A 43,958-nucleotide genomic window follows, 5' to 3' on the forward strand; every position below is an offset into this window, starting at 1 on the left:
ATCTAGGACAGCCCCTAAATAATTATTTCTAAGATAAAACAAAGCTATCAGGAAGAAGTTTTTCTATATCTGTTTCTCTAATATCTGATTGATCTAAATTTGATAAAATAATGGGGCAATCTTTAGACATTAGTTCAGCTATCACTTGACGACAAACTCCACAAGGAGTTGATGCTCTTGGAGTATCTGTCACAACAGCTATCATAGTGATATCATCTTTAGTGAAACCTTGACTATATGCACTAAATAATGCTGAACGTTCAGCGCAGTTTGATGGTCCATACGCACAATTTTCAATATTTGCACCTAAAATTATTTCACCATTTTTCATAAGTAAAGCAGATCCTACTTTGAAATTTGAATATGGAGCATACGCATTATGAAATGCTTCTATGGCTTTTGAAACGAGTTTAAGTTTATCTTCTTGTTTAATCATTTGTCTATCTTTTGCCAAAAAGGACGTTTAGTTTACACTATTTTTATTTAATATTACAAGATTGTAAAGTTTATTTAGATGTTTGTTCATACGGCAATAAAGTTATTCTTTGAGTTTTAATCGATAATTTCAATTTGATAAATACATATAGTAACTATGTTTTTACTACAATATATCCTTGTTAAATATTAGAGATACTTTAATATAAAATCGCTATTTTTATGTATATAATATTTGGTATTTTCTTATACTAATATATAAATTTATAAATGACAAAAATTCAATATGCTAATTTTACGACAATAGAAAACTTCTTATTATGTGAAACTCCTGATCAGTGGGTTAAGAGTGCCTTAGATAATATTGAACTAATGCTTATAGATCATGCCCACTGTGAGATGAAGGCGGCTTCATCAGCGATGACATATATTTATAGACATCCTGATAAACATGATTTAGTAACAAGAATGTCAAAGATAGCAAGGGAAGAGCTTGTGCACTTTGAACAAGTAATGCGCATTTTAAAAAGACGTAATATCCAATATAAAGCTATTTCAGCATCAAGGTATGCTAGTCAACTTATAAAAACAGCTCGTACGGATAAAGAAGGGCGATTTATAGATGCATTAATAATAGGGGCATATATTGAGGCTAGATCGTGTGAAAGATTTGCAAAAATCGCACCATTTCTAGATCAAGATTTACAAAAGTTTTATAATGGTTTATTAGAGTCTGAAAAAAGGCATTTTACTATTTATCTGACTTTTGCTGAGAAATACTCATCAAAAGATATTGGTAAAGATATAAAAAGAATAGGTGAGATAGAAAAAGAACTTATATTATCTTCAGATAATGAATTTCGTTTTCACAGCGGTATCTGAAATATATCTTTAAAGGAAACCTCTCGCCAGCCTTTATTATCTTTTAAATTCAGATATAAATTTTTTGCTTTAGTATATCATAGATTATCTGATAAATAGTATATGGATTTTTAGCACCACCACTTTCTATGTCTGTATCCATTATTTTTTTGGCTGTAGGAATATCAATACTTTGATAGTTATCTATAAGTCTTGTAAGGTTTTCTTTTCTTATAATACTTGATCCCATAGTTTTCATATTTGGACTTGGTACTAAGTCACCCCATTTAGTACTAAGAAAGTTATTTGTAACTACAAAATTCGAGTTTGGTTGTATATTATCTTTTCTATGTCCATTAGTTGAAGAGTATTCATAGGAGACTGCCTTGTTATTATCTCCAGCACTAATTATTAATGAGAAGTCTGATTGAGTAGCTTTTAGCTTATTATCTAGCTGCTGTATATTTTTAGAAGTTCTTAACATATTAAGCATCTGTATTAGCATAGTTTCTCTGTTTGTATTTACTGAAGAACCACCAGATAAGAAACCATTATTTAATTCTATAAAAACTCCTTTGTTATTTAAACAAGAAGGGCAATATAGTTGGCCTGGCATAGCTATAATAGCTACAGGATAGCCTTTACTAAAGTTAAAAGTTGAAATACTTAAAAATTTACTTATTTTATTAAATGGCTTTGAGTAGTCATAATTTCTAAGAATTATTCTACTATCTGAATAACTATTTTTTTGTGAAATAGATGCAAATGCACAGCCACTTTTTAATTTTGGCTTAGCTGCTTTGATAGCGATAAGTGTTTCCATACCATTAAGTACTATCTCGTCATTTAAACTTATTTTAGCTCCTCTAGCAGTTCCTTTAAGTATGGATTTATAACTATTAGGAAATCTTTTATAAAGCTCATTTGCTTGTTTAAGCAAATCGTTATAAGTTAGTCCTTTTTGTTTTATATAATAGTCTTCAATAATTTTTAAAGACTTTAACATCTGTGGACGCATTTGTTGGCCATATTCTCTTCCCATTTCATAACTAGAACCTTTTAAAATATTAATAGGTATACCATTAACTATTTTCTGCTCAGCAATTAGTGAACTAGGAATGATTAGAATAAGTAATAAGAGGTTTTTAATAATTTTCATAATTTATTTATATTTACTTTAAATAATAGGTAGTTTCCATTTATAAACTATAGACATAATCCTTGTAGTTAAACCTATACCTATTATGATTGCGGCACTTAGATATAAGTTTATATTTAGATATATAAAAATAATATTCATTCCACCAACTATTCCTGCTACTGAGGCATATAATTCAGATGTAAATGCAACTGGAATATCATTACAAATCATATCTCGCATAATACCTCCAGCTACACCGTTAAGAATCGCAATGACGATACCAACGATAAATACGCTAACAAAATGCATTTCAAAAACAGTAGTACATATATGATAGGCTATACTACTACCAATATATGCAAAGGCGATAAGACCTATTGAGTCAAGTATCAAAAATATCTTATAAAATTTATTTACATATTTCTGAGTAAAAATAGCAATGACTGAAAAAAATAGGCAAATGACTATGTAATGAGGGTGTAAGATAATTGTTACTGGTAAATTACCTAATAGCACATCTCTTACGACACCGCCACCAAGAGCCGTTGTTAGGGCAATAGCAACAACACCAAAAGCATCCATATTTCTTCTTGAAGAGGATATAACTCCAGTCATACTTTCTGCAATTATTCCTAAGAGAAACATTATAGTAAAAATAAAAGGCCCCGTAATGCCAATATGGTACATTACTATCTCCTATAGCTTATTGATGGCTATATTTTAGATATTATTTTTTAAAATTAAATCTTTTTTATGACTAGTTTTGCACAAATATTAGAAGTACTCTTTTCTTTTGAAATTTCAAAGCCATCTAAAGAGTATTTTGCATTCTTTTCGGTTTCTATATATATGATGGAATCTTTAGGTATATGTTTGTTTTCCAGTATGGAGCTTAGTGCTTTAGGAACTATATTTTTATTAAAAGGAGGATCAAGAAATATAATTGTCTGAAAGCCTTGTGTGTCTAATTTTATTAATGCTTTTATACTATCTGTTTTAGATATTTCAAAGTTCGATATATCAAGAGTTTTTAGATTATCTTTAATTTGCTGTAAAGCTTTGAAGTTAAGTTCATAAAATATAGCTTTCGTAGCACCTCGAGATAAGCTCTCGATACCTAAACTACCACTACCTGCAAAAGCGTCAATACAGATGCTATCGTGTATATAAGGAGCTAGCCAGTTGAATATAGTTTCTTTGAGTTGATCAGAAGTAGGGCGTAAACCATTTATGTTAGGGAATTTAAGTCTGCGGTTTTTATATTTTCCAGAAATTACACGAATAGTGTTTGTCTTCACTGTTAAACATCTCCAACCATTACAGTTATAAATTTATTTTGTTGAATTTTTAGGAATGAGTTATGTATTTGATTAGCAGTTACGTTATTGATGTTTTCAACATAAGTGTCAAAGAAGTCGATGGAGAGATCTTTATTTGCTATAGAGGATAGCATATTCAGCTTTGAGCTATTTTTTACAGAGCTAAGTAGATGAGTGCCTTCAATATGTTTTTTAGAGTTTTCTAAAGTTTTATCGTCTAACATACTTCTAATGAAGCTATTATAAACATCATTTATGGTCTCTAGTGCGAGTTTAGGATTACTAGTTTGAGCTGATATTACAAAGCTACCATAATCAGGGTTAAGATTTGCATTACTACCAATATTATAAACTAGTCCAAGCTCTTCACGCACTTTGTTAAATAGTAGTGAGTTTAAGCCACCACCACCAAGTATTTCATTACCAAGCTTTAGTGGAAAATATAAAGGATCACTTATATTTAGTAATAGTTGATGTCCCATTAATATAGATGTTTGTTTACTATCAAAAGTTTTTTTAATAATTTTTGTATCATTTGTTTTTTGCTCAAATGTTAGAGTATTTTTAACACCTTTAGGTAAAGAGTTTAGAATTTGTTGAGAAATTTCTTTTGCTTGATCTGACTCAATAGCTCCAACAATACAGATATTAGAATTATTTGCACAAATGTATTTGTTAAAGAACTCTTTTATATCTTCGATACTTATATTCTTAACACTATCTTCATAGCCAATAACAGGGTGACTATAAGGATTATTAGCAAAAATATTTCTTGAGAACTCCAAAGATGATAGATAATTAGGTTGTTGGTTTAGGTAGTTAATATGAGTCAAGGTCTGGATCTTTTCTCTATTGAGTATGCTTTGATCAAAATCAGGAATTGTAAATATTTCATTAAGAGTCTTGATAGTTTTTTTAATAATCTCACTATCATTTAGTAAGCGAATTTTAATATTAAAAAATTCTTTAGTAGTCTCGGCATGTATTGATACGCCAATGTCAGTGATCTTATTTATTAGTTTTTGTTCACTAGAGCTCTGTGTCTTAGTTGCAAACATGCTTACAGCAAGATCAGCTAGACCATTTAAATTACCATCAAATGCAGAACCAGCTCTAAAGTTTAGCTGTATATCTAGCATTGGTAGACTTTGTGATTCTTGAAAATATATTGGTGTGTTATCTATATTAAATTTTTGGATCATTGTTTAATCTCTTAGTAAGTGTAAGGATGTAAGGTTTTCTTTGTTAAAATATTTATCAAGAACGCGATTTACATCTTGAACAGTCACATCATAAAGCTTTTCTAAATATTTATAGTAATCAACATCAAGGTTAATGCTAGCCAGTGAACCAATAAGATTTGCTTGGGTTTCTAATGAGTCCATAGCAAAAACTTTATCTGCTTTAATAGTTACTTTAGCTCGATTTAGTTGATCTTGAGAAATACCTGTTGTTTTTAAATGGTCTATCGCTTTTTCTATCTCTTCTTGGATATTTTCTAAATCTTGATCATGATTAGCTATCGCTGTGATAATAAATATATCTTCACCTTTAATAAACGGTGAATATTCACTATCGATATGACAACATAGGTTTTCTTCACGTACTAGTTTTTGTTGTAATATTGAAGCATCAGCACTACCAATAATATTATTTAAAACCATAAGTGCAAAAGGATCATTTTTCTCATAATCAGTAGTTAGAGAAGGGGTTATATAACCTAATATTGCAGCATCAGTATCATTCGGGGATTTTTTAATCTGAGAATGTCTATAGCCAAAGTTTATTAAGCTAGACTCTTTACAATAGCTCTTAAGGTTTGATTTAGCAATACTACCAAAATAGTCTTTTGCCATTGCAATGGCAGATTTTTCATCGATATCACCAACTAATACAATACTTGAATTGTTTGGAGCATAATGTTGTTGATACCAATCTTTGAGATTACTAAGTGTATACTTTTCTATGTCTTCTCGCCAACCAATAATAGGTGTATGACGTGAGTTACTTTGATAAGCAAGTTTCATGAATTGTTCAAAAGCATAACTAAAAGCTTTATCATCAACACGTAAGTTACGCTCTTCTAAAACTACTTTTCTTTCTGGGGTAAACTCATTCTCATCAAATAATAAGTTTGCCATGCGTGAAGATTCTATAGATAAACTAAGCTCAAGATTTTTTTTATGCCAAAACTGATAGTAAGCTGTATAGTCAAAGCTTGTAAAAGCATTTTGAAGACCACCGTTATTTTCTACAATGCTGTTTAAATCATCCTTTGAGTATTTATCAGTGCCTTTAAACATCATATGTTCTAGCATATGTGAAATACCTGTAAGCTTTTGAGGCTCATATGTAGAGCCGACTTTGTACCATATTTGTGATAGAACTACTGGAGCTCGGGAATCTTTTTTTATATATATATTTAGATTATTATCTAGTGAGTATTTTGATATGTTCATATGTTAATTAAGTTTCTTTTGACTTTATAAATAGGTAAATTAGTAATATTAAAGCTACCGCTGTTGGACCTGCCGCTCCAAATATTGGAGGGATATGCATTATTAAAGCAATAGGACCAAAAATCTGGTTAATAATAAAAAATGCAAAACCAAAGAATGCTCCGAGGATTAGTTTAATTATTAAAGTTGATGACCTTGTTGATCCGATACTTAAAGGTACTGATAAGAGTATTAAAACCATTAAAGATATTGGTTGGAATATTTCTTGCCAAAATTTTAAAGCTATTGCTGTATCATTAGTTTGACCTCTAGCAAACATATACTTACTTAATTGGTTAAAGTTTAAATAGTTATCATCATTAATAGTAATAACCTGGGCAACAGATATTGGGATAGGATTAGACCAGTTTGTTTGGTTAATACCACTTTCAACTTTAATATGCTTTTGTTCATCTTTAGTAGGGAAAGTAACTGTGCTTATGTTATATACATTTGCTACGTTATCATTTGTATATTTCGCTGATTGTGCGAAACGTATTTGCTTAACTTTATTATCTTCTACAATAAATTTCCTAATACCAAAGGCTGTTTTTGCTTTTGGATCAATATTTGTAATATTCATTAAACCATCTTTATTTTTAAACCACAGATCATATGTATTGTATGCAACAGTATTTGTATCTGATATTTTTTGAAGTACAGGTGCTATGTAGCCACCAAAAACCATAGTAACTAAAGAACCAATTATACCAACTAACACTACTCCTTTAGCTATTTGAAATGTTGAACGTCCTGATGCTCTAAGAATAATTATCTCAGAGTGGTTAGCAAGTAAACTAAGTCCCATAAGAGCACCAACCATAGCACATGCAGGAAGTAGAGTATAAAGTATTCCAGGTAGCTGATAAAATGTGTTGATAATTAGTTCAATATTACTTGCATTACTGTTGTTATTACTTACTTGAGCAAGATAGGTAAAGATGAAAAAAAGAATACAAAATATTATCGTAACTATTAGAAAGCTACTAAATACAGTTTTAAAAATATAACGGTCTATACGATTTAATAACATCATTTACCCTTTCCTAGACGATCCGTTTTGTTTTCTAATAGCCCTAACAGCAAATATTATAAATACTATATGAGGTAGCCATACTCCTATCCATACAGGTATTGATCCATTGGTCATACAGGTATTAATAAACATATTTGTACATAGGTATATAGCTAGTACAATAACAGCTGGTAATAACTTCGCATATTTATTTTGTCTTGGTCTTAAACGACAAAGAGCAAGAGCAATTAAGGATGCTACAAGTACAGATAAAGAATTATTTATGCGAGAGAAAAACTCTCCTTTACATGCTGTTGCAAGCTTTGAATCTTTATTATCAAAATTCTCTATTAAAGAGTGCATATAATACCTATCAACTCTTTGGTGGTTGAAGTCTCTAATAGTATTGTCATAAATCGTATATATAGCTTTATCAGCTTTGCCATAACTAGATTCAAAATTCTGAGGATCTCGTGTGTAGATATTTACATTTTTAAAATCTACATAAGCAGCTTTGCTATTTGAATCAATTTCAGCGTTTGGTGCGGTAATGACCTTGTATTCACTTTCTTTTGGATCTTTCTGATATAAGAATACGTTATGAAGGTTATTACCTGATTTATCCTTTATGTATAGTACTCGACCACCTGGAATTTTTATGATTTTATCATCAGTAACAGAAGACAATAATGCTTGTGCTGATAAGGATGTTTGATATATATCTGATGTTTGCTTTGAAAGAGGAGTAAGATACATGGTTGTAATAAGTGTTATTATAGTTAAAACAACAGCAGGTTTAAGAGTATTTTTAACTATTTCCATCCATGTTACACCTCCAGCAAGAGTTACAAACATTTCATTATTTGAAAAGTATTTACCAAAACAAATAATAATTGCTAGAAACATTGCGATTGGAGCTATTAGACTTACGTTTTCTGGGAGGGTTAAAATAACAAACTTTATTATTGAATCAATCCCTAGTCCTCTTGCGTAAGCTTCATGAAAAAGCCTAATAAGAAGATTGGCAGATACTATAGATATTATGAATAAAGTTATAGATGTAAACGTATTAACTATATCTTTATTGTAGTACTTTTCTAGAATCAAGGTTGGCTCTATATTATAATAAAAAATTAAACTAACACTAATTTTATATTTTTTATAATCAAAAGTCAGTAGTTAACAATTGGCTGCGCTAAATTTTAATGTTTTAGTTATGCTTTTTTGTTATTATATTTTTAAAATTTGTTCTAAAAAAAATCAATAAACGGAGCGTAAATGAAACTAGTAATAAATAGTCAGGCTACAATGCCTGCTCAGGTAATAATCGTAGCGCAAGAGAATTTACAAAAGCTTATTAATGAAACAGAGTGCCCAAATTCTAAATCTCTATTAGATAGGAAAGTTTTTAAAGCAAAATCTGCAGAGGTTTTACCATTATTGCATGCAGATAGAACGGTCATTCTTTTAGGTCTCGGTTTAAGACAAGACTTTATAGCTTCAGAATACGATAAAATAATATCAAAAGCGGCTGAGGAGTTAAAAAAACTAGATATAAAAGAAGTCTCTGTAAATATAGACTATGCATTTGAAAGTGGTGATGCTAAACAATTCACATTAGATACAATTAGAGCTCTTATATCGGAGACTTATGTTTTTGATCAATTAAAGTCAAAGAAACAGAACTATTCTTTGGAGCAGGTGGAACTAGTTTACACTGGCGATCAAGATATTGATGAAGCAGCTAAGATTGGTTCGGCTATTGCCTGTGGTCAGAACTATGCAAAAGATTTACAAAATTTACCAGCAAATATCTGTAATACAGACTATATGTTAAACGAAGCTAGAGAGCTTACATCAAAATATGAAGCATTTAATTTAGATTATTTAGACCAGGATGAGATGGCTGAGTTAGGCATGGGTTGTGCTTTAGCTGTTGGTAGAGGTTCTGATATGTCTAACTATACTGTTTGTATGGAGTACAATGGTGGAGATGAAGGTCAAGCTCCTATAGTTTTAGTTGGTAAAGGTTTAGTATTTGATAATGGTGGTATCTGTGTTAAGGCTGCTGCAGGTATGGATACCATGAAAATGGATATGGGTGGAGCTGCTGCTGTTATGGGTATTATGAAGACTGTAGCTATGCTTAATTTACCTATTAATGTAGTTGGTGTTATGGGACTTGCTGAGAATGCTATTGATGCAAGATCATATAGACCAGGTGATGTACTTAAAAGTATGAAAGGAATAACTGTTGAAGTAAGTAATACTGATGCGGAAGGTCGACTAGTATTATGTGATACCCTAACTTATATTGGAAAATATAAGCCAAAAACTGTTATCAATATGGCTACATTAACTGGAGCAATGATAATCGCTTTAGGAGATGCATTCTCTGGGTTGATGGCAAATAGTGATAAGTTAGCAAATAGCTTACAACAAGCAGCTAAAGCCTCAAGTGACCTTGTTTGGAGATTACCATTGCATAAGCCATATCTTAAAAAGCTAGATAGTAAAGTAGCTGATATGGATAATTCTAATCGTGATAGATCAGCAGGCTCAATATGTGCTGGATTATTTTTATCAAAATTTACAGAAGACTATGAATGGGCACATCTTGATATAGCAGGATCTGCTATGGGTGATTTTGCAAACTGTAAAGCAAGTGGTAGACCAGTGCCATTATTAGTTCACTATTTACTATCTCAATCAAAATAAAATCAATTTTCTTATATATAAATTATTTCCTTAAGTTTTTGTGGGAAATATTATTATCATTGATATTTTTAAAATAAAAAATAACTAAATCTCTAACTATTAATCTGATTCATAAAGCTTTAGATGTATTTACCTAGAGACATTAAGAATCATAATTAATATAAGTGTTTATTTGTGTTATAATAGTACCTAATTGAGTTTATAAAAAATGTAACTTGGAGCTTGTTAATGTCTGAGAATAAAGCTTATGATTCATCGAGTATTAAAGTACTCAAGGGTCTAGATGCGGTTAGAAAAAGACCAGGAATGTATATTGGTGATACTGATGATGGTAGTGGTCTACATCATATGGTCTTTGAAGTTCTTGATAATGCTATTGATGAGGCATTAGCGGGGCATTGTGATGATATCAAGGTTATCATTAATAAAGATGGCTCCGTATCAGTTTCTGATAATGGGAGAGGTATTCCAACAGATATACATAAAGAAGAAGGTCGATCAGCCGCTGAGGTTATAATGACTATACTTCATGCCGGCGGTAAGTTTGATGATAACTCTTATAAAGTATCAGGTGGTTTACATGGTGTAGGTGTATCTGTAGTAAATGCATTATCTGAATCATTATCTTTAGATATTTGTCGTAATGGTTATAGATATTTTCAAGAATATACTCATGGTGTGCCACAGTATCCATTAAAGCAGCTTGAACAGACTGATAAAAGTGGTTCAATAATTACATTTAAGCCTAGTAAAGATACTTTCTCTTTTGTTGAGTTTGATTATGATATTTTAATGAAGAGAATTAGAGAGCTTTCTTTCTTAAACTCTGGTGTGAAGATAGAGCTTATTGATAAAATTAATAATAGATCTGAAGTCTTTAAATATGATGGTGGTATCATAGCTTTTGTTGAGTATTTAAATAAAAGTAAAAAACCAATTCATGAAAATGTTATAGCTGTAAATGGAGTCAAAGATGATATTCAAGTAGAGCTAGCTTTACAGTGGAATGACTCATACAAAGAGTCAATATTTTGTTTTACAAATAATATTCCTCAGCGTGATGGAGGTACTCATTTATCAGGTTTAAAAGCAGCAGTTACTAGAACGATGAACTCTTATATAGAATCTGAAGGGCTAAATAAAAAGCTTAAAGTTTCTCTAACTGGTGAAGATACTCGTGAAGGTCTAGCTGCGGTATTGTCTGTAAAAGTTCCAGATCCAAAGTTCTCATCTCAAACAAAAGATAAATTAGTATCTTCAGATGTTAAATCAGCTGTAGAATCATTAGTAAATGAGAAATTGCAAGAGTTTCTATTAGAGAATCCTAAAGAATCTAAAATTGTTTGTGAGAAAATTTTAGATTCAGCAAAAGCTCGTGAAGCTGCGCGTAAAGCTCGTGATATGACCCGTCGTAAGGGAGCTCTAGATATTGCAGGTCTTCCAGGTAAGCTAGCAGACTGTCAAGAAAAAGATCCATCTTTATCAGAAATATATCTGGTGGAGGGTGACTCAGCAGGTGGTTCAGCAAAGCAAGCTCGTGATCGTAAAACTCAAGCAATTTTGCCTTTAAAAGGTAAGATTCTAAATGTTGAAAAAGCACGTTTTGATAAGATGTTAGGATCTCAAGAAGTTGCGACACTTATTAAGGCTTTAGGCTGTGGTATTGGGGCAGAGGACTATAACCCAGATAAGACTAGATATCATAAAATTATCCTGATGACGGATGCCGATGTTGATGGATCCCATATTAGAACACTTCTTTTGACATTCTTCTATAGGCAAATGCCAGAGCTTGTAGAAAGAGGTTATTTGTATATTGCACAACCTCCTTTATATAAGGTTAAAAAAGGTAAGCAAGAAACATATTTGAAAGATGAAGACTCTTTAGCGGAGTATCTTGGTAATATTGGTCTTGAAGGTGCTAATATTTACCTTAGTAATAGTAATGTTATATCTGGTCAGATCTTAGCAAATTATTATGAACTTTATCAAAAGTCAGAAAAAGTGATTAAGAAATATGCAAAAACATACCCTGAGAAGTTACTTAGAGTTATGGCGTATAGCGCAAAATATGTTGATGATAATGCTGATATTAAGCAGTGGTGGCAAGCTATTGTTGAGAAATGTAATGAAAAGGCACTATCTTATGAAAGGTTTGAACTTATAGAGTCAAAAGAAATAGATAGTGATGATCAAGAGAGTATTTCTTATGGTGTTAATCATTATATAAATGGTTATGATACTGACTATATAGTTAAAAATAGCTTTTTTACAACTAAAGACTATGAAGATCTTGTTACATATGGTGATGTGCTATCTGATATATCTTTTGATGGAGCTTATGTGGAAAGAGGCTCTAAAAAAGAGTATGTAGATGATTTTGAGTCTGCTGTTGACTGGCTACTACAAGAAGCTAGAAGAGGTAATGATGTTCAACGTTATAAAGGTCTCGGTGAGATGAATCCGGACCAGCTTTGGGAAACGACTATGGATCCAGATAATAGGGTATTGTTACAAGTTTCTGTCAAAGATGCTGTTGAAGCTGATGCTTTGTTTACAACTCTTATGGGTGATGAAGTTGAGCCACGTAGAAACTTTATTGAGTCAAATGCACTAAATGTTATAAATCTTGATGTATAATATTTAAACTAGAGCTGTCTTCCTATTCTTTATCAAGAATATCTAAAAAATATTGTAAATTAAGTCTGAGTATATAGAATCTAACTTAAGAATATTTGTATAGGTTATATTCAAATGATGTTCGGTAGATATTTAAAATTAACTCTTGTAATATTTCTATTTCCTTTTTTTGCTGTTGCAAACAATGTTATTAAGCCTCCAGCTTTGCATAAAGGTGATACCGTGGCACTTTTAGCCTCAGCATCAGCTGTAACATCTGAGCAAATTCAAGACTCTTTAGGTAAGCTGCAATCTTTGGGTTTAAAGGTTAAATTAGGACACTATGTTAATCCTGTTTATCAGGATGGTTACTTTTCTGCTAATGCAAAGTATAGAGCGCAAGATTTAAATAATGCATTTGCTGATCCTAATATTAAGGCTATTTTCGAAGTTAGAGGTGGTTGGGGTAGTGCTCAGCTGTTACCATTAATTAACTATGAGCAGATAAAAAGAAACCCTAAAATAATAGTAGGGTTTAGTGATATTACTTCATTGCTTTTAGCTATAAATAAAGAAACGGGATTAATTACATTTCATGGACCGTTAGGTGTGGAAACTTGGCCAAACTTTTCTAGGAAATATATGAACGAAGTCCTTTTTGATTCTAAAAAAGTAACGTTTAAAAGTGTAACGCATGTGCAAACAATTTATCCTGGAAAAGCTGAGGGTGTTCTTTTAGGAGGTAATCTAAGCAATTTAGCAGCTTTAATTGGTACGAAATATGAACCTAACTGGAAGGGTAAGATTTTATTTGTAGAAGAAATTGATGAAAAGAACTATCAAATAGATAGGGTGATGAATCAGTTACAGCTAGCAGGTGTTTTAAGTAAGATTAAGGGCCTTGTTTTTGGTGGGTGTGCGAAATGTGAAAATCCAATCAAAAGACAACAAACACTAAAGGATATACTTAAATATTATTTAGTTAAAAATAAGATCCCTTCTTTTATGGGAGCAAGTTTTGGTCATGGTGAAAACAACTTTACACTACCTATCGGTGATAAAGTTGAGGTTGATGCTGATACAAGAACTATAAAGATGCTAGCTCCAGCTACTCAAGTACAAAATTAAATAATGTTAATGAGAATTATTTTCATTATTAATGAAAATTAATTATTCATTGCATCTAAAAATACTATAATGTTTTGTGTTTCGTTTTACTAAATCAAAAAAGGAGTATTCATAAAATGTCTGAAATCAACTTAAAAACAGGTTTGGCAGAGATGTTAAAAGGCGGGGTTATCATGGATGTTGTAAATGCACAACAAGCTGAGATAGCTCAGGAAGCTGGAGCTGTAGCTGTGATGGCTTTAGAAAGAGTTCCTGCTGACATTAGAAAAGATGGTGGTATAGCTAGGATGTCTGATCCTAAACTTATTAAAGAGATAATGTCTGTAGTTTCTATACCTGTAATGGCAAAAGCAAGAATTGGACATTTTGTTGAAGCTCAAATTTTAGAATCTTTAGGCGTTGATTTTATTGATGAAAGTGAAGTTTTAAGCCCAGCAGACGAGGTAAATCATGTTGATAAACAAAGTTTTAAAGTACCATTTGTTTGTGGTTGTACGAATCTTGGAGAAGCTTTAAGAAGAATAGGTGAAGGAGCAGCTCTTATTAGAACAAAAGGTGAAGCTGGTACTGGTAATATTGTTGAAGCTGTAAGACAGCTAAGACAAGTAACAAGAGATATAAACTATATCAAAAGTGCTGATCCAACAGAGTTAATGTCTATTGCAAAAAACATGCAAGCACCATATGAGCTTGTGAGATATGTTCATAGAGAAGGCAAGCTACCTGTACCAAACTTCTCAGCTGGTGGTGTTGCAACTCCTGCTGATGCGGCATTAATGATGCAGTTAGGAGCTGAGTCAGTTTTTGTAGGATCTGGTATATTTAAATCAGCTGATCCATTAAAAAGAGCAAAAGCTATAGTAAGTGCTGTTACTTACTACAATGATCCTAAGTTACTTGCTGAGGTTTCAACAGATCTTGGTGAACCTATGACTGGTATTAACTGTGATTTTGAAAAGTTCTCAGAAAGAGGCTGGTAAATGTCGAAAAAAGTAGGTGTCTTAGCAATTCAGGGAGCTTATGTAAAGCATAGTGATATGCTTAAATCTCTAGGAGCAGATGTAAGATTAGTAAAATCTAATAATGATTTTGACGATATTGATAGGCTTGTTATTCCTGGTGGTGAGAGCACTACACTTCTAAATGTGATAGAGAAACACTCGTTATTTGATAGGTTATATGATTTCTGTAGTAAAAATCCTGTTTTTGGTACTTGTGCAGGAAGTATTGTTCTATCGAAAGGCCAAGGCTACCTTGGTTTGATAGATCTAACTGTTGAGCGTAATGCTTATGGTAGACAGCTGGATAGTTTTGTTACAAATCTAGATTTTGATAATAAAAGTGTATCAGGGGTGTTTATTAGAGCTCCTAAGTTTGTGGCGGTTGGAGATAATGTGGATGTTTTATCTAACTATAATCAATCACCCGTCTTAGTCAGGCAGGGAAATATTCTAGTTAGTAGTTTTCATCCGGAGCTAACAAATGATGCCTCAATACATCAGTATTTCTTAAATATGTAACTTATTTCTGACATTTTTTACAGTAAAAAGTATTCCTTTGACCAATAACTAAACTTTCAATTTTTGTATTACAGGTATAACATTCTTGGTTTACTCTACCATAGACATTAAGTTGTTGAGTAAAGTAGCCGGGTTTTCCTTCAGTGTTTTTATAGTCTTTAAGAGTAGTGCCACCTTCTGCTATAGCTTTTTCTAATATTTTTTTTATAGATATTACGAGTTTTTCGGCTTCTTTTTTAGTAATAGTATTAGAGGCTCTGGTTGGTAATATATTACTATCAAAAAGTGCTTCACTTGCATAAATGTTACCGACACCAACAACTATAGAATTGTCCATAATTGTTTGTTTAATCTTTCTTGATGTTTTTGAAAGTTTTGTGAGTAAATATTTAGAGTTAAAATTATCTGTCAGAGGTTCGATACCGTGAGAAGCTAAAACTTTGTGTTGGAGTGGAGAATTATTGGTATTTATTAGCCAGTAACCAAACTTGCGGGGATCATTGTAAATTAGGCTAATATTGTCTGAAAGTCGTAATATTATATGATCATGTTTGATTCTATCATACTGATTTGTTTCTTTGATTTTTATAACGCCAGACATTCCTAGATGAATTATAAGTTGTAAATCATCTTTTAGTGTTATTATCAGATGTTTGCCTCTTCTTTGAACATTTCTTATTTCATTATTTTTAATATTTGATAACTGAGCATTCTTAACTGGGTAGCGTAGTTTTTCTGTATGTGTCTCTACATCAAGTATTTTTTTACCAATAATATTTTTAGTTAAGCCTCTTTTGACAGTTTCTACTTCAGGAAGTTCTGGCATAAATGTTATATTGTTATAAAAATTAATGTGAGTATATGATAACATAATATGCTATGCAGTAAGTTTACATTGTCAATTAACGTAGGATAAAAATGCGCCTAAATCAGCTTAAATCTTCTATACATAAAAGACTTAATCAATCTTATATCTATGATTGTAATAAAGAAATTGATTTTAGACAGTTTAAGAGCGGCTCGATAATTGTTGCTAATGATACCAGTATTATTAGTGTTTTAGCATTAAAAACATTTTTAGATAGTCAAAATATTACAGTGCTTGATACTTTTGACGAGCGAGCTAGAGGTCTAGAAAAAACCATGGAAAAGGCTGGTATTAGTTTTGTTGATCATATTAGTTTTTGGGATCATCAAGGTGTGCTGCTAGTTAATAAAAATCTTATTTCTCAATTAGAGCTAAATGATAATAGGTTTTTAATGTTTATTTGCGGTCCTGAAATGCCAAGTTTTCCTAAGCGTAAAAATTTAGATAGACAAGTATTTTTTGATATTTCTACTCTGCAAAGCTTAAGAACTCTAAATGAAGAGATGGAAGATTTATCTGTAAGAGCATGGGAAGAGTATTTACAGTTACTCAAAGCCCCAGCAGAAATATGGTTTAGGCAAATGTTAAATGCGAAAAACAATCTTGTCTTAACAGATACTACAGGAGTTAGTTTAGACGGTTATAAGTTTACAACTGGCGCTACATTGATGTCTAAAAAGCTTCAAGAAATTACCCAAGGTGAAGATAATGTTGGGATATGTTTACCTACAAGTGGTGGCGGCTACTTAGCAATTCTAGCGCTTATGATGAGTGCTAAATCAATAGTTAATCTTAATTACACTGCTTCAGAGGAGGCTTTAAGGCATGCGATTAAAAATGCTGATATTAAAACTATTATAACTTCTAGAGCATTTGTTGAGAAGCTTACGCATAAAGGTTTTTTTGTTGAAGAAGTGTTCTCAACTTGTAAAATTGTTTATCTTGAGGATATCAAAGCTAAAATTACAAAACTAGAGGCAATTAAAACTCTACTAAGCATGAAGCTTTTACCAGCAGACTGGATTGTTAAGAAATATATTAAGCCAACGAAACTGGAAGATTTATCTTTTATAATCTTTAGTAGTGGAAGTGAAGGCGTGCCAAAAGGTATTGCTATTAAACAGAAAAACCTTCTAGCAAACGTTTACCAAAGTACAAATGTTATTGAATGTAAAGATAACGACTCTGTAGCTGGTATATTGCCAATTTTCCATGCATTTGGTTTGACTATATCTTTAGTTTCGCTTTTTCAAGGAGGCTATATTGCATGCCATCCAGATCCAACAGATGCAAAAGGTGTAGCAAACTTAATTAGAAAAAATAAAACGACTGTACTTTGTGCAACACCAACATTTTTAAGAATATATACAAAAAATAAATCAGTCAAAAAAGAAGATTTTGCAACTATTAGGCTTATTATTACAGGGGCCGAAAAATTATCAAAAGAAGTTCGTTCAATGTTTGAAGAGAAATTTGATAAGGTAATTAATGAAGGTTATGGTACTACAGAGCTATCACCAGTTGCTGCAGTTAATAGACCAACCAAATCACCTAATAAGATAGGAACTGTCGGACTTACTGTGCCGGGTGGCCAGTTTAAAATTATACATCCAGAGTCTCATGAGGAGCTTCCAACTGGTACTGAGGGCATGATTATCTATAGGGGGGTTAATAAAATGGATTATTATCTTAATGACCCTAAAAAGACTGGTGAAGTTATGATAGAGAAATGTGGTCATATATGGTATATAACTGGAGATAAAGGCAAGATCGATGGAGAAGGCTATTTAACGGTTGTTGATAGATACTCTAGGTTTGCTAAAGTAGCAGGAGAAATGGTTAGTTTAGGTCTTCTTGAGCAAAAAGTTTATGATGCTTTGAGAGAAAAAGGCTATGATTCTCATCAAATTGACTTTGAAGTTCTAGCGGTAGCCACTTCAGATGCTAAACGAGGAGAGATAATTAGTTTGCTTTATACTTTGGAAAGTTTAGAACCAAGTGACCTAAAAGATATTGTTAGACATTCTGGTATAGAAAACTTATATAAACCAACAAATTATTTCAAAGTTATTGATATCCCTAAATTAGGGTCTGGTAAGACAGATTTCTCAAAGGCTAAGAAACTAACTAATGAATTAGTCAAGGCATAAAAAATGCATTTTTCAGTACTACTACAAGAATCAATTAATGATCTAGACATAAACCCAGAAGGTATTTATATTGATGCAACCTTTGGAAGAGGTGGCCATTCTAGAGCAATACTAAGTAAATTAAATGGTGGACGTTTAATAGCTTTTGATAAAGATCTTGATGCTATCAAATATGCTAATGATAATTTTGCGTTTGATAATTTTGAGATAGTTCATACAAGCTTCGCTAATATTCATAACTACTGTCAACAAAATGATCTTTTAGGTAAAGTTGATGGAATTATTATGGATCTTGGTGTCTCTTCACCACAGTTAGATAATGCAGATAGAGGCTTTAGTTTTATGCATGATGGTCCTTTAGATATGCGTATGGATACTACTAGTGGAGTTACAGCGAGTCAAGCTTTAGATGATTTATCTGTTGAAGATCTTGCTTATATATTTAAAGTTTATGGTGAGGAGCGTTTTGCAAAAAAAATTGCACAGAGAATAAAATCATATATACAAGAAAATGGTAGTATAAAAACTACTTTAGAATTATCTAACCTTATAAGAGAGACTATAGGTAAAAGGGAAAAGAAAAATCCAGCAACTAGATGTTTTCAAGCTTTACGAATTTACGTTAATAATGAACTAGGAGATTTGGAGGATTTGTTAGAGAATATTTTAGATGTTGTTAAAACTGGTGGTAGGATCGCAGCAATATCTTTTCATTCTTTAGAAGATAGAATTGTTAAACAAAGATTTACATCCTTGATTACTCCTAAGCAAGAAGTCAATCGTATTACTAGAATGTTGCCGCAAGATGACAGTCTTATAAAACTAAAGTGGATCACAAAGAAATCTAAGGCAAATCAAGATGAGCTAGATCAAAATGTACGCTCAAGGAGTGCTATTTTAAGGGTGGTAGAAAAACTATGATGTTAACAAACCGTCAAATTAGGATAAGACTTTTTGAGTCACTTAGAAATAGTTTTTTTAGAAAAACTGTCGGAATATCTTTTACATTGCTATTTATTTTATTAATAACAGCATTTAGTTTGATTGTTGTGCGTTTTGAGTACAAACTCCAATTAAACCAACAGAAAGATCTAATTGTTAAAGACTCTAAGCTAGATGAGGAGTGGAGTCAGATCGTTTTAGAATATAGTTCTTTAGCTGCGCCAACTGCTGTTGAGAAATTTGCAGAGAAAGAAAAAATGTCATTGCCAAATAAAAGTGATTTACGTTTTTTGAATGAGCAAGGGGAGGACTCGAATAATGGGTAACTATCGACCTAAGCTTAGATATTTTGTTGTTTTTGTTCTTTTAATTATAAGTTTTTTTGTATTGTTCTTTAAGCTTACCTATATGGAAACTATACAGCATCCAAGGTTAAAGCAAGAAGGGGATAATCGTAGTGATAGAAGTATAAATATAAAGGCCTATAGGGGAATTATAGTTGATAGGAATGGTAATCCACTAGCTATAAGTACTCCTGTTGATACTATATGGGTTGATCCATTTTATGTGAAAGCGAATAGTCTAGAACTAAAAAAGGTTATGGATATTTTAGATTTATCTAAAAAAGAAAGAGAAAAAATCGAAAGACAGGTTAAGCCTAGAGAAGGTCGTAGTGGCTTTGTATATATAAAACGTAAAGTTCAGCCATATTTATCGCAAAAAATTAAAGATCTTGATATCACAGGTATTCATGTAATACGTGAGTTTAAACGTTACTACCCTTTAGCAGAGGTAGCGTCGCAGATTGTTGGGTTTACAAATATTGATGGAAAAGGTCAAGAAGGTCTTGAGCTTGAATTTAATAAATTCTTGACAGGTCAAGATGGTTATTTTGAGTATAAGAAAGATCTTCACGGCGGTGTTGCATCTAAAAATGAAGACAAATATGTTGAGCCGAAAAATGGTCATAATTTACAGATAAGTATAGATTCTAGAATTCAATATATCGCATATAAATATTTAAAAGAGGGAGTTATTAAAACTAACTCTGAAGCCGGATCAGTAATTGTTGAGAATGTTCATACTGGTGAAATATTAGCAATGGCAAATTATCCATCGTATAACCCTAATAGTATGGCTGATGCATACCCTGATAGAAGAAGAAATAGAGCAGTTACTGATGTATATGAGTTAGGTTCAGTGATGAAGACTTTTGCTGCGGCTACTGCCCTTACTTATGGCGATAATGTTAGTTCTAGTGAACCTGTTATTGATACTCATCCAGGATATTATCGTATTGGTAGAAATACAGTGCGTGATGAAAGAGATTATGGTGATGCAGATCTTAGATATATTTTGATGAAATCAAGTAACGTTGGTATATCTAAGATGATCTTAAGCTTGACAGATCCAACTATACTAGAGTCATCCTTAAGAAATTTTGGTTTTGGTGATAAAACAGGTATAAAACTTCCTGGGGAAAGAGATGGCTATGTTCCTCCGACAGATCAATGGGGAGATTTCCAGCTTGCAACCTTATCATTTGGTTATGGGATGAATGCTACGGATTTACAGTTGGTAGCTGGAGTATCTGCAATTGCAAATGATGGTCAGTATATTAAACCAACAATTTTAAAAAGACAACCAGGAGAGCAAATCAATTCAAGGCCTGTGCTTTCTAAGAAAAACTCTAAAGAAATGATAAGTATGATGGAGTCTGTTGTCGAAGGTCTGGGTGGTACAGGTCCAAAAGCTAGAATTCCAATGTATCATGTTGCTGGTAAGACAGGTACTGCTAGGATGCTAGAAGGTGGAACTTATGGTGCTAAATATCTGGCAAGTTTTGTTGGGATTGTTCCTGCAAGTCACCCAGATTTGGCAATTGTTGTGACAATTAAAGATCCTAAAGGGGATCATTATGGAGGTGGTTCTGTATCAGCACCTGTCTTTGCAAATGTCGCTTTAAATAGTTTACAGATTCTAGGTATTGAACCAGATAATGTTAATAACTAAAACCTTTGTTTTTTAGATCTTTATGGTATATAATTGCGTGTTGGTAAACTGTTCCTTTGTGCGGTTTATCCGAAGTTAATTATAATCAAGAAACAAACGGAGAAAAGTTATGTTAACAGCTCAAGATAAGCAAAATATTATTAAAGAAAATCAACAGTCAGAAGGCGATACTGGATCACCTGAGGTTCAGGTTGCTCTTTTAACTGCAAGAATTAATGACCTTCAAGGTCACTTCGCAACTCATAAAAAAGACAATCACTCAAGAAGAGGTCTTTTAAGACTTGTAAGTCAACGTCGTAAATTATTAGACTATTTACATGGTAAAGATGTAGAAAGATACCGTAGCCTAATAAAAAAATTAAATCTACGTAGATAATAAAATCTCATCTTAGTTGTTCTTACATCGTATAAAATCAAAAAATAAGGTTAAACTGTGAAAATATTTAGAGAAGTCTTTGAATTAGGAAACAAAGAAATTGTTCTTGAAACAGGTGGTATGGCTCGTCAAGCAGACGGGTCTGTAACGGTAAGTTGTGGGAATAATGTTGTATTAGTTACTACAGTAGTTAAAAAATCTGTAGCTGAGGGTCAAGATTTTTTTCCATTATCAGTACACTATTTAGAGAAAACTTATGCTGCTGGCAAAATACCTGGCGGTTTTTTAAGAAGAGAAGGTAGACCTTCTGAAGAGCAAATACTTATTTCTAGGTTGATAGACAGATCTATTAGACCATCTTTTCCTGATGGCTTTTTCAATGAGATTCAAATAGTAGCTACTGTTGTATCTTATGATGGTTCATTTTCACCAGATATATTAGCACTAATTGGAGCCTCGGCTTCTTTAGCTATTACTGGTGCTCCTTATAACGATGTTATAGCAGGTGTGAGAGTTGGCTATATCAATGGTAAATATATTCTAAACCCTAATAAAGAAGACTTAAAAGAGTCTACTTTAGATTTAGTTGTTTCTGGTACTGATGATGCTATTCTAATGGTTGAGTCAGAAGCTAATAGTTTACCAGAATCGGTTATGCTAGGTGGTATTTTATATGCTCATAAGCATTTAAAGACTATTATTGAATCTATTAATAAACTTGCGAAAGTGGCAGCTAAGCCACCTATGGAATATTCTGTTTATCAAATAAACAAGGTTTTAAAATCACAAATTAAGTCGCAGTTTTTTGGTGAAATTAAGAATGCTTACACTATAGCGTCTAAGCAAGAAAGAAATATCAAGCTTAATGAAATTAGAAAAAGTGTTTTAGAGTTTATATTCTCTAGTGATGTTGATAGTGGTGAGTATAGTGAAAAAGAAATACTTGAAGCTTTCCATGATATAGAAAAAGATCTTGTGAGAGCAAATATCCTAGAAGGTAAGCCTAGAATAGATGGCAGATGTACAGAAACTATCAGACCAATTAATGTTAAGGTTGGGGTTTTACCTGGAGTACATGGATCAGCCTTATTTACTAGAGGTGAGACTCAGGCTTTAGTTGTTACTACATTAGGTAGTGATAGAGATGCTCAATTAGTAGAATCTTTGGATGGCATGGAAAAATCTAGATATATGCTACATTATAATTTCCCTCCATATTCTGTAGGTGAGTGTGGTATGGTAGGTATGGCACCAAAGCGTCGTGAAATTGGTCATGCTAATTTGGCTAAACGTGCGACACAAGCTGTCTTCCCTAACCAAGATGCATACCCATATGTTGTAAGAATTGTTTCTGAGATATTAGAATCAAATGGTTCCAGTTCTATGGCAACTGTTTGTGGTTCATCTTTATCTATGATGGATGCTGGTGTCCCAATAGCTGAGCCAGTAGCTGGTATTGCTATGGGTCTTATCAAAGATGGCTCAAAATATGCAGTATTATCAGATATCTTAGGAGATGAAGATCATCTTGGTGATATGGACTTTAAAGTTGCTGGTACTAGATATGGTGTTACAGCTTTACAGATGGATATTAAGATAAAAGGTATTTCTAGAGAAATTCTTGAGCAAGCTTTAGAGCAGGCAAGAGTTGGGAGATTACATATCTTAGGTATCATGAATGAAGTCATAAAAGAGCATAAAGAAGCAGTTTCTGATGTTGCTCCACAAATTCATGTAATGAATGTAAATCCAGCAAAAATTAAAGATGTTGTTGGTCGTGGAGGTTCTGTTGTAAAAGGCATTGTAGAAAAAACTGGTGCACAGATAGACACTAATGATTCAGGGGAAGTTAAAGTCTTTGCTAAAGATAAGGCTTCTTTAGATATGGCTGTTGCAATGGTTGAAGAGATAGTTGCTGAAGCTGAGGAAGGTCAAGTATATAAAGGTAAAATTGTTAAGCTTTTAGATTCTGGGGCTTTTGTTAACTTATTTGGAAAGCAAGATGGTTATTTACCTTTTGCAGATGTTGAACAAGCAGGTATTAAAACTAACTCTTTAGTCGAAGGTCAGGGTCTTGAAGTTGTAGTTCAAGCTATTGATAAGATGGGAAGAGTTAAGGTTGGTATAGTAGCGAGGTAATTTTTATGAGCGAAGAAGTTCAAAGTGTAGACCCAATAAACTTTACAGATGCAGCTTCTCTAAAAGTAAAAGAACTTATTGAAGAAGAAGGAGATAAGTCTCTTAGCCTTAGGGTATATATCACAGGTGGAGGTTGTTCTGGTTTTCAATATGCTTTTGCTTTTGATAATGAAGTAAAAGATGATGATATGGTTATTACAAAAAATGATGTACGTCTTCTTGTTGATTCAATGAGTTTCCAATATTTAGTAGGGGCGGATGTTGATTATAAAGATGATGTTGAAGGAGCATATTTTGTAATTAGAAATCCTAATGCGAAAACTACTTGTGGTTGTGGCTCATCTTTTTCTGTATAATTAAGTAATAAGTATTTCTAAATAAAAAGAGATTTATATGAAAATCGCTAATTTTGAAGTAGGGAATGGTAAGCCATTTTTCCTAATGTCTGGACCATGTGTGATCGAATCTGAGCAGATGGCAATGGATACAGCAGGTTATCTTAAAGAAGTAACTAATGATCTTGGAATTAATTTTGTTTATAAGTCATCTTTTGATAAAGCAAATCGCTCTTCTATTAATAGTTTTAGAGGCCTGGGTGTTGATAAAGGTTTAGAAATCTTATCAAAGGTCAAAAAAGCTTATAATGTTCCTGTTGTAACGGATGTTCATGAAGATACACCATTTGCTGAAGTAGCTGAGGTTGTAGATGTTTTACAAACTCCAGCTTTTTTATGTCGTCAAACAAACTTTATCTTAGATGTTTGTAAACAAGGTAGACCTGTAAATATTAAAAAGGGTCAATTCTTAGCCCCTTGGGATATGCAACATGTAGTAGCTAAAGCTAAAACTACAGGTAATGAGCAAATCATGGTTTGTGAAAGAGGAGCAAGTTTTGGATATAATAACTTAATTTCAGATATGCGTTCTCTTGAGATCATGAAAGATACTGGTTGTCCTGTAGTTTTTGATGCTACTCACTCGGTGCAGTTACCAGGTGGTCAAGGAAGCTCTTCTGGAGGGCAAAGAGAGTTTGTACCAGTGTTATCAAAGGCAGCTATGGCTGTTGGAATTGATGGTTTATTTATGGAAACTCATCCAAAACCAGATGAAGCTAAAAGTGATGGACCTAACTCATTTCCGATGTATAAAATAAAAGAGTTCTTAAGTCTTCTCCAAGAGCTAGATAATTTGATAAAAAATCAACCTAAGATAGAATTATAGGATTTATTAGTATGGCTGGTAAAGATGATGTTTTTATAATAGGAATTGTTGGTGGCTCTGGTTCTGGGAAAACTTTATTTTCAAATGAGATAATAAAAAAATTAAAATCAAAACATTTAAATAGAATAGCTGTTATTTCAGAAGACCGTTATTATAAAAATTGGGGGGAAATTGTAGGTTTTGAAGAGGCTTGCAAAATAAACTATGATCATCCCGATGCTTTTGATCATAAGTTACTAAGAAAAGATCTTGCTGATTTAATACAAGGTAATGACATACATATTCCTTATTATGACTATACAACGCACTCTAGAATAGAATCTAAAGCTGAAAAAATTGCTGCGGGAGTGAGTGTTATTATTCTTGAAGGGATTATGCTTTTTAATGATCGTAAACTTCTAAAAATGATGGATTTTAAGGTTTATATGGATACTCCTTCAGATCTGTGTTTTATCAGAAGATTAATGCGTGATCAAAATGAGAGAGGTAGAAGTGTTGACAGTGTTATAAACCAATATTTAGATACTGTTAGACCTATGCATATTAAATTTATTGAGCCTTCGAAGAGAAAAGCTGATATTATAATTCCAGATGGAGCTCAAAATAAAACTGTTATTGATGTGATATATAATAAAGTAAAACAATTATTAAAAAGAAATGGAGTAAAAAATGGCTAGAGTAACGATTGAAGATTGTTTAGATAAAGTAGAAACAAGGTTTGACTTAGTGGTTTTAGCTTCTATGAGAGCGAATAATATTTTAAAGAAAGGTTATTCAGAGTCTGTAGAAAATGAGAAAAAAGAAAAAGCGACTGTTGTAGCATTAAGAGAAATTGCTGAATCAGAGATAACAGCTGAGCAGATTCTTAGAAGTGAAGTAGAAGGCTAGTTTTTTTCGGAGATATTGTGGAAAATATATTGACTTACTTATAAAGCTCTATATAATATCAGTCTATCGGGTGCATAGCTCAGCTGGGAGAGCATCGCCCTTACAAGGCGAGGGTCGGGGGTTCGAACCCCTCTGCACCCACCACGATACGAAAGGCGGTTTCATACCGCCTTTTTTGTTTTTGTACTTTCAATTTACTAATATCAATTTGTTAACTAACTCTCTTTAAACATGCTAGAATTTTATCTAGATAATCAATTTTAAAGAGAGTTTTATGAAGAAGATAGTATTAACGTCATTATTTTTATCTATATCTATTTCAACACTTGCTTATGCAGATAGTTCAAAAAGTAATATTTGTCCTAGCAATTTAAAATATAAAAACATAAATATGAAAGATATGAGCTTTGAGTATGCTAAATATCAAGATCATATTTGTGCTACGTTAAAAGTTAATCTTGATAAAAATAAAACTTGGCAAGAGCAAGGAAGTGGTTGGTTTGCAGCAGGTTTTGGAGCTTCAACGATGAAAGGTGCTAATATGTTTATATTTGTTCCACAAAAATCTAACAATAAAGATGTTAAGTATAATGTCTTTGCTAACATTGGCGGTGGATATGGTCCAACAAAACCACTTAATACAAAACCAAAACAGGGTCAAATTGATGTTCTAGCATCCTCATTAGGAGAGGTTAAATTTGCTTTATATCCTAAGAAAGTAGCCAACCTTGCAGATAATGGTATTATTGATATGATCTTTTCACACTCTAAAGCTGGAGTTTATAAGTTTATACCACCTCATGTATCTGCTTATGGTGGTAAGAAAATGATTATAAAATAAATATTTCCTTTAAGTTGTATTTAACTACTTAATTAAATACAATTACCCTAATATATTTTAGTTAAATTATTTATGGGAAGAGCCAGAAGAAGAAAGCTCAAAGAAGGTATCTTTGAAGCTGAAATTGTATCATTAAGTCACGATGGTAGAGGTATAGCAAAAGTAGATGGTAAAACAACTTTTATACCTTTTACATTACCAGGTGAAGTAGTTAAGTTTGAATATACTTTTTCAAAAGCTAAGTTTGATGAAGCTAAAGCTGTAGAATACATTAAAAAATCTCCAGATAGAATAACTCCGAAATGTGATTTCTTTGAATTATGTGGAGGTTGTAATTTACAACATATGTCTAATAATGCTCAAATTGAGCACAAGCAAGAAACGTTATTAAATCAGCTTAAATATATTGGTGAAGGTGTACAGCCTGAAAATATCTTAGAACCTTTATTAACAGATAGTACAGAAGGATATCGTAATAAAGCACGTTTAGGAGTCAGATATGTTAGTAAGAAAGGTAAGATTCTAGTAGGCTTTAGAGAGCGTAATGGTAGATTCTTAGCAGAGATTGATAACTGTATAGTTCTTAATCCATTAGTTGGTGAAAAGATTAATGATATTGCTAAATTTATAGAAACTTTGTCGATATATAATCAAATTGCACAATTAGAAATAGCAATAGATGATCACTGTCCGGCGATTATTGTTAGGCATTTAGAACCATTTACAAATGAAGATTTGGCTAAATTAAGAGATTTTGGGCAGGAAAATAACTATTGGATATATTTGCAATCAAAAGGTCCTGATACTATTTATAGGCTTTATCCAGATAGAGATGTTTCGCCAACTAAGCTAAGTTACGAACCAATAGATGGGATCGAAATCGGTTTTGAACCAAATGATTTTACTCAAGTAAATAATGATATTAATCGAAAAATGATTAAGAAAGCTATAGATCTTTTAGATATATCAAAAGAAGATTCTATAATTGATTTATTTTGTGGCTTAGGTAATTTTACACTACCAATATCAAGATATGCAAAGTCTGTAATTGGTGTTGAAGGTGAATCAACAATGGTTCAAAGAGCTGTCGAAACAGCACAAAATAATAATATTTCAAATGTTAAGTTTTATGCTGCAAACCTTTTTGAAAGCTTTGAAGATAAAGAATGGTTCAATAATTTCCAATACAATAAGATGCTTCTAGACCCTCCAAGAGCAGGTGCCCAAGAGGTTTGTCAAGCTATTGAGAAATTTAATGTTGAGAGAATCGTTTATGTATCTTGTAATACCGCTACTTTAGCAAGAGATGCTGGTATTTTAGTAAATCAAAAAGGTTATAAGTTAGTAAGTGCTGGTGTTATGGATATGTTTCCTCATACTATGCATGTTGAATCTATTGCAGTTTTTGAAAAGGTTTAATGGAGAAGCTTATGTACATAGGTTTAGATATTGGTGGTACTAACATATCTGCAGGTCTTTTTGATCAAGATAAAAAATTACTAACAACAGCTAAAGTTAAATCAAAGGGTAAAAGTGATACAGATATTGTTTTAGGTCAGATTTTTAAAGTAATTAACAAGCTTATAGATGATTTAAATAAAGATAAAATAAAAGCTATTGGTATTGGTATAGCTGGATTTGTTGATTCTAAGCAAGGAGTACTTAAATTTAGTGCTAATATAAATTTAAATGGTGTAAATATTGTTAAAGAAGTAAGTCAAAAGTTTAATAATGTACCTGTTTTTCTAGAAAATGATGTCAACGTTGGTGTTATTGGTGAGTGGAAATATGGTGTAGGTAAAGGTCATAGAAATATTGTAGGTATTTTTGTAGGTACTGGTATCGGTGGTGGTCTTGTTATTAATGATCAATTCTTATATGGTGAAACTGGAGGCGCTGGAGCTGTTGGCCATGTGACTATCAATCCTCAAGGAGCGTATTGTCAAAGTTGTGGTTCACAAGGATGTGTTGAGACATATGCGGGAAAAGTGGGTATCGAAAATAGAATAATGAATCTGCATAAGAAAGGTATCAAAAGTATGCTAATTGATTCTGTCTTGGCAAATGATAATAAGCTAAAAGGATCTCATCTTAAAAAAGCCTTAGATGCGAAAGATTCCGTTGCTATAGATATTGCAAATACAGCAATGACTCACTTAGGTATAGCTGTAGCGAACTATATAAATTTAATGAACCCATCTTTAGTCCTTTTTGGTGGAGGGATTATGGAAGCTATAGGTCAGGATTATATAGATACTATTTACCAATCTTGTTCAAAATATGCTTTTAAAACAATGTTAGATGCATGTCAGTTAAAGATTGCTACTTTAGGTGACAACTCAGGTGTGTATGGAGCTATGGATATAGCGATTAATAGACTAGAAGGAAATTTATAATGCTTATAGGTGTAGATATTGGCGGCTCAAATATGGCCGCTGGATTATTTGATGAAAATAGAAACTTAGTAACAACAGCAAAAGTAAAATCAAAAGCAAAAGAGGCAACAGATGTTGTTATTGGTCAGCTATTTAAAGTCATTAATAAACTAATAGCAGAGATTCCCGAAGATAAAAAGCTTGAGGGTGTTGGTATTGGGATCGCTGGGCTAGTAGATAAAAGAACATCAGTAATCCGTAGAAGTGTTAACATTAATGTTAATGGAGTTAATCTCAAAAAGATTTTAGAAGAAGAGTATGGAGTGCTTGCTGAAATAGATAATGATGTTAATGTTGGTATCTTAGGTGAGGCTAAATATGGAGCAGGTGTTGGTTACGATGATATCGTTGGAGCATTTGTAGGTACTGGTATTGGTGGAGGCTTTGTACTAAATGGAAAGCTATATACTGGTAATAGTGGTTTAGCTGCTGAACTTGGTCACACTATTATTAAACAGGGTGGTTCATATTGTCCTGGTTGTGGTTCTCAAGGTTGTCTAGAGGCATATGCAGGTAAGGTAGGTATTGAGAAGAAGATAGAAAATTTAGCTAAAAAGAAGATTAAAAGCACATTAATTGAGTTAGTTACTGAAAATAATGGTAAGCTTAAAAGTAGTCATATGAAAAAAGCACTTGATGAAAATGATGAAATTGCTTTAGATATTTTATCAGAGGCTATGGAATATTTAGGTGCAGGTCTAGGAAGCGCTTTAAATATGATTAACCCTTCTATGGTGATTTTAGGTGGGGGAGTTATGGAAGCTATTGGAGAAAAATATCTTCATCAAATAAAAAGATCGGCAATGAAAAATTCATTTGCAGATATTTTTGCCGAATGTGACTTTAAATTAGCAAAACTTGGTGACCAAGCTGGTATTTATGGCGCTATGGAATTGGTTGCCCACTAATTTAACTTCACTTTCTTGGATATAAAATGCTTAATCAAATTCTTTATAATTTCTTCTCACAAACATCAGGCTACCTTAAAGGCTTTAAAAATATCAAGTTTAAAAATATTTTTGATGATTATAATTATTTTGAGATTTTATGGCTTTTATGCTCTGTTGGAGTGCTTGGTCTGATAAGTATATTAACAACAGATCAGTATTTAGTTTTAACAACTATTGCTACTGTTACTGGAATGTTGAATCTCTTTTTAATTGCCAAAGGTAAAACACTAAACTATTTTTTTGCTTTTATTAATAATCTAACATATGCATATGTATGTTATCAGCAAGGTATTTTTGGTCAGTTTTTGTTGTTTACATTTTTCTTTTTTCCAATGCAGTTCTATGGTTTATATAATTGGACGAAGCCTCAAAGTACTGATGAAAATAATGATATTGTTACAAAGAGGCTTTCAACTAAGCATAGAATCTATTTAATTTTAGGCATTATTATTTCGGCTATTTTATATGGAGCGTTTATCTTAAAAGGGATATTCAATCAGCAAGTTGGACTCTTTGCAGATTCATTGACAGGTGTTGTTTCTATTGTTGCTATTATACTTATGGTAAAAGCATATTTAGAGCAGTGGACTTTATGGATAATTATTAATACTCTATCTACTATAATATGGCTACAACAGTATTTGTCAGGTTCTAGCGATAGTATTGCTTTTCTTGCTATGTGGTTAATTTATTTATTTAATGCTATCTATGGCTATATAAATTGGAAAAAGTTAGAAAAACATACTTAAATTTCCTTAACTTAAACTTTAGCTTCCTATATAATCAGCCTTATTCATTGATTAGATTTCTGGGAGCTAAGTCATGACTGTTAGACAAACTTTGTTTTTGATTCTTACGCCAATCGTGGCAATGTGTGTTTTATCATTCGGTAATGGTTTTTTTACAACGTATTCATCTATTGAGCTTAATAGTCTTGGACGTTCTAATTTAATGATTGGTTTGATTTCTGCAGCTTATTTTTTTGGGATGATGACGGGATCTTATTTTTCACAGTCTACGATAGTTAGAGTTGGCTATATTAGAGCATTTGTTTTATTTGCTTCATTAATGGCTATAAGCACTTTAATAATAGGTATCTTTAAGCAAGTTCCTGTTTGGATTTTTTTAAGATTTGTTTGTGGTTTCTCATTGGCTGCATTATTTATTATTATTGAAAGTTGGTGTATTTTATCTTCTGAGAAGAAAAATAGAGGTTTGGTTTTTTCAGTATACTTACTTATATACTATGGTTCACAAGCCTTATCTCAGTTAATGATAAATGTACACTTTAGCCAGCAAATATTAGCATATTGTTTTATATCTTCACTATGTAGTATAGCTATTGTTTTGATGGCATTTACTAAAACAGTAGCTCCAGTCCCTCAGTCAGAGGATATTTGTTCTCCTATTGCAATTATGAAAAAAGTTCCCCTAGCAATGGTTGCAAGTATTATAGGAGGATCTTTGCTTGGGGCAATTTATACAATATTACCTGTATTTTTAGTTAGAGTAGATAGTACTCATAATATGATATCAATACTAATGATGACAACTATCTTAGGAGGAATGTTGTTACAAATCCCTATGGGTAAACTTTCAGATATGATGGATAGACGTAAGGTGATTTTACTAGCTGGTGCGGGGATTTGTCTGGCTTCTATTTTAATTTGTATGTTACATGGCTCATATCTTATATTCTCGCTAATTATTTTTATATTTGGTGGCTGTGCTTTTGTGATTTATCCTTTATCAATATCTCATGCAAGCGATTTTCTTGATGAAAGTGAGATATTAGGAGCAATAGGGGTTTTGACTATTGCATACGGTTTAGGATCTGTAGTTAGTCCTATTGTGATATCTGGTTTTATGGCATTTGTTGGGCCTTTTGGATTTTTTATTATTACAGCTATTCTTAGTGCTATTTTATGTTTATACTCAGTTTATAGAATTATTACAAGAAAATCGGCTACAGATACGGTTCAGTTTACAGCAGCTACTCCAGAGAGTCTTAACTTTAGTGAGGCTCAAGAGATTATCCTAGAAGAAGAATAAAGGTCTATATAAAATTGCAAAGCATACTCAGCTAGCTTATAATTACAGGAGTTTGTTTAAATACAAAAAGACTTAACATATCTTAAGGAGTTTATAGTTATGTCATCACAAATAAATAAAGTTTTTGCAAGACAAATATTAGATTCACGTGGAAACCCTACTGTTGAAGTAGATGTGGTTTTAGAAAGTGGAGCATTTGGTAGAGCAGCTGTGCCATCTGGAGCATCTACAGGTATTAGAGAAGCATTAGAACTAAGAGATGGTAATAAGAAGCTTTTCCTTGGTAAAAGTGTTTATAAAGCAGTAGAAAATGTGAATACAAAAATTGCTCAAGCAGTTAAAGGATTAGATGCTCTAGATCAAAGATTAGTTGATAAGACTATGGTTGAGCTAGATGGCTCTGAGAACAAAAAGAATTTAGGGGCAAATGCTATTTTAGGTGTTTCATTAGCAACAGCTAGAGCAGCAGCATCTCATCTAAGAAAACCGTTTTATCGTTATTTAATGGATGTTAAAGAATATTTAATGCCAGTACCAATGATGAATGTTATCAATGGTGGTTCACATGCTGATAATAATGTGGATATGCAAGAGTTTATGATTGTACCAGCAGGTTTTGAGACTTTCTCAGAAGCCCTTAGATGTGGCACAGAAGTATTCCATACACTTAAAAAAGTTCTTATTGCTGATGGTTATAGTGTTGCTGGTGTTGGTGATGAAGGTGGTTATGCACCAGATCTTCCATCAAATGAAGCTGCTATTGAAGCAATTCTAAAAGCTGTTAAAGAAGCTGGATATGAGTCAGGTAAGCATGTATTTATAGCTTTAGATCCTGCAAGTAGTGAGTATTATAAAGATGGTAAGTATGAGCTTGCTTCAGAAGGTAAATCTTTAACTTCAGCTGAAATGGTTGAGTATTTCGCTAAATGGGTTGAGAAATACCCAATCGTATCTATTGAAGATGGTATGGCTGAAGAAGATTGGGATGGTTGGAAGCTAATGACTGAAAAATTAGGTAAGAAAGTTCAGTTAGTTGGTGATGACTTGTTTGTAACTAACCCTAGTATCTTAGCTAAAGGTATTGAGATGGGTGTTGCTAATTCAATATTGATTAAACTTAACCAAATAGGTTCATTAACAGAAACGTTTGAAGCTATGGCTATGGCTGGTCAAGCTGGATATACATGTGTAGTTTCACATCGTTCAGGTGAGACATCTGATACTATCATTGCTGATTTAGCAGTAGCTACTTGTTCAGGTCAGATTAAAACTGGTTCGCTTTCAAGATCTGATCGTATAGCTAAATACAATCAGTTACTTAGAGTAGAGGAAGAGCTAGGCGAAAATGCAATCTACCCTGGACTTAAGTCTTTTGTATTTAGTTCAGAAGAAGATTCTAGTGATACACAAGAGATCATTGTAGAAGAAAGTGAAACTGAAAAAGTCGTAGTTCAGGTAGAAGAATAATAGCTATTTCATGAATACAAAATCAAATTTCTTTTTTTATTTTTTTATTTCAGCTGTCGTATTGTTAATTATTATATTGCAATACGATCTTTGGTTTAGTAATACCGGTATTCTTAAATATAATGAATTAAAGAAGGTCGTTGCTACTCAATCAAAAGAGGTCAAACAAAAATCTCAAACTAATGCCCAACTATATTCAGAAGTCGTATCACTACGTAAAAATAATGAAGTTTTACAGAGTTTAGCGCGTGAGAATATGGGCTTAATTAAGAAGGGTGAGGTTTTTTATAGTGTCAAATAAATATGTGATTATTCCTGCTGCAGGTATTGGCTCAAGGATGCAATTAGATATTCCAAAACAATACTATAAGCTATCTAATGACAAAACGATTTTGGATAATACTTTAGAGAAGTTTATTGATAATCCATTTTTTGATCGTATATTTTTAGCTTTGAATCCTAAGGATGAGTTTTGGAGTCAATCTACCTTTTATAATCATCCTATGATTAATATATGTATTGGTGGAGAAACTCGCTTTGAAAGCGTTTATAACGGCTTGAAAGCTATCAAAGGTAATAGCGATGATTGGGTATTTGTCCATGATGCTGCTAGACCTTGTATAGATTCTCAAAATATAATGGAACTGTATGAATTAACAAAAGCTTCTCATTCTCAGTCTGGTATATTAGCTGTCAAAGCGTTTGAAACAGTTAAGAAAGTAGCTGTTAAAAATATTATTGTTAATACTCTTGATCGTAATAATGTTTGGTTAGCTCAGACTCCACAGTTATCTAGATTGGGTCAACTAGAGAGATCTTTTGATTTTTGTTATTCAAATAATCTCATAAATAAGATAACTGATGAAGCTTCAACTTTAGAGTTATATGGTATTAATCCAATAGTTGTTGAGGGTAGTAGAAAAAATATTAAGATAACTACCAAAGATGATCTAGATTTTGCTAATTGGCAGCTAAATAAATAATACTATTTTATTAATAACCCTATCACATATCCAAATATAATGATTAATCCCATTATAAATAAAGCTGAATCAAGAACCACTTTTCTATATGCTTTACATTTAATATTTTTATAGATAATTATTACAGGTAGAATATAGAGTAGAAATGCTACTGTTGGGGCTACTAGGATACCTATTATATTAAGGATCTTAAAATTGCATATTGTACATATCAATAGGACTATAAATATTAAACCAACACATATTCTATTTATTTTTGGTTCGGATATCTCCTTATTGCAGATATTTCTAAAAAAATATTTAAACAAATATTTCAAAGCTTCTTTTGAGCCTATATAACAGCCTATAAATGAACTTATGATAGCAGTAAAAACAATCATGGGAGCCAAAATATCAAGTATAGTACTGTGGTGTTGGTCTTGGATTAGTGTCACAATGGATAAGTTATTATCATTAGCTTTTGTTATGTCATTAACAGTTGTACTAAGTAAACAAGATGTTACAAAGAGTAGTACAAAAATGAAAAGTATCAAAGAATTTATTTTAAGTATTTTATATATTTTGATTTTCTCTTCATTGTTATCAATTTTTACATAATTCTTGTAAAAAACTACTAAGCTGGAGATAACAGGAGAATGGTTCATAGATAAGACTAATATAGGCAATACCATTAAAATACCTATAATATATTGACTCAGTTCAAAATGGCTATCTGTAATAAAACTATAATTCCAGTAAGGTATAATGTAAATTGATAATATTATTACTAAAATTATTAAAAAGACTACAATAAGCTGCATAAATTTTAGGATAAGGTTTATACCCAAAGAAACTATTGCTAATAGAACTATTAATATACTAAAGCTAAACCAAATATTACTCGATAAATTAGTATCTGATATATTATAGTGTACTAAGAAATTACTTAGCTCATTATTTAATCCAATTGAGTACATTGGCATATTAAGAAAAATAGCGAAAAAATACAGAACGACACAGATTAAGCCTAAAAAAACTCCTAAATTATGAGTGAAAACATCTGTAATTCCGCCACCTTCTGAACTAATTACAATATTTGCCATATTTTTATGTGAGTAGTATGTTAATGGTAGGGCAAATATCATCACAGTTAATAATGCCCAGAAACCACTATCCCCAGCCTGAACTGGTAAATATAGTAATCCTGCCCCAATAGCTGTACCAAATAGAGTAAAAACCCATTGAATATCAATTTTTTTAGAATTTGAATAATTTATTTCTTTCACTAATTATCCCAATCGAGTATTACTTTACCACACTTACCACTTTTCATTATTTCAAAGCCTTCTTTATAATCATCTATATGTAATCTATGAGTTATTATTGGACTTATATCCATACCAGCTTGGATCATGCTAGACATTAAGTACCAAGTCTCAAACATTTCTCTACCATAGATACCTTTTAGAATTAGACCTTTAAATAATATAGTTCCCCAATCTATAGAGATATTTCCGGCAGCTATTCCTAATAATGAGAGTTTAGCACCATGGTTCATAACATCTAGCATCATTGAGATCGCAGAGTTAACCCCAGACATTTCTAAACCAACATCAAACCCTTCACTCATGCCAATATCAGACATTACTTTTTTCATTTGTATAGTAAGCTCTTCTTGAGTCTTATATGGTGCTACATTTAACGCAACAGTAGCACCGAACTCTTCAGCTTTTTTCAGACGGTATTCATTTACATCAGTAATAACTATTCGACGAGCGCCGCAGAATCTAGCTATCTTTATAGCCATTAAACCAATTGGGCCAGCTCCTGTTATAAGAACATCTTCGCCTGTTAGATTAAATGAAAGTGCTGTATGAACTGCATTACCAAGAGGATCAAATATACTAGCAATTTCATCTGGAATAGAATTAGGAAGTTTAAACACATTTGATGAGGGCATAGCTAAAAACTCTGCAAATGCTCCTTGTACATTGACTCCAATTCCCATAGTCTCTCGACAAAGGTGGCGCTTACCAGCTTTACAGTTACGACAATGCCCACAAACAAGGTGTCCTTCACCAGATACTCTATCTCCAACCTCTAAACCTGTTACTCCATCGCCTTTAGCAACAATTTCACCAACGAATTCGTGGCCTGTTATCATTGGTACAGGAATAGTGTCTTGTGACCATTTATCCCAGTTGTATATATGTAGGTCTGTACCACAGATCGCGGTTTTTTTTATTTTGATTAAAACATCATTGTAGCCATGCTTTGGTATTGGAGCATCATTAATCATCCATATACCAGGCTCTCTTTTTAATTTAGATAATGCTTTCATGTTAAATATCCTTGAAATAAGATTCTATAAACTATAGAACTGAAAAAAATTATTTAATTATTTCTAGCTCTTTTGCTGCTTTTGTAAATGCATCTACAGCTTTATCTATTTGTTCAAAAGTATGTGCAGCAGACATCTGTGTTCTGATACGAGCTTTGCCTTTAGGAACAACAGGATATGAAAATGCTATTACATAGATTCCATAATCTAGAAGCTTCTCTGCAAACTCAGCTGCTTTTTTCTCATCATATATCATTACAGGAATAATTGGATGTTCTCCTGGGATTAGATCAAATCCAGCAGCTGTCATTTTAGATCTAAATCTTTGCTGGTTAGCTTGTAGCTGATCTCTTAGTTGGTTAGAGCCTTTAGTTATTTCTAATGCTTTTAGAGAGGTCTTAGCAATAATAGGCGCTAATGAATTTGAAAATAGGTATGGTCTAGATAAGTTTTTTAATAGATCAACGATTTCTTTTTTAGCGCATATATAACCACCAGATGCTCCACCTAAGCCTTTCCCTAGTGTCCCTGTTAATATATCTACTCGACCCATTACGTTACAGTGTTCTATAGATCCCTTACCATTTTTACCAACAAAGCCAGATGCATGAGAATCATCTACCATAACAATAGCATTATATTTATCGGCTAAATCACAAACAGCTTCAAGATTTGCAATAATACCATCCATAGAGAAAACTCCATCAGTAGCAATCATTTTAAATCTTGCACCAGCTTTATCAGCTTCGATTAGCTTTTCTTCTAAATCTTGAATATCATTGTTGTTGTATCTAAATCGCATAGCTTTACACAATCTAACACCATCGATAATACTTGCATGATTAAGAGAGTCACTAATAATGGCATCTTCTTTAGTCAGTAAAGTTTCAAAAAGACCTGCATTTGCATCAAAGCATGATGGATATAAAACAGTGTCTTCAAACTCAAAGAAATCGCTAAGCTCTTTCTCAAGTTGTTTGTGAACACTATTTGTACCACATATAAATCTTACCGAAGCCATTCCATAGCCACATTCTTCGATATGCTCTTTAGCATAAGCAACAATTTCTGGGTTGTTTGCAAAACCAAGGTAGTTATTTGCACAAAAGTTTATAAGAGTTTCACCATTTTCTAAATTTATAACTGGCTCTTGAGGAGTTGATATTATCCTTTCACTTTTATAAGTTCCAGCATCTTTTATTTCTTGGATTTTATTATTAACATTGTTATAGAAATCTTTGTTCATAGTTAAGTCCTTAATCGTTTCTCAAACACTCTCACTCTAATATATATAAGTATAGTTAGATTTGGAATTATTAAGTGCTAGATTCTATAAAAATATTCGAATAAAACTTTGTCTTAATTTTATGATTCTTGCCTAAACTTTAAGATCATAAAATTTGGATGATATATCTTATTTTAAAAAAATAAATTCTTGTATAAAAGTAGCAAAATTATATTATTTTTTTGTAAATCATAATAAAAAATTAAGCTTCCCTAAAAGCAACACTAATAATGATAAATTATTGAATTTTTTATTGTATTTTCTATTTTTATCTTTATAGAATTGATAATGAGCTTAATAGGATAAGTTTCTGAATACTTAAAAGGAGAATAACATGAGTGGTAAGAAGAAGTTAGCAACTGCGATATCATATATATTGATGGGCTTAGGTTCATTTGGCATGGCAGAAGCAGCTACGAGTAATAATGTTGAGACATATGACTTTAAAGCGCCATTTAAAGATTATAATAATAAGATAGTTTTAAATATAAATAATGTGCCATCAGCAAAGACAATTGAATTTACAAGTAACTTTAAACCAAAAGCAGGTTGGGGTAATTGCTTTGGAACTAGAGCAGATCTTGTTAACTTTGCATCTACACAAAATAGTAAAGGTGATTATGTAACAAAAATGACACTAAAAGATAGTGAAGGATCGTTTGACTTAACACAGTCTTGTGACATTATGGGCACAGACTCTGGTAATGCAATTGTATTACCAGGTGTTGTAGTTCCGATAGTTAGTGATCTTAAAGTAGATGGTAAAGATCTTGAGATTAAAAGACCATGTGCTGGTAATGTATGTAAAGATCCAGCTCCTGGTTATACAAATGCAGCATATTATGCACAATGGGCAGTTTGGGGCCGTAAATATAATCCGTATGACTTTAAGTATAATAAGTTAAATACAATAATCTATGCATTCATAGGTTTTGATAAAAATACAGGTAATATAAAAACACTTGATGCTTCAGCAGATTCATGGGGACTATCAGCAGCAGCAAGAGCAGCCAAGAAGTATCCATATCTAAAATCATTCCTATCATTTGGTGGTTGGACAAATAATGGTGTTACAACAGCTCCAATGTTTGAACAGTTAGCATCAAATCAACAAAGTATGGAAACTTTTGCTAAGCAATCTGTAGAGCTTATGCGTAAGCTTGGCTTTAATGGTATCGATATCGACTGGGAATGGTGGTCTGATTATGGTAATGATGTAGCACCAGCTAAGAAGATGTTAGCATTCTTTAAAGTTCTTCGTGCTGAGTTAGATAAGGCTAGTAAAGAAGATGGTAAGAAATACTATCTTGCAATAGCAGTTAATGGAGCTAGAAGTCGTATTGAGGCTATGGAAGATCCAAATAATCCAAATAGTGTACCAGATTTCTGGAAACAGACTGGCGAGTTAATGGATGAAATCAATGTAATGAATTATGACTATCAAGGTGCATGGGGCACTGGATTCCCAGCATACTTCCAGGCATCATTTGCATTCCCAGATGTAACAGGAATTAGCAATAGTAGTTATAGTGCTGGAGATGTATCAAGTGATGTACAAGATAATGTTACAGATAGTTCTGGTAGTAATGTTACATTAAGTAAATCTATAGGTGTTGATGGTGGATGGTCAATCCAAGATTCTATTGATGCATATATTAAAGCTGGAGTACCAGCTAAGAAGTTAATAGTTGGTTTACCTCTATATGCAAGATCTATGGCTGTAGATAGTGATGTCAATGGAGGCTTATTCCAAACAATTACAGGTCCAGGTCTTGGTGATTATGAGAATGGTGTATTTGATTATAAATGTTTAGTTAATCCAGTTAATGATCCAGTAACAGGGTGTGGAACATCAAAACCAGTGAGTGGATTATCAGATCTACAGTTCTATAATGAGAACTCAAATGCAGCCGTCTTTGATAAATATGGTAAAGTCGCTATGCAACCATGGGCATATAGTCCATCGACTAAATCATTTATAACTTATGATGATACATGGTCAGTGACTAAGAAAACAGAATATGCTATGGGTAGAGGGCTTGGAGGAACAATGTTCTGGCAAGCTGATGGTGATTCTGTAGACAATAGCAAATCATTAATAAATGCGGTTGCTAAAGTTTATGAATCAGATAGTGTTTATATATCTGTGGATAGCGTAACAGAGACATCAGCAACAATATCTTGGAACAAGCCAGAACTTGATGGTAGTGTTACATACACTGTTAAATTAAACGGTGATGTAGTTGCTCAAGGTATTAGCTCTCAAAGCTATGTTTTAACTAACTTAGATAAAGGTACAAACTATAATATAGAAGTTACAGCTAATGCTTCTAATGAATCAAGAACTGATAGTTTGTCGTTTACAACAGTTGGAGCAGATGATCAAAACCAAGATACAGATGATCAAAACCAAGATACTGATGATCAAAACCAAGATACAGATGATCAAAACCAAGGTGGAGATACTACAACAGGAACTTGGGATTCTAATAAAGCATATACAAAAGGCCAAAAAGTAGAGATTAATGGTGTGGTATATGAGGCTCAATGGTGGACTAAAGGTGAAAATCCTACTCAATCTGGAGAATGGGGGGTATGGAGAGTGACTAGTGGTCAACCAGATGATCAAAACCAAGGAGGAGATGATCAAAGTCAAGGAGGAAATGATCAAAACCAAGGTGGAGATGATACTTCATCTTCAGGAACTTGGGATTCTAAGGCTGTATATACTACGGGAGATCAAGTAACATACAATGGTCAAACATATACAGCTAAATGGTGGACACAAGGTGATAACCCTTCTAATGGTGGAGCTTGGAAAAAACCTGTAGTTGCTGGAGGAGCTTGGGAAAGTGGTATCGCTTATACAGGTGGTCAAACAGTAACTTACCAAGGTCAGAAGTATAAAGCTAAGTGGTGGACACAAGGAGATAATCCATCAAAAGGTTCTCCTTGGGAAAAAATATAGTATAAGTAAATCTTAACTTAGTACATAATAAGTGCTGAGTTAAGTATCAATATAGGGTAAACCTAGATCTCATACAAATTCATCTTAAGTTCTATCTAATATTTAACCTTTTAATTATCTTTATTAGTAAACTTTCATTATTAGTATATTCTTTATGTAGTTTTTGAGTATAAAAAGAAGTTGGTTAGCAATTTTTAATAAGTCCCATGATTTTTCCTCAATTATATATTCTCAATATTTGTAATAAGATTGCTTTAGTGTTTTATGATTTGATATAAAACCTTGAGGTTAAAAAAAGGAGAGATTATGATAATAAAAAACAAAATGATAACAGCAATATCTTATGCGTTATTGGGTTTAGGCTCATTTGGTATGGCAGAGGCAGCTATAAGTAATAGTGTTGAGACATATGATTTTAAGGCGCCATTTAAGGACTACAATAATAAGATAGTTTTAAATATAAATAATGTGCCATCAGCGAAGATAATTGAATTCTCAAGTAACTTTAAACCAAAAGTCGGTTGGGGTAATTGCTTTGGAGCTAGAACAGATCTTATCAATTTTGTGACCACTCAAAATAACAAAGGTGAATATGTAACAAAGATGACATTACAAGATGGTGAAGGATCTTTTGATTTAACACAGTCTTGTGACATTATGGGAACAGATTCTGGTGACGCTGTTGTACTCCCTGGAGTTGTTGTTCCCCTAGTAAATAGTTTAAAAGTAGACGGTAAAGCCTTAGATATTGAAAGACCATGTACTGGAAATGTATGTAAAGATCCTGGTGCTGGGTATGTTAATGCCGCATATTATGCACAATGGGCAGTATGGGGGCGTAAATATAATCCTTATGATTTTAAATATGATAAATTAAATACTTTGTTTTATGCATTTGTAGGTTTTGATAAAGCTACAGGTGATATTAAGACTTTAGATGCTTCAGCAGATGCTTGGGGCATGTCGGCAGCTGCAAGGGCAATGAAAAAGTATCCATATCTAAAAACTTACTTATCATTTGGTGGTTGGACTAATAATGGTAAAACTACAGCCCCTATGTTTGAAATGCTTGCTTCTGATGACTCAAGAATGAAAAATTTTGCATCTCAATCAGTAGAACTTATGCGCAAGCTTGGCTTTAACGGTATTGATATTGACTGGGAGTACTGGTCTGATTATGGTTTTGATGTTGCTCCAGCTAAGAAAATGTTAGCTCTATATAAAATATTAAGAGCAGAACTTGACAAAGCTAGTAAAGAAGATGGTAAAAAATATTATTTAGCAATAGCAGTTCATGGTGGTAGGATTAGTGTAGAGTCTATGCAAGATCCAAATAATCCAAATAGTGTGCCAGATTTCTGGAAGCAGGTTGGAGAACTTATGGATGAGATTAGTATTATGAGTTATGACTATCAAGGTGCATGGGGTGTTGGAGCTCCTGCATATTTCCAAGCATCAGCAGGATTTCCTAATATTAGTGATTATGGTACAAGCGTTGCTGACTCTATAGGTAAGACAAACGGTTTAGCAATTGATAATATTGTCGATGCATTTTTAGATAATGGTGTTCCAGCTAAGAAAATAGTGGCAGGCTTACCTTTATATGCAAGATCAATGGCTGTTGATAGTGATAAAAACGGTGGCTTATTTCAAACTATCACAGGAGCTGGTCTAGGTGACTATGAGCCAGGAATTCTTGATTATAAATGTCTAATTAACCCTATCGATGACCCTGTAGCAGGTTGTGGATCATCAAAACCATTAAGTGGACTATCTGATCTAGTATTCTATGACACTAACTCAAACTCAGATGTCTTTAATAAGTATGGTAAGGTAGCTATGCAGCCATGGGCATATAGTCCATCAACAAAATCATTTGTAACTTATGATAATGTTTGGTCTGTAACTGAAAAAACAAAATATGTTAAGAGTAGAGGGCTTGGTGGAACAATGTTCTGGGAAGCGGATGGTGATTCAATAGATCCAAGTAAGTCTCTAATTGATGCAGTAGCAGCGGTGTATGAATCAGATAGTATTTATGTTTCTGCAGATAACATAACAGAGACATCAGCTACTATATCTTGGAATAAACCAGAACTAGATGGTAGCGTTACATATACAGTTAAGTTAAATGGAAATGTCATAGTACAAAATATTACATCACAAAGCTATGTATTAACTAATTTAGATAAAGCAACTAATTATAGTGTTGAAGTTGTTGCTAATACATCAGGTGAGTCTAGAGAAGATAGCTTATCATTTACAACAGTTGGAGCAGATGACCAAAACCAAGGTGGAGATGCTGCAACAGGCAATTGGGATTCTGAAAAAGCTTACACTAAAGGTGAAAAAGTAGAAGTTAATGGCATAATATACGAAGCTCAATGGTGGACTAAGGGTGAAAACCCTACTAATTCTGGTGAGTGGGGAGTATGGCGAGTTACTGAAGGTCAAAGCTCGGATCAAATAAATGATCAGATAATTGACCAGGATAAGGATAGTACTGAGTCTTCAGGGACTTGGAATTCTAATACAGTTTATACTAAAGGAGATCAAGTATCTTATAATGGTAAAACCTACACAGCTAAGTGGTGGACACAAGGCGATAAGCCATCGAATGGAGGGCCTTGGGATACACCTTATATAGCAGGAGCAGTTTGGAATGTGGATGAAGAGTATAGTGGAGGTCAAACAGTAACTTTAAATGGAAGCTCATATAAAGCTAAATGGTGGACTAGTGGAGATAATCCAAAAGATGGAGGGGTATGGGAAAAGTTATAAGAATATATTTTTACTTTAAATACTG

Annotated in this window: 39 protein-coding genes and 1 tRNA gene; 28 read left to right on the forward strand and 12 right to left on the reverse strand. The window is 32.6% G+C overall.

Features of this window, described 5'->3' with window-relative positions; translation table 11 throughout:
* Positions 1-28: 28 nt before the first annotated feature.
* Positions 29-436 carry a cytidine deaminase gene (cdd, locus tag F3D62_RS09785; RefSeq protein ID WP_150468069.1) on the reverse strand — a complete coding sequence of 136 codons (408 nt, stop codon included), beginning with the start codon at positions 434-436 and terminating at the stop codon, positions 29-31.
* A 269-nt stretch (positions 437-705) separates the two neighbouring features.
* On the opposite strand from cdd, the gene F3D62_RS09790 reads away from it, so the two are divergent.
* A complete protein-coding gene (locus F3D62_RS09790) occupies positions 706-1,317 on the forward strand; it encodes a tRNA-(ms[2]io[6]A)-hydroxylase (protein ID WP_150468070.1) in 612 nt (203 codons plus the stop codon).
* Between the two features lie 49 nt (positions 1,318-1,366).
* Here F3D62_RS09790 and F3D62_RS09795 read toward each other — a convergent pair whose 3' ends face one another.
* Genes F3D62_RS09795 through lptF form a run of 7 tightly spaced genes read right to left on the reverse strand, consistent with a single transcriptional unit; the run spans position 1,367 to position 8,376 of the window.
* A complete protein-coding gene (locus F3D62_RS09795; RefSeq protein WP_150468071.1) occupies positions 1,367-2,455 on the reverse strand; it encodes a C45 family autoproteolytic acyltransferase/hydolase in 1,089 nt (362 codons plus the stop codon).
* A gap of 18 nt (positions 2,456-2,473) precedes the next feature.
* On the reverse strand, positions 2,474-3,124 hold the full coding sequence (locus F3D62_RS09800; RefSeq protein ID WP_150468072.1) for a trimeric intracellular cation channel family protein: 651 nt from the start codon (positions 3,122-3,124) through the stop codon (positions 2,474-2,476).
* Positions 3,125-3,177: 53 nt separating this feature from the next.
* Entirely contained in the window at positions 3,178-3,735 is a 558-nt protein-coding gene (rsmD, locus tag F3D62_RS09805; RefSeq protein WP_150468073.1) for a 16S rRNA (guanine(966)-N(2))-methyltransferase RsmD, read from the reverse strand.
* A 2-nt stretch (positions 3,736-3,737) separates the two neighbouring features.
* Entirely contained in the window at positions 3,738-4,958 is a 1,221-nt protein-coding gene (locus tag F3D62_RS09810) for a M16 family metallopeptidase (protein ID WP_150468074.1), read from the reverse strand.
* A 3-nt stretch (positions 4,959-4,961) separates the two neighbouring features.
* Positions 4,962-6,215 carry a M16 family metallopeptidase gene (locus tag F3D62_RS09815; protein WP_150468075.1) on the reverse strand — a complete coding sequence of 418 codons (1,254 nt, stop codon included), beginning with the start codon at positions 6,213-6,215 and terminating at the stop codon, positions 4,962-4,964.
* A gap of 7 nt (positions 6,216-6,222) precedes the next feature.
* Positions 6,223-7,287: an LPS export ABC transporter permease LptG gene (gene lptG, locus F3D62_RS09820; protein WP_150468102.1), complete on the reverse strand. Its 1,065-nt coding sequence runs from the start codon at positions 7,285-7,287 to the stop codon at positions 6,223-6,225.
* A 3-nt stretch (positions 7,288-7,290) separates the two neighbouring features.
* Positions 7,291-8,376 carry an LPS export ABC transporter permease LptF gene (gene lptF, locus F3D62_RS09825; RefSeq protein WP_150468076.1) on the reverse strand — a complete coding sequence of 362 codons (1,086 nt, stop codon included), beginning with the start codon at positions 8,374-8,376 and terminating at the stop codon, positions 7,291-7,293.
* 171 nt (positions 8,377-8,547) lie between these two features.
* Here lptF and F3D62_RS09830 point away from each other — a divergent pair, with 171 nt between their 5' ends.
* The 5 genes from F3D62_RS09830 (at position 8,548) to pdxT (ending at position 15,254) form a co-directional block, all read left to right on the forward strand.
* Positions 8,548-9,987: a leucyl aminopeptidase gene (locus F3D62_RS09830; protein ID WP_150468077.1), complete on the forward strand. Its 1,440-nt coding sequence runs from the start codon at positions 8,548-8,550 to the stop codon at positions 9,985-9,987.
* A gap of 228 nt (positions 9,988-10,215) precedes the next feature.
* Positions 10,216-12,627: a DNA topoisomerase (ATP-hydrolyzing) subunit B gene (gene gyrB, locus F3D62_RS09835; RefSeq protein WP_150468078.1), complete on the forward strand. Its 2,412-nt coding sequence runs from the start codon at positions 10,216-10,218 to the stop codon at positions 12,625-12,627.
* 114 nt (positions 12,628-12,741) lie between these two features.
* Positions 12,742-13,734, forward strand: coding sequence for an LD-carboxypeptidase (locus tag F3D62_RS09840; protein ID WP_150468079.1), 993 nt, complete (start codon positions 12,742-12,744; stop codon positions 13,732-13,734).
* Positions 13,735-13,850: 116 nt separating this feature from the next.
* Positions 13,851-14,714: a pyridoxal 5'-phosphate synthase lyase subunit PdxS gene (gene pdxS, locus F3D62_RS09845; RefSeq protein WP_150468080.1), complete on the forward strand. Its 864-nt coding sequence runs from the start codon at positions 13,851-13,853 to the stop codon at positions 14,712-14,714.
* The gene (gene pdxT, locus F3D62_RS09850; protein WP_150468081.1) at positions 14,715-15,254 is read left to right on the forward strand and encodes a pyridoxal 5'-phosphate synthase glutaminase subunit PdxT; all 540 of its coding nucleotides are present in this window, start codon (positions 14,715-14,717) and stop codon (positions 15,252-15,254) included.
* 1 nt (position 15,255) lies between these two features.
* On the opposite strand, the gene mutM is transcribed toward pdxT, so the two are convergent.
* Positions 15,256-16,080: a bifunctional DNA-formamidopyrimidine glycosylase/DNA-(apurinic or apyrimidinic site) lyase gene (gene mutM / locus F3D62_RS09855; protein ID WP_150468103.1), complete on the reverse strand. Its 825-nt coding sequence runs from the start codon at positions 16,078-16,080 to the stop codon at positions 15,256-15,258.
* A gap of 92 nt (positions 16,081-16,172) precedes the next feature.
* Between mutM and F3D62_RS09860 the strand changes: the two genes are divergently transcribed.
* The 20 genes from F3D62_RS09860 to ispD all read left to right on the forward strand — a co-directional run bounded on the left by F3D62_RS09860 (position 16,173) and on the right by ispD (position 34,579).
* Entirely contained in the window at positions 16,173-18,272 is a 2,100-nt protein-coding gene (locus F3D62_RS09860) for an AMP-binding protein (protein ID WP_150468082.1), read from the forward strand.
* Between the two features lie 3 nt (positions 18,273-18,275).
* A complete protein-coding gene (gene rsmH / locus F3D62_RS09865; protein WP_150468083.1) occupies positions 18,276-19,193 on the forward strand; it encodes a 16S rRNA (cytosine(1402)-N(4))-methyltransferase RsmH in 918 nt (305 codons plus the stop codon).
* Positions 19,190-19,540: a cell division protein FtsL gene (gene ftsL / locus F3D62_RS09870; RefSeq protein WP_150468084.1), complete on the forward strand. Its 351-nt coding sequence runs from the start codon at positions 19,190-19,192 to the stop codon at positions 19,538-19,540. Before rsmH ends, ftsL begins: the two co-directional genes overlap by 4 nt.
* Positions 19,533-21,227 carry a peptidoglycan D,D-transpeptidase FtsI family protein gene (locus F3D62_RS09875; RefSeq protein WP_150468085.1) on the forward strand — a complete coding sequence of 565 codons (1,695 nt, stop codon included), beginning with the start codon at positions 19,533-19,535 and terminating at the stop codon, positions 21,225-21,227. The genes ftsL and F3D62_RS09875 overlap by 8 nt, the downstream gene beginning before the upstream one ends.
* A 109-nt stretch (positions 21,228-21,336) precedes the next feature.
* The gene (rpsO, locus tag F3D62_RS09880) at positions 21,337-21,603 is read left to right on the forward strand and encodes a 30S ribosomal protein S15 (protein WP_072711734.1); all 267 of its coding nucleotides are present in this window, start codon (positions 21,337-21,339) and stop codon (positions 21,601-21,603) included.
* Between the two features lie 57 nt (positions 21,604-21,660).
* Complete coding sequence (gene pnp / locus F3D62_RS09885) at positions 21,661-23,742, forward strand: polyribonucleotide nucleotidyltransferase (protein WP_150468086.1); 2,082 nt, start codon at positions 21,661-21,663, stop codon at positions 23,740-23,742.
* Positions 23,743-23,747: 5 nt separating this feature from the next.
* The gene (gene erpA, locus F3D62_RS09890; RefSeq protein WP_072711738.1) at positions 23,748-24,098 is read left to right on the forward strand and encodes an iron-sulfur cluster insertion protein ErpA; all 351 of its coding nucleotides are present in this window, start codon (positions 23,748-23,750) and stop codon (positions 24,096-24,098) included.
* A gap of 37 nt (positions 24,099-24,135) precedes the next feature.
* A complete protein-coding gene (kdsA, locus tag F3D62_RS09895; protein WP_150468087.1) occupies positions 24,136-24,963 on the forward strand; it encodes a 3-deoxy-8-phosphooctulonate synthase in 828 nt (275 codons plus the stop codon).
* A gap of 11 nt (positions 24,964-24,974) precedes the next feature.
* Complete coding sequence (udk, locus tag F3D62_RS09900) at positions 24,975-25,640, forward strand: uridine kinase (RefSeq protein WP_150468088.1); 666 nt, start codon at positions 24,975-24,977, stop codon at positions 25,638-25,640.
* Positions 25,633-25,851, forward strand: a complete 219-nt coding sequence (rpoZ, locus tag F3D62_RS09905; protein WP_150468089.1) for a DNA-directed RNA polymerase subunit omega — start codon at positions 25,633-25,635, stop codon at positions 25,849-25,851. Before udk ends, rpoZ begins: the two co-directional genes overlap by 8 nt.
* Positions 25,852-25,919: 68 nt before the next feature.
* Positions 25,920-25,995 (forward strand) — tRNA-Val (locus tag F3D62_RS09910).
* 130 nt (positions 25,996-26,125) lie between these two features.
* Positions 26,126-26,692: a hypothetical protein gene (locus F3D62_RS09915; RefSeq protein WP_150468090.1), complete on the forward strand. Its 567-nt coding sequence runs from the start codon at positions 26,126-26,128 to the stop codon at positions 26,690-26,692.
* 72 nt (positions 26,693-26,764) lie between these two features.
* Entirely contained in the window at positions 26,765-28,111 is a 1,347-nt protein-coding gene (rlmD, locus tag F3D62_RS09920) for a 23S rRNA (uracil(1939)-C(5))-methyltransferase RlmD (RefSeq protein WP_150468091.1), read from the forward strand.
* 11 nt (positions 28,112-28,122) lie between these two features.
* Positions 28,123-29,088 carry an ROK family protein gene (locus tag F3D62_RS09925; protein WP_150468092.1) on the forward strand — a complete coding sequence of 322 codons (966 nt, stop codon included), beginning with the start codon at positions 28,123-28,125 and terminating at the stop codon, positions 29,086-29,088.
* Entirely contained in the window at positions 29,088-30,035 is a 948-nt protein-coding gene (locus F3D62_RS09930) for an ROK family protein (RefSeq protein ID WP_150468093.1), read from the forward strand. Before F3D62_RS09925 ends, F3D62_RS09930 begins: the two co-directional genes overlap by 1 nt.
* A 26-nt stretch (positions 30,036-30,061) precedes the next feature.
* Entirely contained in the window at positions 30,062-30,826 is a 765-nt protein-coding gene (pnuC, locus tag F3D62_RS09935) for a nicotinamide riboside transporter PnuC (protein ID WP_150468094.1), read from the forward strand.
* Positions 30,827-30,899: 73 nt separating this feature from the next.
* Positions 30,900-32,129, forward strand: a complete 1,230-nt coding sequence (locus tag F3D62_RS09940; RefSeq protein ID WP_150468095.1) for an MFS transporter — start codon at positions 30,900-30,902, stop codon at positions 32,127-32,129.
* 99 nt (positions 32,130-32,228) lie between these two features.
* Entirely contained in the window at positions 32,229-33,596 is a 1,368-nt protein-coding gene (gene eno, locus F3D62_RS09945) for a phosphopyruvate hydratase (RefSeq protein WP_150468096.1), read from the forward strand.
* A gap of 10 nt (positions 33,597-33,606) precedes the next feature.
* On the forward strand, positions 33,607-33,897 hold the full coding sequence (locus F3D62_RS09950; RefSeq protein ID WP_150468097.1) for an FtsB family cell division protein: 291 nt from the start codon (positions 33,607-33,609) through the stop codon (positions 33,895-33,897).
* Positions 33,887-34,579, forward strand: a complete 693-nt coding sequence (gene ispD, locus F3D62_RS09955; protein ID WP_150468098.1) for a 2-C-methyl-D-erythritol 4-phosphate cytidylyltransferase — start codon at positions 33,887-33,889, stop codon at positions 34,577-34,579. Before F3D62_RS09950 ends, ispD begins: the two co-directional genes overlap by 11 nt.
* Before the next feature lie 2 nt (positions 34,580-34,581).
* Here the strand turns inward: ispD and F3D62_RS09960 are convergent, their stop codons facing one another.
* From F3D62_RS09960 to F3D62_RS09970, 3 genes are read right to left on the reverse strand one after another with little or no spacing between them, the layout of a single operon-like run.
* Positions 34,582-35,844 (reverse strand): amino acid permease, encoded by a 1,263-nt coding sequence (locus F3D62_RS09960; protein WP_150468099.1) that lies wholly within the window; start codon positions 35,842-35,844, stop codon positions 34,582-34,584.
* Positions 35,844-36,899 carry an L-threonine 3-dehydrogenase gene (gene tdh / locus F3D62_RS09965; RefSeq protein ID WP_150468100.1) on the reverse strand — a complete coding sequence of 352 codons (1,056 nt, stop codon included), beginning with the start codon at positions 36,897-36,899 and terminating at the stop codon, positions 35,844-35,846. Before tdh ends, F3D62_RS09960 begins: the two co-directional genes overlap by 1 nt.
* A gap of 49 nt (positions 36,900-36,948) precedes the next feature.
* The gene (locus F3D62_RS09970; protein ID WP_150468101.1) at positions 36,949-38,145 is read right to left on the reverse strand and encodes a glycine C-acetyltransferase; all 1,197 of its coding nucleotides are present in this window, start codon (positions 38,143-38,145) and stop codon (positions 36,949-36,951) included.
* Between the two features lie 373 nt (positions 38,146-38,518).
* On the opposite strand from F3D62_RS09970, the gene F3D62_RS09975 reads away from it, so the two are divergent.
* Both F3D62_RS09975 and F3D62_RS09980 read left to right on the forward strand, forming a co-directional pair.
* Positions 38,519-41,152: a glycosyl hydrolase family 18 protein gene (locus F3D62_RS09975; RefSeq protein WP_224732678.1), complete on the forward strand. Its 2,634-nt coding sequence runs from the start codon at positions 38,519-38,521 to the stop codon at positions 41,150-41,152.
* A gap of 306 nt (positions 41,153-41,458) precedes the next feature.
* Complete coding sequence (locus tag F3D62_RS09980) at positions 41,459-43,933, forward strand: glycosyl hydrolase family 18 protein (protein ID WP_411961322.1); 2,475 nt, start codon at positions 41,459-41,461, stop codon at positions 43,931-43,933.
* Positions 43,934-43,958: the final 25 nt, after the last annotated feature.

Origin of the sequence: Francisella sp. SYW-9 (genome assembly GCF_008711465.1) — a bacterium.
GTDB lineage: Bacteria > Pseudomonadota > Gammaproteobacteria > Francisellales > Francisellaceae > Francisella.

Bases quoted from the DNA above. Each gene is read 5' to 3' on its own strand.
- F3D62_RS09975 (WP_224732678.1), top strand. From the start codon at position 38,519: ATGAGTGGTAAGAAGAAGTTAGCAACTGCGATATCATATATATTGATG.
- tdh (WP_150468100.1), bottom strand. From the start codon at position 36,899: ATGAAAGCATTATCTAAATTAAAAAGAGAGCCTGGTATATGGATGATT.
- F3D62_RS09810 (WP_150468074.1), bottom strand. From the start codon at position 4,958: ATGATCCAAAAATTTAATATAGATAACACACCAATATATTTTCAAGAA.
- F3D62_RS09790 (WP_150468070.1), top strand. From the start codon at position 706: ATGACAAAAATTCAATATGCTAATTTTACGACAATAGAAAACTTCTTA.
- gyrB (WP_150468078.1), top strand. From the start codon at position 10,216: ATGTCTGAGAATAAAGCTTATGATTCATCGAGTATTAAAGTACTCAAG.
- rpsO (WP_072711734.1), top strand. From the start codon at position 21,337: ATGTTAACAGCTCAAGATAAGCAAAATATTATTAAAGAAAATCAACAG.
- F3D62_RS09980 (WP_411961322.1), top strand. From the start codon at position 41,459: ATGATAATAAAAAACAAAATGATAACAGCAATATCTTATGCGTTATTG.
- F3D62_RS09930 (WP_150468093.1), top strand. From the start codon at position 29,088: ATGCTTATAGGTGTAGATATTGGCGGCTCAAATATGGCCGCTGGATTA.
- ftsL (WP_150468084.1), top strand. From the start codon at position 19,190: ATGATGTTAACAAACCGTCAAATTAGGATAAGACTTTTTGAGTCACTT.
- cdd (WP_150468069.1), bottom strand. From the start codon at position 436: ATGATTAAACAAGAAGATAAACTTAAACTCGTTTCAAAAGCCATAGAA.
- udk (WP_150468088.1), top strand. From the start codon at position 24,975: ATGGCTGGTAAAGATGATGTTTTTATAATAGGAATTGTTGGTGGCTCT.
- F3D62_RS09795 (WP_150468071.1), bottom strand. From the start codon at position 2,455: ATGAAAATTATTAAAAACCTCTTATTACTTATTCTAATCATTCCTAGT.
- pdxT (WP_150468081.1), top strand. From the start codon at position 14,715: ATGTCGAAAAAAGTAGGTGTCTTAGCAATTCAGGGAGCTTATGTAAAG.
- pdxS (WP_150468080.1), top strand. From the start codon at position 13,851: ATGTCTGAAATCAACTTAAAAACAGGTTTGGCAGAGATGTTAAAAGGC.
- F3D62_RS09915 (WP_150468090.1), top strand. From the start codon at position 26,126: ATGAAGAAGATAGTATTAACGTCATTATTTTTATCTATATCTATTTCA.
- kdsA (WP_150468087.1), top strand. From the start codon at position 24,136: ATGAAAATCGCTAATTTTGAAGTAGGGAATGGTAAGCCATTTTTCCTA.
- lptG (WP_150468102.1), bottom strand. From the start codon at position 7,287: ATGTTATTAAATCGTATAGACCGTTATATTTTTAAAACTGTATTTAGT.
- F3D62_RS09925 (WP_150468092.1), top strand. From the start codon at position 28,123: ATGTACATAGGTTTAGATATTGGTGGTACTAACATATCTGCAGGTCTT.
- pnuC (WP_150468094.1), top strand. From the start codon at position 30,062: ATGCTTAATCAAATTCTTTATAATTTCTTCTCACAAACATCAGGCTAC.
- rsmH (WP_150468083.1), top strand. From the start codon at position 18,276: ATGCATTTTTCAGTACTACTACAAGAATCAATTAATGATCTAGACATA.
- F3D62_RS09875 (WP_150468085.1), top strand. From the start codon at position 19,533: ATGGGTAACTATCGACCTAAGCTTAGATATTTTGTTGTTTTTGTTCTT.
- F3D62_RS09950 (WP_150468097.1), top strand. From the start codon at position 33,607: ATGAATACAAAATCAAATTTCTTTTTTTATTTTTTTATTTCAGCTGTC.
- F3D62_RS09840 (WP_150468079.1), top strand. From the start codon at position 12,742: ATGATGTTCGGTAGATATTTAAAATTAACTCTTGTAATATTTCTATTT.
- rlmD (WP_150468091.1), top strand. From the start codon at position 26,765: ATGGGAAGAGCCAGAAGAAGAAAGCTCAAAGAAGGTATCTTTGAAGCT.
- F3D62_RS09940 (WP_150468095.1), top strand. From the start codon at position 30,900: ATGACTGTTAGACAAACTTTGTTTTTGATTCTTACGCCAATCGTGGCA.
- mutM (WP_150468103.1), bottom strand. From the start codon at position 16,080: ATGCCAGAACTTCCTGAAGTAGAAACTGTCAAAAGAGGCTTAACTAAA.
- F3D62_RS09860 (WP_150468082.1), top strand. From the start codon at position 16,173: ATGCGCCTAAATCAGCTTAAATCTTCTATACATAAAAGACTTAATCAA.
- erpA (WP_072711738.1), top strand. From the start codon at position 23,748: ATGAGCGAAGAAGTTCAAAGTGTAGACCCAATAAACTTTACAGATGCA.
- eno (WP_150468096.1), top strand. From the start codon at position 32,229: ATGTCATCACAAATAAATAAAGTTTTTGCAAGACAAATATTAGATTCA.
- F3D62_RS09830 (WP_150468077.1), top strand. From the start codon at position 8,548: ATGAAACTAGTAATAAATAGTCAGGCTACAATGCCTGCTCAGGTAATA.
- F3D62_RS09815 (WP_150468075.1), bottom strand. From the start codon at position 6,215: ATGAACATATCAAAATACTCACTAGATAATAATCTAAATATATATATA.
- F3D62_RS09800 (WP_150468072.1), bottom strand. From the start codon at position 3,124: ATGTACCATATTGGCATTACGGGGCCTTTTATTTTTACTATAATGTTT.
- F3D62_RS09970 (WP_150468101.1), bottom strand. From the start codon at position 38,145: ATGAACAAAGATTTCTATAACAATGTTAATAATAAAATCCAAGAAATA.
- rpoZ (WP_150468089.1), top strand. From the start codon at position 25,633: ATGGCTAGAGTAACGATTGAAGATTGTTTAGATAAAGTAGAAACAAGG.